At 73.0% G+C, this 56,774-nt stretch carries 46 protein-coding genes and 1 tRNA gene (2 of these 47 only partly in view); 17 read left to right on the top strand and 30 right to left on the bottom strand.

Annotated elements, in window-relative coordinates; all coding sequences use genetic code 11:
* Nucleotides 1-1,314, top strand: the 3' portion of a protein-coding gene (locus QSJ97_RS10085) for a TIGR02302 family protein (RefSeq protein ID WP_285671623.1). It extends 1,311 nt beyond the left edge of the window; the window shows 1,314 of its 2,625 coding nt (coding positions 1,312-2,625); its start codon lies beyond the left edge, outside the window; its stop codon occupies nt 1,312-1,314.
* 2,790 nt (nt 1,315-4,104) lie between these two features.
* Entirely contained in the window at nt 4,105-4,986 is an 882-nt protein-coding gene (locus QSJ97_RS24990; protein ID WP_352231069.1) for a transposase, read from the top strand.
* On the opposite strand, the gene QSJ97_RS10080 is transcribed toward QSJ97_RS24990, so the two are convergent.
* Nucleotides 4,887-5,675, bottom strand: a complete 789-nt coding sequence (locus QSJ97_RS10080; protein ID WP_285671622.1) for a zinc-ribbon domain-containing protein — start codon at nt 5,673-5,675, stop codon at nt 4,887-4,889. The genes QSJ97_RS24990 and QSJ97_RS10080 overlap by 100 nt on opposite strands.
* Before the next feature lie 139 nt (nt 5,676-5,814).
* Here QSJ97_RS10080 and QSJ97_RS10075 point away from each other — a divergent pair, with 139 nt between their 5' ends.
* The gene (locus QSJ97_RS10075) at nt 5,815-6,492 is read left to right on the top strand and encodes a cell division ATP-binding protein FtsE (protein WP_285671621.1); all 678 of its coding nucleotides are present in this window, start codon (nt 5,815-5,817) and stop codon (nt 6,490-6,492) included.
* Nucleotides 6,492-7,382 (top strand): cell division protein FtsX, encoded by an 891-nt coding sequence (locus QSJ97_RS10070; RefSeq protein ID WP_285671620.1) that lies wholly within the window; start codon nt 6,492-6,494, stop codon nt 7,380-7,382. Before QSJ97_RS10075 ends, QSJ97_RS10070 begins: the two co-directional genes overlap by 1 nt.
* Nucleotides 7,383-7,420: 38 nt before the next feature.
* Here QSJ97_RS10070 and QSJ97_RS10065 read toward each other — a convergent pair whose 3' ends face one another.
* Complete coding sequence (locus QSJ97_RS10065; RefSeq protein WP_285671619.1) at nt 7,421-8,185, bottom strand: hypothetical protein; 765 nt, start codon at nt 8,183-8,185, stop codon at nt 7,421-7,423.
* A 162-nt stretch (nt 8,186-8,347) separates the two neighbouring features.
* The gene (locus tag QSJ97_RS10060; RefSeq protein WP_285671618.1) at nt 8,348-9,094 is read right to left on the bottom strand and encodes a competence/damage-inducible protein A; all 747 of its coding nucleotides are present in this window, start codon (nt 9,092-9,094) and stop codon (nt 8,348-8,350) included.
* A gap of 259 nt (nt 9,095-9,353) precedes the next feature.
* On the opposite strand from QSJ97_RS10060, the gene sfsA reads away from it, so the two are divergent.
* Together sfsA and map are read left to right on the top strand one after the other, a co-directional pair.
* On the top strand, nt 9,354-10,058 hold the full coding sequence (gene sfsA, locus QSJ97_RS10055) for a DNA/RNA nuclease SfsA (RefSeq protein ID WP_285671617.1): 705 nt from the start codon (nt 9,354-9,356) through the stop codon (nt 10,056-10,058).
* A gap of 14 nt (nt 10,059-10,072) precedes the next feature.
* Complete coding sequence (map, locus tag QSJ97_RS10050; RefSeq protein WP_285671616.1) at nt 10,073-10,900, top strand: type I methionyl aminopeptidase; 828 nt, start codon at nt 10,073-10,075, stop codon at nt 10,898-10,900.
* 625 nt (nt 10,901-11,525) lie between these two features.
* On the opposite strand, the gene QSJ97_RS10045 is transcribed toward map, so the two are convergent.
* From QSJ97_RS10045 to QSJ97_RS10030, 4 genes are all read right to left on the bottom strand, one after another.
* Nucleotides 11,526-12,362 carry a phosphoadenylyl-sulfate reductase gene (locus QSJ97_RS10045; protein WP_285671615.1) on the bottom strand — a complete coding sequence of 279 codons (837 nt, stop codon included), beginning with the start codon at nt 12,360-12,362 and terminating at the stop codon, nt 11,526-11,528.
* Nucleotides 12,355-12,849 carry a DUF934 domain-containing protein gene (locus QSJ97_RS10040; RefSeq protein WP_285671614.1) on the bottom strand — a complete coding sequence of 165 codons (495 nt, stop codon included), beginning with the start codon at nt 12,847-12,849 and terminating at the stop codon, nt 12,355-12,357. Before QSJ97_RS10040 ends, QSJ97_RS10045 begins: the two co-directional genes overlap by 8 nt.
* Nucleotides 12,836-14,497 carry a nitrite/sulfite reductase gene (locus QSJ97_RS10035; protein WP_285671613.1) on the bottom strand — a complete coding sequence of 554 codons (1,662 nt, stop codon included), beginning with the start codon at nt 14,495-14,497 and terminating at the stop codon, nt 12,836-12,838. The genes QSJ97_RS10040 and QSJ97_RS10035 overlap by 14 nt, the downstream gene beginning before the upstream one ends.
* Before the next feature lie 101 nt (nt 14,498-14,598).
* Nucleotides 14,599-14,910, bottom strand: coding sequence for a DUF2849 domain-containing protein (locus QSJ97_RS10030; RefSeq protein WP_285671612.1), 312 nt, complete (start codon nt 14,908-14,910; stop codon nt 14,599-14,601).
* 257 nt (nt 14,911-15,167) lie between these two features.
* Between QSJ97_RS10030 and folP the strand changes: the two genes are divergently transcribed.
* Both folP and glmM read left to right on the top strand, forming a co-directional pair.
* Entirely contained in the window at nt 15,168-16,241 is a 1,074-nt protein-coding gene (gene folP, locus QSJ97_RS10025) for a dihydropteroate synthase (protein ID WP_285671611.1), read from the top strand.
* 8 nt (nt 16,242-16,249) lie between these two features.
* On the top strand, nt 16,250-17,593 hold the full coding sequence (glmM, locus tag QSJ97_RS10020; RefSeq protein ID WP_285671610.1) for a phosphoglucosamine mutase: 1,344 nt from the start codon (nt 16,250-16,252) through the stop codon (nt 17,591-17,593).
* Nucleotides 17,594-18,411: 818 nt separating this feature from the next.
* Here the strand turns inward: glmM and QSJ97_RS10015 are convergent.
* The gene (locus tag QSJ97_RS10015; protein ID WP_285671609.1) at nt 18,412-19,674 is read right to left on the bottom strand and encodes a SulP family inorganic anion transporter; all 1,263 of its coding nucleotides are present in this window, start codon (nt 19,672-19,674) and stop codon (nt 18,412-18,414) included.
* 188 nt (nt 19,675-19,862) lie between these two features.
* On the opposite strand from QSJ97_RS10015, the gene QSJ97_RS10010 reads away from it, so the two are divergent.
* Together QSJ97_RS10010 and dgcA are read left to right on the top strand one after the other, a co-directional pair.
* Nucleotides 19,863-20,909 (top strand): N-acetyltransferase DgcN family protein, encoded by a 1,047-nt coding sequence (locus QSJ97_RS10010; RefSeq protein WP_285671608.1) that lies wholly within the window; start codon nt 19,863-19,865, stop codon nt 20,907-20,909.
* Nucleotides 20,906-21,889 (top strand): N-acetyl-D-Glu racemase DgcA, encoded by a 984-nt coding sequence (gene dgcA / locus QSJ97_RS10005; RefSeq protein ID WP_285671607.1) that lies wholly within the window; start codon nt 20,906-20,908, stop codon nt 21,887-21,889. The genes QSJ97_RS10010 and dgcA overlap by 4 nt, the downstream gene beginning before the upstream one ends.
* 1,762 nt (nt 21,890-23,651) lie before the next feature.
* On the opposite strand, the gene QSJ97_RS10000 is transcribed toward dgcA, so the two are convergent.
* From QSJ97_RS10000 to QSJ97_RS09990, 3 genes are all read right to left on the bottom strand, one after another.
* Complete coding sequence (locus QSJ97_RS10000; protein WP_285671606.1) at nt 23,652-24,281, bottom strand: CoA transferase subunit B; 630 nt, start codon at nt 24,279-24,281, stop codon at nt 23,652-23,654.
* A gap of 25 nt (nt 24,282-24,306) precedes the next feature.
* Nucleotides 24,307-25,002, bottom strand: coding sequence for a CoA transferase subunit A (locus QSJ97_RS09995; RefSeq protein WP_285671605.1), 696 nt, complete (start codon nt 25,000-25,002; stop codon nt 24,307-24,309).
* A gap of 144 nt (nt 25,003-25,146) precedes the next feature.
* On the bottom strand, nt 25,147-26,895 hold the full coding sequence (locus QSJ97_RS09990) for an esterase/lipase family protein (RefSeq protein WP_285671604.1): 1,749 nt from the start codon (nt 26,893-26,895) through the stop codon (nt 25,147-25,149).
* 112 nt (nt 26,896-27,007) lie between these two features.
* Here QSJ97_RS09990 and QSJ97_RS09985 point away from each other — a divergent pair, with 112 nt between their 5' ends.
* Entirely contained in the window at nt 27,008-27,562 is a 555-nt protein-coding gene (locus tag QSJ97_RS09985) for a DUF3833 domain-containing protein (protein ID WP_285671603.1), read from the top strand.
* 9 nt (nt 27,563-27,571) lie between these two features.
* On the opposite strand, the gene QSJ97_RS09980 is transcribed toward QSJ97_RS09985, so the two are convergent.
* The 6 genes from QSJ97_RS09980 to carA all read right to left on the bottom strand — a co-directional run bounded on the left by QSJ97_RS09980 (nt 27,572) and on the right by carA (nt 35,076).
* The gene (locus tag QSJ97_RS09980; RefSeq protein ID WP_285671602.1) at nt 27,572-28,357 is read right to left on the bottom strand and encodes an SDR family NAD(P)-dependent oxidoreductase; all 786 of its coding nucleotides are present in this window, start codon (nt 28,355-28,357) and stop codon (nt 27,572-27,574) included.
* A complete protein-coding gene (locus tag QSJ97_RS09975; protein WP_285671601.1) occupies nt 28,350-28,919 on the bottom strand; it encodes a GNAT family N-acetyltransferase in 570 nt (189 codons plus the stop codon). The genes QSJ97_RS09980 and QSJ97_RS09975 overlap by 8 nt, the downstream gene beginning before the upstream one ends.
* A 48-nt stretch (nt 28,920-28,967) precedes the next feature.
* Nucleotides 28,968-30,350 carry a 30S ribosomal protein S12 methylthiotransferase RimO gene (gene rimO, locus QSJ97_RS09970; protein ID WP_285671646.1) on the bottom strand — a complete coding sequence of 461 codons (1,383 nt, stop codon included), beginning with the start codon at nt 30,348-30,350 and terminating at the stop codon, nt 28,968-28,970.
* A gap of 288 nt (nt 30,351-30,638) precedes the next feature.
* A complete protein-coding gene (locus QSJ97_RS09965) occupies nt 30,639-31,625 on the bottom strand; it encodes an MBL fold metallo-hydrolase (RefSeq protein WP_285671600.1) in 987 nt (328 codons plus the stop codon).
* A 49-nt stretch (nt 31,626-31,674) separates the two neighbouring features.
* A complete protein-coding gene (locus tag QSJ97_RS09960) occupies nt 31,675-33,696 on the bottom strand; it encodes a glycosyltransferase family 2 protein (protein WP_285671599.1) in 2,022 nt (673 codons plus the stop codon).
* Nucleotides 33,697-33,882: 186 nt separating this feature from the next.
* Nucleotides 33,883-35,076 (bottom strand): glutamine-hydrolyzing carbamoyl-phosphate synthase small subunit, encoded by a 1,194-nt coding sequence (carA, locus tag QSJ97_RS09955; RefSeq protein ID WP_285671598.1) that lies wholly within the window; start codon nt 35,074-35,076, stop codon nt 33,883-33,885.
* Nucleotides 35,077-35,331: 255 nt separating this feature from the next.
* Between carA and QSJ97_RS09950 the strand changes: the two genes are divergently transcribed.
* Together QSJ97_RS09950 and QSJ97_RS09945 are read left to right on the top strand one after the other, a co-directional pair.
* Nucleotides 35,332-35,784: a GatB/YqeY domain-containing protein gene (locus QSJ97_RS09950; RefSeq protein ID WP_285671597.1), complete on the top strand. Its 453-nt coding sequence runs from the start codon at nt 35,332-35,334 to the stop codon at nt 35,782-35,784.
* A 43-nt stretch (nt 35,785-35,827) separates the two neighbouring features.
* Nucleotides 35,828-36,634: an FkbM family methyltransferase gene (locus tag QSJ97_RS09945; protein ID WP_285671596.1), complete on the top strand. Its 807-nt coding sequence runs from the start codon at nt 35,828-35,830 to the stop codon at nt 36,632-36,634.
* Nucleotides 36,635-36,687: 53 nt separating this feature from the next.
* Here QSJ97_RS09945 and QSJ97_RS09940 read toward each other — a convergent pair whose 3' ends face one another.
* Entirely contained in the window at nt 36,688-37,866 is a 1,179-nt protein-coding gene (locus QSJ97_RS09940; RefSeq protein ID WP_285671595.1) for a hypothetical protein, read from the bottom strand.
* A 134-nt stretch (nt 37,867-38,000) separates the two neighbouring features.
* On the opposite strand from QSJ97_RS09940, the gene hisS reads away from it, so the two are divergent.
* Genes hisS through hisG form a run of 3 tightly spaced genes read left to right on the top strand, consistent with a single transcriptional unit; the run spans nt 38,001 to nt 41,449 of the window.
* Complete coding sequence (gene hisS / locus QSJ97_RS09935; protein WP_285671594.1) at nt 38,001-39,521, top strand: histidine--tRNA ligase; 1,521 nt, start codon at nt 38,001-38,003, stop codon at nt 39,519-39,521.
* 4 nt (nt 39,522-39,525) lie between these two features.
* Nucleotides 39,526-40,665, top strand: coding sequence for an ATP phosphoribosyltransferase regulatory subunit (locus QSJ97_RS09930; RefSeq protein WP_285671593.1), 1,140 nt, complete (start codon nt 39,526-39,528; stop codon nt 40,663-40,665).
* A gap of 1 nt (nt 40,666) precedes the next feature.
* Nucleotides 40,667-41,449 (top strand): ATP phosphoribosyltransferase, encoded by a 783-nt coding sequence (gene hisG, locus QSJ97_RS09925; protein WP_285671592.1) that lies wholly within the window; start codon nt 40,667-40,669, stop codon nt 41,447-41,449.
* Nucleotides 41,450-41,455: 6 nt separating this feature from the next.
* Here hisG and QSJ97_RS09920 read toward each other — a convergent pair whose 3' ends face one another.
* Nucleotides 41,456-42,133 carry a hypothetical protein gene (locus QSJ97_RS09920; RefSeq protein WP_285671591.1) on the bottom strand — a complete coding sequence of 226 codons (678 nt, stop codon included), beginning with the start codon at nt 42,131-42,133 and terminating at the stop codon, nt 41,456-41,458.
* A gap of 182 nt (nt 42,134-42,315) precedes the next feature.
* On the opposite strand from QSJ97_RS09920, the gene QSJ97_RS09915 reads away from it, so the two are divergent.
* Nucleotides 42,316-42,391, top strand: a tRNA-Thr gene (locus QSJ97_RS09915).
* Between the two features lie 2,668 nt (nt 42,392-45,059).
* Here QSJ97_RS09915 and QSJ97_RS09910 read toward each other — a convergent pair.
* From QSJ97_RS09910 to QSJ97_RS09860, 11 genes are all read right to left on the bottom strand, one after another.
* On the bottom strand, nt 45,060-45,305 hold the full coding sequence (locus QSJ97_RS09910; protein ID WP_285671590.1) for a MoaD/ThiS family protein: 246 nt from the start codon (nt 45,303-45,305) through the stop codon (nt 45,060-45,062).
* 4 nt (nt 45,306-45,309) lie between these two features.
* Nucleotides 45,310-47,562 (bottom strand): xanthine dehydrogenase family protein molybdopterin-binding subunit, encoded by a 2,253-nt coding sequence (locus QSJ97_RS09905; protein ID WP_285671589.1) that lies wholly within the window; start codon nt 47,560-47,562, stop codon nt 45,310-45,312.
* Nucleotides 47,562-48,077: a (2Fe-2S)-binding protein gene (locus tag QSJ97_RS09900; protein ID WP_285671588.1), complete on the bottom strand. Its 516-nt coding sequence runs from the start codon at nt 48,075-48,077 to the stop codon at nt 47,562-47,564. The genes QSJ97_RS09905 and QSJ97_RS09900 overlap by 1 nt, the downstream gene beginning before the upstream one ends.
* A gap of 6 nt (nt 48,078-48,083) precedes the next feature.
* Nucleotides 48,084-48,941 (bottom strand): FAD binding domain-containing protein, encoded by an 858-nt coding sequence (locus QSJ97_RS09895; protein ID WP_285671587.1) that lies wholly within the window; start codon nt 48,939-48,941, stop codon nt 48,084-48,086.
* A gap of 163 nt (nt 48,942-49,104) precedes the next feature.
* Complete coding sequence (locus QSJ97_RS09890; protein WP_285671586.1) at nt 49,105-50,097, bottom strand: hypothetical protein; 993 nt, start codon at nt 50,095-50,097, stop codon at nt 49,105-49,107.
* Between the two features lie 495 nt (nt 50,098-50,592).
* Nucleotides 50,593-52,179, bottom strand: a complete 1,587-nt coding sequence (locus tag QSJ97_RS09885; RefSeq protein WP_285671585.1) for an isochorismatase family protein — start codon at nt 52,177-52,179, stop codon at nt 50,593-50,595.
* Nucleotides 52,180-52,273: 94 nt separating this feature from the next.
* Nucleotides 52,274-53,122, bottom strand: coding sequence for an N-acyl homoserine lactonase family protein (locus QSJ97_RS09880; protein ID WP_285671584.1), 849 nt, complete (start codon nt 53,120-53,122; stop codon nt 52,274-52,276).
* A gap of 24 nt (nt 53,123-53,146) precedes the next feature.
* Nucleotides 53,147-54,028 (bottom strand): amidohydrolase family protein, encoded by an 882-nt coding sequence (locus tag QSJ97_RS09875; RefSeq protein ID WP_285671583.1) that lies wholly within the window; start codon nt 54,026-54,028, stop codon nt 53,147-53,149.
* On the bottom strand, nt 54,028-55,140 hold the full coding sequence (locus tag QSJ97_RS09870; protein ID WP_285671582.1) for a vWA domain-containing protein: 1,113 nt from the start codon (nt 55,138-55,140) through the stop codon (nt 54,028-54,030). Before QSJ97_RS09870 ends, QSJ97_RS09875 begins: the two co-directional genes overlap by 1 nt.
* Nucleotides 55,137-56,018, bottom strand: a complete 882-nt coding sequence (locus QSJ97_RS09865; RefSeq protein ID WP_285671581.1) for an AAA family ATPase — start codon at nt 56,016-56,018, stop codon at nt 55,137-55,139. Before QSJ97_RS09865 ends, QSJ97_RS09870 begins: the two co-directional genes overlap by 4 nt.
* Nucleotides 56,018-56,774, bottom strand: the 3' portion of a protein-coding gene (locus QSJ97_RS09860; protein WP_285671580.1) for a xanthine dehydrogenase family protein molybdopterin-binding subunit. The gene runs 266 nt beyond the window's last position; only the last 757 of its 1,023 coding nucleotides appear in the window; its start codon lies beyond the right edge, outside the window; it ends in the stop codon at nt 56,018-56,020. Before QSJ97_RS09860 ends, QSJ97_RS09865 begins: the two co-directional genes overlap by 1 nt.

Raw genomic sequence — 56,774 nt, 5'->3', positions numbered from 1 at the left:
GCGCTGGCCGAGCAGCGCCGCGAGCTGCTGCTCGACTATGGCGCGGCCGAGCGGGTGCTCGACACGGTGCAGGCGGTGACCCGCTTCCCCGGCGAGGTGTTCAAGACCCATACCGGCGCCTATCTCGGCGTCCGCCTGGCGCTGCGCCGCCTCGCCCCGACGATCCCCGAGGACCGCGTCGCCAGCGTCGCCGGCGATGTCGCGGAGTTCCTCTGGCGCGCCGCGCTCTCGCTCGAGGCCGGCGATCTCGCCTCGGCGCTGGAGCGCCTGCGCGAGGCCGAGGAGCGCCTGCGCAGCGCCCTCGAGAGCGGCACCGACGAGGAGATCCGCGAGGCCATGGAGGAGCTGCGCCAGGCGATCAACGACTATCTCGAGGAGATGATCCGCCAGGCGCTGCAGAACCCCGAATCGCTGCAGCAGATGCCCCAGGGCAACCAGCAGCTCTCGCGGCAGGATCTCGACGAGCTGCTCGACCAGCTCCAGCGCCAGGCCGAATCGGGCCTGCGCGACCAGGCCCGCGACATGCTCTCGCAGCTCTCGCAGATGCTGCAGAACCTGCAGATGGGCCAAGGCCAGGGGCAGAGCCCCGGCCAGCAGGCGCTCGAGCAGCTGCAGGACCTGATCCGGCGCCAGCAGCAGCTCTCCGACGAGACCTTCGACGCGCTCCGCCAGCAGCGCCGCGAGAGCCAGCAGGGCCAGCGCGGGCAGCGCGGCCAGCAGGGCCAGTCCGGCCAGCAGGGCCAGGGCCGCCAGCCCGGCCAGCAGGGCCGCCCCGGCGGCGAGGGCGGCGAGGGCATGCGCGCCGGCCGCCACGGCGAGAACGGCCGCCTCGCGGCCGAGCAGGAGGCGCTGCGCCGGGCGCTCGAGGAGCTCGCCGGCCAGCTCGGCGGCGGCGAGGGCATGGACGGCGCCTCGCGCTCGCTCGGCCAGGCCGGCGATGCCATGGGCCGCGCCCGCGACGATCTCGACCAGGGCGCCACCGGCCCCGCGGTGGAGGACCAGATGGAGGCGCTCGACAGCCTCAACGGCGCCGCCGAGGCGCTCGCCGAGAGCATCGAGCAGGGCCAGGGCCAGGCCGCCGCCAGCGGCTTCGGCGAGGCCGACGGGCCCGAGCGCGACGCGATGGACCCGTTCGACCGGCCGGCCGGCAACAACAGCGGCAACATGAACGGGCGGCTGCGCGGCGGCGTGCCCGACCAGGCGCTGATCGACCGCGCCCGCGAGCTGCTGCAGGAGCTGCGCCGCCGCGCCGGCGAACGCGACCGCCCGGATATCGAGCTGCGCTATTTCGAGCGGCTGCTGGAACAGTTCTGACGCCGCCCCCGGCCCGCCGGCCGCCCCGCGGCACGGCACCGCCCGGAGCCCGGAACCGCCCGAAACAGCCCGCAGCCCGGAACAGCCCGGAGCCAGGAGCCAGAAGCCCGCCCCCCGCCGCCACCAGCGGCCGCCGCCGCAGCCTCCCCGCCCGGCCCCGCCCGGACGGCCCCCTTCCGCCGCGCCCGCCCGAGCCCCAGACGCCCCCGCTCCGAGCCCCCGCCAAAACAGCCCGGAAGCTGCCCCCCGGCACCACCGAAGCACCCGACCAAGCCTCCCCCCACGCCGCTTCGACCGGCCATCGTACCAGCTCAGACGCCGCCCTGCCCGGCCCGACGGGCGCACCCGATCAAGCCAAACTCCACACCGCTTCGCGCAGCTGCCGGAACAGCCCAGACGCGGGCCAGCGGCGCGACCGGCGCACCCGACCAAGCCTCGCCCCATACCGCTACGAGCAACGGCCGGAGCTGTTCAGACGCGGGCCCCGGCGCGACCGGCGCACCCGACCATGCCTCGCCCCACGCCGCTTCGCGCAGCTATCGGAGCAGCTCAAACGCGGGCCAGCGGTGCAACCGGCGCACCCGACCAAGGCCCCCCACGCCGCTTCGCGCAGCTGCCGGAACAGCCCCGACGCGGACCAGCAGCGCAACCGGCGCACCCGACCAAGCCTCGCCCCACGCCGCTTCGCGCAGCTACCGGAGCAGCCCAGACGCGGGCCCCCGGCGCGACCGGCGCACCCGACCAAGGCCCCCCACGCCGCTTCGCGCAGCTGCCGGAACAGCCCCGACGCGGACCAGCAGCGCAACCGGCGCACCCGACCAAGCCTCGCCCCACGCCGCTTCGCGCAGCTACCGGAGCAGCCCAGACGCGGGCCCCCGGCGCGACCGGCGCACCCGACCAAGCCTCCCCCACGCCGCGTCCAGCAACCGGCGGAGCAACTCCAGCGCCCACCCCTGCCGGACGGACACCGTCAGGTGCGCCCGCCCCGACCGTCTCGAGCGGCTGTCCAAGCCGTTCCAGCACCGCCGCCCGGCCTGGCCGGCGTCGGCGAGCACACCCGCCCGAACCACGCCCCAAGCCAATCCGAGCAGCGACCGGAGCATCCCCAATCCCGACCGGCCAGGGCACCCGGCAGAGGCCCGGGCCGGCCGTCTCGAGAGATTGCCGGGGCGGTTCTGGGTTGATCCGGGGGCGGCCCGCGCCGGCGCGTCCCGCGGCGAAGGGGCGCGCGACGGCGGATCCGGGCGCTCCGGGTGCCGGGTGGGTGGGGCCGCGGGACGCGCCGGCGCGGGCCGCTCGCAGTCCGGGGCGGGGGGCGCAGCCCGGGATGGAGCTTGTCCGGGGCCGGACCAGCCCGGGGCGGGGCCAGTCCGGGACGGAGCCAGCCCCGGGCGGAGTCTGTCCGGGGCCGGGCCAGTCCGGAGTGGAACCTGTCCGGGGTGGGGCCTGTCCGGGGTGGAGCCTGTTCGGGGTGGGGCCAGTCCGGGGCGGGGGTCAGCACGGGGTGGGGGCAGTCCGGGGTGGGGCCGGTGCGGGGGCCGCGGGGGCGCCCGTGCTCCTGACTGCGCGCTCGGCCGGCCAGGGGGCGCCGGTTCGCGGGCGGGCGGTCAGGGTCGCCGGCCGGGGCGGGATCATTCCCCGCCGCTGCCGATGCGCTCCCCGATGGTGCCGCGCGGGCGGGTGCGCGGTCGACAGGCCGGGGGGCGCCGGGTGGGGCCGCGGGACGCGCCGGCGCGGGGCGCTCGCAGTCCGGGGCGGGCGTCCGCAGCCCGGGGTGGAGGCAGCCCCGGGCGGAGCCTGTCCGGGGCCGGGCCAGTCCGGGGTGGGGCCTGTCCGGGGTGGAGCCTGTCCGGATTGGAGTCGGTCCGGGGTGGGGGCAGTCCGATGCGGGGCCGGTGCGGGGGCCGCGGGGGCGCCCGTGCTCCGGACTGCGCGCTCGGCCGGCCAGGGGGCACCGGTTCGCGGGCGGGCGGTCAGGGGAGGGCCGGTGCGCGGACGGTTGGCCGGGGGCGCTGGCCGGGGCGGGATCATTCCCCGCCGCTGCCGATGCGCTCCCCGATGGCGCCGCGCGGGCCGGTGCGCGGTCAGCAGGCCGGGGGGCGCCGGCGGGGGCCGCGGGGGCGCCCGTGCTCCGGACTGCGCGCTCGGCCGGCCAGGGGGCGCCGGTTCGCGGGCGGGCGGTCAGGGGAAGGGCGGCGCGCGGACGGTTGGCCGGAGGCGGCGGCCGGGGCCGGATCATTCCCCGCCGCTGCCGATGCGCGCCCCGATGGTGCCGCGCGGGCCGGTGCGCGGTCGACAGGCCGGGGGGCGCCGGCTGGGGCCGCGGGACGCGCCGGCGCGGGGCGCTCGCAGTCCGGGGCGGGCGTCCGCAGCCCGGGGTGGAGCCAGCCCCGGGCGGAGCCTGTTCGGGGCGGGGCCAGTCCGGGGTGGGGCCAGTCCGGGGTGGAGCCTGTCCGGATTGGAGTCGGTCCGGGGTGGGGGCAGCCCGGTGCGGGGCCGGGGCGGGGGCCGCGGGGGCGCCCGTGCTCCGGACTGTGCGCTCGGCCCCGGTCTAGGGGCGCCGGTCGCGGGCGGGCGGTCAAGGGAGGGCCGGCGCGCGGCCGGTTGGCCGGGAGCGCCAGCTGGGGGGCCGGCCGGGGCGGGATCATTCCCTCCGCTGCCGATGCGCTCCCCGGTGGTGCCGCGCGGGCCGGTGCGCGGTCAGCAGGCCGGGGGGCGCCGGGTTCTGCAGTCATGGGACCGGTTCCCAAGCCCCGGCGTTCTGATTCGCGTCCGGCAAGGAGGTGATCCGTGGCGCGTTTCGATCTGGCGGATCCCGGATGGCGCCTGGTCCGGCCGCGGCTTCCGGACAGGCCGGGCGGCGTGCCCCGGATGGGCGGTCGGCGGGCCCCCGGCGGGGTCTTCCGGGTGCTGCGGACCGGCTCTCCCCGGCGCGGCCTGCCCGGGAGATGCGGCCCGCATGGCACCGTCGGCAACCGGTTCAGCCGCCGGGCCGGGGCCGGCGTCCGGCTGCGGGTGTTCGAGGAACCGGCCGGAAAACCCACCGGTTCCTTGCAGTTCGTCGACCGCTCGGGCATCCGCGCTCGCCCGCACGCGGCGCGCGGAAGGAGGGGGCGAGAATCACGCCGCCGGTCGCTCCCGCGGAGGACTGCGCACCAGGATCAGCGCGATGGTCGATCAGCGCGATGGTCGATCGGCGCGGCCTGCCGGCGGCGATCGTGCCTTTGCCGGGGCAGGCCCCGGGCACGGCGGCGGCGGGCGCGCTGCCGGCGGCCGATGCCGCGCCCGGGGGCGCGGTCGCCGGCCGTGGCCACGACGCGCATGCGGCCTCGACCCGATCGCGGGGCATGGCGGGCGCGGTCACGTCCCGAGGCAACGGGGCCGGACGGTGCAACGCCCGGCAGAGCCTCCGCCCCAGCGGATGCGGACCCCGGCGCAGCGGTTCCTCGACACGCTCGAGCGGCTCCGGAAGATCGCGGCCAGATACGGAAAGACGGCGGGACACCACCGCGCCGCCGTCCTCGCCGCGTCTCCAGGGCTATGCGCCGGGTTTCACCAACCCGCTGCCCGGGTCATTCCTCGCCGCTGCCGATGCGCTCCTCGATGGCGCCGCGCAGGCCGGCGAGCGTCTCGTTGAGCCCGGCCCGCATGCCGTCGACCACCGTGACATAGTTGCGCAGCACCGGCGCGGTCTCGGGATGCGCCGCGGCGATCGGCCCGGCCAGCGCGTAGAGCCCGGTCAGCGTGCCGGCCACCAGCACCACCAGCATGAAGCCGGTGAGCCCGGCGCCGGTGCCGCGGCGCTTCTCCGCCTCGAACTTGCGGTTGCGCCGGCGGTGCTTGTTCATCAGCCGCTTGCGGGCGCCGCGGGTCTCGCCCTGGGTCTCCTTGGCGCGCACCGAGCGCAGCCGGCTCGACTGGCCGCCGACGCCGAGGCGCGAGCGCAGCATCTCCTCGTCCTCGTCGGCGCCGTCCTCGCGCCGGGCATGGCCGAACACCGCCTCGCGCACATCCTCGCGCACCGGCTGGCCGCCGCCGATCGGATCGGCGGTGACGCCCCAGCCCGAGGTGTCCTGGCGCGCGCCCTCCTCCGGTGCCTGCGGCACGCCGCGCCGGGTCTCGTTGCCCTGCACCTCGTTCAGCATCTGGCGGATCTCGCTCATCTGCTGGGTGCGCTGCTGCGGCGGCCGCGTCTGGGTGCCGAGCGCGCTGGCCTCGATCGGCGGCGGCGCCTCGGATACCGGCACGGCGTGCCAGATATTGCCGCATGAGGAGCAGGTGACATCCCGCCCATTCGGCCCGAGCGCCTGCGCCGGCACCTGATACCGCGCATTGCAGTTGGGACATTCGATCTCGACCATTGCCGTTCTCCGCCATGCAGTGCCTTGCTTCCTGTATAGACGCGAAGCGCAGGCCCGCCAAGCACCACTCCGGGGAGGTGTTGTCAAAGCCCGGAAAAGGCGTCAGTTTCGAGCCTCGGCGCGAGGGATGGGGCGGCCAATGATATCGCTCGACCGGGTGAGCTTCGGTTATGACGAACGCGACACGCTGAGCGAGGTGAGCATCGATGTGCCGCCGGGCTCGTTTCACTTCCTCACCGGGCCCTCGGGCGCCGGCAAGACGACCCTGCTCAAGCTGCTCTATCTCGACCACCTGCCCCGGCGCGGCCGGCTCAAGCTGTTCGGCGAGGACCCGGCAACGCTAGAGCGCCGGCGCATCCCGCAGCTGCGGCGGCGTATCGGCGTGGTGTTCCAGGAGTTCCGCCTGCTCGAGCACATGACCGTGGTGCAGAACATCGCGCTGCCGCTGCGCGTCGCCGGCCACCGGCTCGACGACTACCAGGCCGATGTCATGGAGCTGGTGAAATGGGTCGGCCTCAACGCCCGCATCGACGCCTATCCGCGCGAGCTCTCGGCCGGCGAGAAGCAGCGCGCGGCGATCGCGCGGGCGGTGATCAACTCGCCCGACCTGATCCTCTGCGACGAGCCCACCGGCAATGTCGACCCGGAGATGGGCGCGCGCATCCTGCGGCTGCTGATCGAGCTCAACCGGCTCGGCAAGACGGTGCTGATCGCGACCCATGACCTCGGGCTGATCCGCTCGGCCCGCGGCGGCGTCGGCGCGCGCATCCTGCGGCTGGCGGACGGCCGGCTCACCCTCGGCGCGGCGGAGCTGTGATGGCCCGCTGGTTCCGCTTCGCCCGCGCCGCCGAGGCGCCGCCGATCGTGCCGATGAGCGGCTGGTCGGCGCCGCTGACCACGCTGGCCTCGGCCGCGATGAGCTTCCTCGCGGTGCTCACCCTGATCGCCGGCCTCGCCGCCGACCGGCTGGCCGAGGACTGGCGGCAGGATCTCGCCGGGCTCGCCACGGTGCGGGTCAGCGCCGAGCCGGAGGTGCTGGAGACCCGGGTGATGCGGGCGCTCGAGGTGGTGCGCACCGCCCCCGGCATCGCCGCGGCGCGGGTGCTGAGCGAGGCCGAGCACCTGGCGCTGATCGCGCCCTGGATCGGCGGCGTCGAGGCGCTGGAGGCGCTGCCGGCGCCGCGGCTGATCGATCTCACGCTGGAGGGCGACGGCCCGGATGCGGCGCGGCTGCAGAGCCGGCTCGACCGCGACGCCCCCGGCGCCGTCTACGACGACCACGCCGCCTGGCGCGGGCCGCTGGCGCGGGCTGCCGCCGCCGTCGGCCGGCTGGCCTGGGCGGCGACGGTGCTGGTGATGCTGGCGGCCTGCGCGATGGTGGCGCTGGCGGCGCAGGCGACGCTCACGGCGCATCTCGACATCGTGCGGGTGATCCGGCTGATCGGCGGCGAGGACCGCTACATCGCCGGCGCCTTCGTGCGGCGGCTGGCGCTGCGCGGGCTGGCCGGCGGCATGGCCGGGGCCGGCCTCGCGCTGCTGGCGCTGGCGGCGCTGCCCGGCAGCGGCGCCGGCGGGGTGCTGGGCGGCTTGCTGCCCGGCACCTTCGGCTGGATCGCGATCCCGATCGCGGTGCCGCTGCTGACCGCGGCGATCGCCTGGGCGACCGCGCGCGCCTCGGTGCGCATCGCCCTCGGCCGGATGCTCTGAGCCGCGGCCGGCGCGGCCCGCCCCGGCTCAGCCCCGGCTCAGCCGAGCGCCTTCAGGTCCTTCATCGCCTTGGCGAAATGCTTGCCCACCTCGGCGAGGTTCCGGTTGATGTTCTCCGGCTCTTTGAGCACGCCGAGGAGATAGCCCTCGAGGTTCTGGAAATAGAGCTGATTCGGCGCCGAGCTCGGATACACTCCCCACTCCCTCATGTAGGTGATGGCGCCGCTCAGCTCGTCGGCGCGCTTGCCGAACTCCCTGACCAGCGGCTTGTACCGCGACGGCTTCAGCGCCTTGTCGACGGCATCCGAGACCTGGTCGCGCTTGGCCTTGAGCGCGGCATGCTGCGGCGAGGCCGGGTCGAGGCCGGCGAGCTGCCTGTCGATGGTCTTGAGCGCGTCCCGGGCGGCCTGGATCTTGGTGCCGAGCCTGTTCATCTCGGCGAAGTATTTCCTGAACGCGCTCTCCAGCACGATCGGCGCGCTGCTGAGAAAGCTGATCCGGTCCTGCAGCGTGTTCAGACCGTTCACCTCCGTGGCGACCATGCCGTCGAACTTGGTCTTGCACTTGGCGCCGAAGGCCTTGGCCTTGGCGTCCTTGTTCGCCCGGCAGCCCCTGACATACCGGTCGAGCGTGGCCTCCAGCTTCTTCAGCGCGTCGAGCCGGTCCTTCGCGGTCTTCTTGGTCTTGTGGTACTTGTCCAGCGCATCGCCGAGCGCAACCCCCTTCACCAGGCCCGACTTGCCGCCATCGGTCTTGTTGCGCCAGGTCTTCCATTCCTTGTGCGTCAGTATAAAGCTCTCCATAATCCCCTCGCCACTTGCCCACTCCGACAAACAACGGTCGTTCGACCATGGACGATTTGGCAGGGAATCACTCTTGCTTCACAACCACGCGATATGGCGCATTGACGCTGGATCAGTTCTTGAGTACTATCAAACTTCACGCTTCGCCGCGCGCGGGCCGACTCACCCCGGCGGGGTCTCGGCGATCTCGGCGTCCAGGTCCGCCAGCCGCGCGCGCAGCGCATCCGCCGCCGCCGCCAGCGCCGCCGGGTCGGTGCTGCGCAGCACCAGGGTCGAGCCGAGCCCGCCGAGATAGAACGGGTAGCTGCCCATCGAGACCGCGGGATGCGCCTCGGCCACCGCGCGCAGCGGCCCGGCGAGATCGCCCTCCGGCAGGCCGACGCGGAACGAATGGGCCAGCATCCTCGGCCCGCCCTCGAGCCCGGCGATCACGTTGGCCAGCATCTCGCGGAAGATCGCCGGCACCCCGGCCATCACGTGCACGTTCTCCAGCCGGAAGCCCGGCGCCTGGCTCACCGGGTTGAGGATCAGCGCCGCGCCCTCGGGGATCCGCGCCATGCGCAGCCGCGATTCGTTGATCTCGTCGGTGCCGTAATGCGCCGCGAGGATCGCCCGGGCATCCTCGCGCACCCCGATCGGCACGCCGAAGGCCTCGGCCACGCAATCGGCGGTGATGTCGTCATGGGTCGGGCCGATCCCGCCCGAGGTGAAGAGATGATCGACCTGCGCCGAGAGCGCCCGCACCGCATCGACGATGGCGGCGCGCCGGTCCTCCACCACGCGGATCTCGACCAGCCGGATGCCGGCCTCGGCCAGCACCCCGGCGAGATGATGCGCATTGGCATCGCGCGTGCGCCCGGAGAGGATCTCGTCGCCGATCACCAGCATCGCCGCCGTCGGATTGCTCATCGTGGTCTCCCAGTTCGAGGGCGCCCGGCGGTCCCCGCGGTCAGGCGCCGCGGAGCGCCGGGACGGGTCCGGTCCGGGGCGCGTCCGGCCGCGCATCGGCGGGCCGGCCGCGTGGGACCGGATGCCGCACGGCGCGGGAAGATCCGTTTCCCGGCCCCGGCGGCATCAGGGGCCGCGGATGCGCCGCCGGATCTCGCCATTCAGCCAAACTTGCTTTCGAAACATGTACCTTCTTCGGGAAGTCGACTAAGCACCGGCCATGCAGTTCGCGCAAGACCTGATCCCGGGGCGGCTGGTCCGCCGCTACAAGCGCTTCCTCGCCGATGCGGTGCTGGAGGACGGCACCGAGGTGACCGCGCATTGCGCCAATCCCGGCGCGATGACCGGCCTCGCCGAGCCCGGCATGCGGATCTGGCTGGAGCCGACGCGCGACCCCAAGCGCAAGCTGCGCTTCTCCTGGCGGCTGGTCGAGCTCGCTGGCGGGCACTGGGCCGGGATCGACACCGCCGTGCCCAACCGCGTGGTCGGCGAGGCGCTGCGGGCCGGGCGCATCCCGGCGCTGGCGGCCTATCCGGAGATCCGCCCCGAGGTGGCCTATGGCAGCCGCAGCCGGGTCGATTTCCTCGCCCGTGGCGCCGGCTTGCCGGATGCCTATATCGAGGTCAAGAACGTGCATCTGCGGCGCGCGGAGGACTGGGCGGAGTTCCCCGATTCGGTCACCGCCCGCGGCGCGAAGCATCTGGGCGAGCTGGCGCGGGTGGCCGGCGAGGGGCACCGCGCGGTGATGCTCTACTGCGTGCAGCGCGACGACTGCGCGCGCCTGCGTCTGGCCGGCGACATCGACCCGGGCTATGCCCGGGCGGCGGAGGCGGCCGCGGCCGCCGGTGTGGAGATGATGGCCTGGGCCTGCCGGCTCGGCCCGCGAGAAATCCTGCTTGATCGGCCCCTGCCGATCGCGATCTAATTCCGGGAGCAGTCATGATGGACGGTAGATTGGAGAACGCGCCGGCAGAGGTCCGCACGCCAGAGGGCATCCGGCTGTATCCGCCGGAGGCGCTTGCCGGCATGCACCGGGCGGGCCGGCTGGCCGCCGAATGCCTCGACATGATCGGGCCCTTCGTGGTGCCCGGCACCACCACCGGCGAGATCGACGCGCGGATCGAGCGGTTCGTGAAGGACAGCGGCGCGACCTCCGCCACCATCGGCTACCGCGGCTACCAGCATGCCAGCTGCATCTCGGTCAACCACGTGGTCTGCCACGGGATTCCCGGGCCCAAGGTGCTCAAGGACGGCGACATCCTCAACATCGACGTCACGGTGATCGTCGATGGCTGGTATGGCGATACCAGCCGCATGTATGTCGCCGGGCGGGCCAGCCGGAAGGCGGCGCGGCTGATCGAGGTGACGCATGAATGCCTGATGCGCGGCATCGCCGAGGTGAAGCCCGGCAACACCTTCGGCGACATCGGCGCGGCGATCCAGGAATTCGCCGAATCGGAGCGCATGTCGGTGGTGCGCAACTTCTGCGGCCACGGGCTCGGGCGGGTGTTCCACGACGCCCCCAACGTGCTGCATTACGGCCGCCGCGGCGACGGCGCCGAGCTGCGCCCCGGCATGATCTTCACCATCGAGCCAATGATCAATCTCGGCGGCCCGCACACCAAGACCCTGGCCGACAACTGGACCGCGGTGACCCGCGACAAGTCGCTCTCGGCACAGTTCGAGCACTCGGTGGCGGTGACCGAGGACGGCGTCGAGATCTTCACCCTCTCCCCCGCCGGCAGGTTCTTCCCCGACCTCGGCTGAGCCCGGCGGTTTTCCGCTCCCGGCAGGGCACGGAAAAGGGGGCCGCGCGGCCCCCTTCGTCGTTCGGGCGGAAAAATGTTCTCCAACACTACATCTTGCGGTCTTGCACTTGCAGGGCACGAAGCCTACCTCTTACGTCAAGGTCATCGAAGGGCTGCCGCCTACGAGATGTAGTACGCTTCCCCGACATGGCCCTAGGGCTTCGCAGCCCTGTGTCAGGCGGTAGCTCCGTTTGGCTAAGGCCCCGCAGTTTGATCGGTGATCAAATTTGGGTCGAACGGGCGCCCGATTGCGCATAGGGTCGCCCAAACCGCCGACTAAGGGGCGGGATACAAGTACTGAGCAATGTTTGATTGCTCGACCGGTCGAGCCGCATTCAGGGGATTCCCGTGATGCGTATCGACGTCAAAGTGACGGTGGACCTGTTCAGTCTGATCAGGCTCATCGTCGTGCTGGCGACGGTCCTTTGAGGCCAAGTCGGCACAGGGGGCGGGCATGACCCGCCCCTTTCTCGTTCCCGGGATCTCGGAAGCCCTCATCGCCCCTGCTCATGGCAGGAACGAAAAAAGGGGAGCCTGGCGGCTCCCCAGCTCTCAGGGAAAGCTCGTGCGGCGGCGCGGCGCGGTCAGGGAAAGCTCGAGACGACGCCGCTGGCGCCGGGGCTGCGGACCCAGCGGGTGCCGTCGAAATGGATGCCGCATTCGGTCTTGCCGCGGCCGCGCCAGCGCCCGGCGCGGGGGTCCTCGCCCTCGGCCACCGGGGTGGTGCAGGGGGCGCAGCCGATCGAGGGATAGCCGCGCGCCACCAGCGGATGCGCCGGCAGCGCGTGTTGGCCCATATAGGCGCGGATGCGCGCGGCGGTCCAGTCGGCCAGCGGGTTGATCTTGAGCCGGCGGGTGTCGTCCTCGGCCTCGAACACCGGCATCGCCGCCCGGGTCGTGGCCTGCGCCCGCTTGCGCCCGGTGATCCAGGCGTCATAGGGCTCGAGCGCCCGGCGCAGCGGCAGCGTCTTGCGCAGGAAGCAGCAGGCATCCGGGTTCTCGGCATGCAGCTCGCCCGACGGGTCGTCGTTGTCGATGTCCTCCGGATCCGGGCGCACCAGCCTGACGCTGGCCAGCCCGAGCGCGGAGGCGAGGCGGTACTGGTAGCTCAGCGTCTCGCGGAACAGCATCCCGGTCTCGAGGAAGATCACCGGGGTGCGGCGGTCGATCCGGCTGACCATGTGCAGCAGCACCGCCGCATCGGCGCCGAACGAGGAGACCAGCGCGATGCCGCCGGGATACTGGTCGCGGATCGCATCGGCGAGGATCTCCTCGGCGGTCGCGTCGTGGTGCTGGCGGTTGAGCACCTCCGCCGCGGACCGCGCCGAGAGCCGGCGCGAGGGGGTCGGCACCGCGCGGCCGACCTCGTCGCGATCCGGGTCGCGCCCCGGATCGCGCCGCTGGTCGCGCCGCTCAGTCATGGCGCGCCCGCCGCTGGTCGAGGATCGAGCCGCGCCCGGCGATGCCGCGCTGGTAGCCGAAGGTGATCGCGGCGGACTGGCTGAGCCAGCTCTCGGGGGGCTGGCGGCGGGCGACCTCCTCGGGGATCGCGACCTCGTCGAAGCCGCATTCCAGGAGATAGGCGAACTGGTCGGCGATCACCGGGCCCGAGGCGCGCAGCCGGCCGAGGAAGCCGCGCTGGCGCAGGCTGCGCCCGATCGAGAAGCCGCGCCCGTCGGCAAAGCTCGGGAAGCCCACCGAGATCATCGCGAGGCGGCCGAAATGCGGCTCGATATCGGCCGGCTCGGTGTCCGGCGGCAGGTGCAGGCCGAGCTCGAGCCCGGAGGCCAGCGCCTCGCCGAGCCGGTCGCGCTCGACCAGCGCCCGGCCGGCCTCCGGCAGCGGCTCGCCGGCGCCGATGCGCGGCCAGAGATCGTCGATCGGCCCGGTGGCATCAATGATCCGCATAGAGGGCCTCCTTGAACGGCGCCATGCCGAGCCGGCGATAGGCGGCGAGGAAGGTCTCGCCGGGCTCGCGCAGCGCGATATAGGTGTCGACGACCCGCTCGATGACGCCGGGCACCTCGTCATAGCCGAAGCCGGGGCCGGTGCGATCGCCGAGCGAGGCGGTCTCGGTGGCATCGCCGCCGAGGGTGATCTGGTAGGATTCGACCCCCGCCTTGTCGATGCCGAGAATGCCGATATGGCCGACATGGTGGTGGCCGCAGGCATTGATGCAGCCCGAGATCTTGATCGAGAGCGGGCCGATCTCGCGCTGCCGCCGCGGCTCGGCGAAGCGGTTGGCGATGTCCTGCGCCACCGGAATCGAGCGGGCGGTGGCCAGCGCGCAGTAGTCGAGCCCCGGGCAGGCGATGATGTCGGTCACCAGCCCCTTGTTGGCGGTGTCGAGCCCCTCGGCCCGCAGCGCCCGCCAGACCTTGAAGAGCGCGCCCTCGGCGACATGCGGCAGCACCACGTTCTGCTCGTGGGTGATGCGCAGCTCGCCGGCCGAATGGTGCTCGGCGACATCGGCCATCACCCGCATCTGCTCGGCGGTGGCATCGCCCGGCGCGCCGCCGATCGGCTTCAGCGAGACCGTCACGGCGCGGTAGCCCGGCACCCGGTGCGGCGCGGTGTTCTGCTCCAGCCAGGCGGCGAACTCGGGCTCCATGGCGGCCATGCGGCGGGTCTCGGCGGCATCGGCCTCGGTGTCGCGCGCCGGCAGCTCCGGCAGCGCGAAATAGGCGGCGATGCGGGCGACCTCCTCGGCGGGTGCGGCCACCGCGGCGCGGTCCATGCGGGCGAATTCCGCCTCGACCTGCCGGGCATATTCCTCGATGCCGAGCTCGTGGACGAGGATCTTGATGCGGGCCTTGTACTTGTTGTCCCGCCGTCCGTGCAGGTTGTAGACCCGGAGCGCCGCCTCGAGATAGGGCAGCAGGTCCGCCTTCGGCAGGAAGCCGCGCAGCTCCTTGGCGATGAACGGCGAGCGCCCGAGCCCGCCGCCGACCAGCACCCGGTAGCCCGGCGCACCGTCCGGCCCGCGCACGATCTGGATGCCGATATCGTGGATCTTGATCGCCGCGCGGTCGTGCTCGGAGCCGGTCACCGCGATCTTGAACTTGCGCCCGAGGAAGGTGAACTCGGGGTGCAGGCTCGACCACTGGCGGATCAGCTCGGCGGTGATGCGCGGGTCCTCGATCTCCTCCGGCGCGACGCCGGCATAGGGGTCCGAGGTGGTGTTGCGGATGCAGTTGCCCGAGGTCTGGATCGCGTGCATCTCGACGCTGGCCAGCGCGTCGAGGATATCCGGCACGTCCTTCAGCTTCGGCCAGTTGAACTGGATGTTCTGGCGCGTGGTGAAATGGCCGTAGCCGCGGTCCCAGCGCTCGGCGATATGGGCCAGCATGCGCATCTGGTCGGGGCGCAGCGTGCCATAGGGGATGGCGATCCGCAGCATGTAGGCGTGGAGCTGCAGATAGACGCCGTTCATCAGGCGCAGCGGCTTGAACTCCGCCTCGGTCAGCTCGCCGGCGAGGCGGCGCTTGACCTGGGTGCGGAACTGCTGCGTGCGCTCGGCCACGAAGGCCGCGTCGAACTCGTCATAACGGTACATGGCCTGCCCTCTCTGGCGTGGCGCGGGGCCGCGTCGGCGGCGCGGCGCGGGGCCGGCCGCCGGCAGCGGGTCTCACGGTCTGGCTGCGGCGCGCGCCGGCCTCAGGCGGCGCGGGCGATGCCCTCGGGGGCATAGGCGAAGGTCGGCCCGCCCTCGGCGCGGATGCGCTCGCGGCGCAGCAGCGGCACCGGCGCGCCGGTCTCCAGCCCGACCTCGACGAGATAGGGGCCGACCACGGTGTTCTCGGCCTCGGCGACGACGCCGGCCTCGAGCAGCAGGTCGGCCTCCTCGGCGGTGCGGGCGACGCGCGCCTCGGCGATGTCGCGCACCCAGCCCGAGCGGGCGAGGAACACGCTGTCGCCCTCGATCAGGTCGTTGGCGGTGACCACCTGGGGTTTGAAAGCCTTGGCCATGGTGTCGTCTCCTGATCCGTTCCTGCGGGGCCGGCAGCGCCGCCCCGTGTCACTCCCGCCCGGCGCTCCTGCCGGCCGGCGGCGGGGGATCCCGCCCCTGCCTCTCACCATGGGAAGCTAAGGGGGCTTTCTGTGATTTGCAAGATATTACACATCCGGCTCGCATCAATAATATATTGCACCATTTCAAAGTGTATTTATTGCCGGTTGCCGCGCCCGGCGCCCCGCGCTATCACCCGGCCGTGACACCCGAGCCCGTGACATCCGATGCCGTCTATCTCCGGCCGCTGCCCTGCGCCGGCGACCATCCGCGGGCGCTGCCGCTGGCCGGCGGCCCGATGGGCTTTGCCGAGGTCGAGCTTTCGCGCCGCGGCCGGCCGCCGGAGCTGCTGCCCGCCGCCGCGATCCCGGCCCTGCTGCCCGACGGCGCCGACCGGCTCGCCCGGCTGAGCGGGGCGCGGCTGCCGGTGGCCGGCCTCGCGCTGACCCGGCCGCGGGTGATGGGGGTGGTCAACGTCACCCCCGACAGCTTCTCCGACGGCGGGCGCCACGGCACCGCGCTGGCCGCCATCGGCCATGCCCTGCGGCTCGCCGCCGAGGGCGCCGACATCCTCGACATCGGCGGCGAATCGACCCGCCCCGGCGCCGATCCGGTCTCCGAGCAGGAGGAGCTCGACCGGGTGATGCCGGTGCTCGAGGGGCTGGCCGCGGCGGGCTGCACCACCCCGGTCTCGATCGACACGCGCAAGGCCGCGGTGGCGCGCGCCGCGATCGCCGCCGGGGCGCAGATCTTCAACGACGTCTCGGCGCTGACCCATGACCCGGAGAGCCTGGCGGCGGCGCCGCTGGCCCCGGCGGTCTGCCTGATGCATGCCCAGGGCGATCCGCGCACCATGCAGGCCGATCCGCGCTATGACGACGTGCTGCGCGACGTGCACGACTATCTCGCCGGGCGGGTGCGCGCGGCGGTGGCGGCCGGGGTGCCGCGGGCGCGGCTGATCGTCGATCCCGGCATCGGCTTCGGCAAGCGGCTCGAACACAACGTCGCGCTGATGCAGGGGCTCTCGATGCTGCACGGGCTCGGCTGCCCGCTGCTGCTCGGGGTCTCGCGCAAGCGCTTCCTCGGCACGCTCTCCGGCGTCGCGGTGGCGGCCGAGCGGGTCAGCGCCTCGGTGGCCGGCGCGCTGCACGGCGCGGCGCAGGGGGCGCAGATCCTGCGGGTCCACGACGTCGCGGCCACGGTGCAGGCGCTGCGGGTCTGGGAAGCCCTGAACCCGCCGGTGGCAGACCGGCAGACGGCAGGCGAGACAGCCTCGGAAGAACGGGCATGAGGACGGGCATGAGCAGGAAGTATTTCGGCACCGACGGCATCCGCGGCCGCGCCAACACCCATCCGATGACCGCCGAGGTGGCGATGCGGCTCGGCCAGGCGGCGGGGCGCTATTTCACCCAGGGGCTGCGGCGCCACTCGGTGGTGATCGGCAAGGACACCCGGCGCTCGGGCTACATGCTCGAGACCGCGCTGACCGCCGGCTTCACCTCGGTCGGCATGGACGTGCTGCAGACCGGCCCGATCCCGACCCCGGCGGTGGGCATGCTGACGCGCAGCCTGCGCGCCGATGCCGGGGTGATGATCTCGGCCAGCCACAACCCCTTCGAGGACAACGGCATCAAGCTGTTCGGGCCGGACGGCTACAAGCTCTCCGACGCGGTGGAGGCCGAGATCGAGGCGCTGATGGAGAACGGCACGCATCTCGTCGCGCCGGGCGAGATCGGCCGCGCCACCCGCATCGACGACGGCCGCGGGCGCTATATCGAGGTCTGCAAGGCGAGCTTCCCGCGCGGGCGTACGCTGTCGGGGCTGAAGATCGTGGTGGACTGCGCCAACGGCGCCGCCTATCGCACCGCGCCGGAGGTGATCTGGGAGCTCGGCGCCGAGGTGATCCGGCTCGGCAACGCCCCCAACGGCGAGAACATCAACCTCAACTGCGGCTCCACCGATCCGGCGGCGGCGCAGGCCGCGGTGGTGGAGAGCGGCGCCGATCTCGGCATCGCGCTCGACGGCGATGCCGACCGGGTGCACCTGATCGACGAGAAGGGCCGGGTGATCGACGGCGACCAGGTGATGGCGCTGATCGCCAGCCGGATGGCCGAGGCCGGCACGCTGGCGCATGGCACGCTGGTGGCCACGGTGATGTCGAATCTCGGGCTCGAGCGGCTGCTGGCGGAGCGCGGCATCATGCTGCTGCGCACCAGGGTGGGCGACCGCTACGTGGTGGAGAAGATGCGCGCCGGCGGCTTCAATCTCGGCGGCGAGCAGTCCGGCCACATCATCCTCGGCGACCATGTGACCACCGGCGACGGGCTGCTGGCGGCGCTGCAGGTGCTGGCCGCGCTGACCGAGGCGGAGCGGCCGGCCTCGGAGACCTGCCGGCTCTTCGAGCCCTGCCCGCAGCTGCTGAAGAACGTGCGCTTCGACCCGGTGACCCGGCCGCTCGAGGACCCCGGCGTGACACAGGCGATCGCCGCCGCGGAGGACGCGCTCGGCGCCACCGGGCGACTGGTGATCCGCAAGAGCGGCACCGAGCCGGTGATCCGGGTGATGGGCGAGAGCGAGGACGCGGCGCTGCTCGAGCGGGTGATCGACGACATCTGCACCCGCGTCGCCTCGGTGGCCGGCTGAGCCGCCCCGCGCGCCGCGCCCGGCGATCCGCCCCCTCGGCGCCGCGCCACCCGCCCGGGCCCGGCGCAAGGCAGACCCGCCCCCCGGCGGCATGGCCCTTCGGCAACTTGGCCACGCAGTGATCTGACCCCCGGCGATCCGCCCCCTCGGCGGTCCGACCGCTCGGCGCCGCGCCGCCCGCCCGGGCCCGGCGCACGCCAGACTCGCCCCCTCGGCGGCATGGCCCTTCGGTGATCCGACCACTCAGCGACCCGGCCCCCCGGCGATCCGCCCCCTTGGCGACCTGCCCCTTGGCAGTCCAGCCCCTCGGCAGCCCGGCCCCTCGGCGGTCCGGTCCCCCGGCGGCCTGACCCCTCGGTGACCTGCCCCCTCGGCGATCCGCCCTCTCGGCAGTCCGGCCCCTAAGCGGCCTGATTCCTCGGCGGTCTGACCTCTCGGCAGTCCGGCCCCCTCAGCGATCTGGCCTCTTGGCGGTCCGGCCCCTTGGCGGTCCAGCCCTTTGGCAGTCTGGCCCCTCGGCGATCTGGCCTCTCGGCGGTCCGGCCCCTTGGCGGTCCAGCCCCTCGGTGGTCCGGTCCCTAATCGGTCTGGCCCCTCCGCGGTCCGGCCCCCCGGTGGTCCGGTCCCTCAGCGGTCTGGCCCTCGGCGGTCCGACCCTTCGGCGGCCTGCCCCCTCGGCGGTCCGGCCCTTAGGCGATACGGCCCCTCCGCGGTCCGGCCCCTCAGTGGTCCGGCCCCTCAGTGGTCTGGCCCCTCAGTGGTCCGGCCCCTTGGCGATCCGGCCTCTCCGCGGTCCGGCCCCTCCGCGGGCCGGGCCCTCAGCGGTCTGGCGGCGTCCAGTCGGCCGGCGGCACCTCGCGGCGGCGCAGGCGGATCGCCAGGCCGACCGCCACGCCGACGCCGATCGCCACCGTCAGGTCGGTCAGCACCGTCAGCGCCAGGGTCAGGATCAGCAGCAGCCGGTCCGAGGGCCGGGCGGAGAGATAGCTGCGCCACTTGTGCGGCTCGCTCATGTTCCAGGCGGTGAGGATCAGCAGCGCGGCCAGCGCCGGCATCGCCATCTGCCCGATCAGCGGCGCCGCGAACATCATCATCACCAGCACCGCCAGCGCATGCACCAGCCCGGCCACTGGGGTGCGCCCGCCGGCGCGGATGTTGGTGGCGGTGCGCGCGATCGCGCCGGTGGCCGGCAGCCCGCCGAAGAGCGCGGCGCCGAGATTGGCGCTGCCCTGGGCCAGCAGCTCGGCATTGGGCCGGTGCCGGCCCTCGATCATCCGGTCGGCCACCATCGCCGAGAGCAGCGATTCGATCCCGGCCAGGAAGGCGATCACGAAGGCCGAGGGCATCAGCGCCTCGACCCGGGCCAGCGTGATCTCCGGCAGCGCCGGCATCGGCAGCTGGTCGGGCAGCGCGCCGAAGCGGGCCTCCACGGTCTCCACCTCGAGGCCGAACGCCGCCACCAGCACCGAGCCCAGCGCCACGCCGACGATCAGCCCCGGCAGCTTCGGCGCCAGCCGGCGCAGCACCACGATCGCCACCCCGGTGACCAGCCCGATGCCGAGCGCCTCGACCGAGAGCGTGTCGCGCGCCGCCCAGAGCACCGGCAGCTTCTCGAGGAAATCCGCCGGCACGCCATCGGCCTGCAGGCCGAGCAGGTCCTTCACCTGGCTGGTCGCGATGATCGCCGCGATGCCGATGGTGAAGCCGTTGACCACCGCCTCCGGCACATGCGCGATCAGGTTGCCGAGGCGCAGCGCCCCGGCGCCGAGCAGGATGATCCCGGCCATCAGGGTGGCGAGCAGCAGCCCGTCATGCCCGTGCTCGGCGATCACCCCGTAGACCACCACGATGAAGGCGCCGGTGGGGCCGCCGATCTGCACCCGGCTGCCGCCGAGCGCCGAGATGATGAACCCCGCCACCACCGCGGTGACCAGCCCGGTGGCCGGCGGCGCGCCGGAGGCGATGGCGATGGCGAGGCTGAGCGGCAGCGCCACCATGGCGACGGTGATGCCGGCGAGCAGGTCGGCACCGAACAGGGCGCGGGTATAGTCGGGCAGCGTGGTCAGGATCTTCGGCTTCACGGGCGGATACCGGTCTGGGATTGGATGAAATGGCGCCCGGGGGCGTCTCGGAATGCGTTTCCGGCATAGACCCGCGGCGGGGCGCTCCGCCAGTGCATCGCTGCCGCGCGCCCTCTTGCCGCAGGGGGGCCGGGCAGCGCAGTATCGGCGCTCCGAAGCCGAGCCGCCCCGCGCCGAAAGGAGCCGCGATGACCGTCCAGCCCGTCTCGATCCGCCCGCCCTACCTGCTGTTCCTCGGCGCGGCCGAGACCAATCTCGGCGCCAAGACCGCCACCGGCGTCGCCGCCTGGCGGCCGGAGATCTGCGCCGGGCAATACCGCCTGCCGGGCTGCGGCGCCGATCTCGGCCTGCCGGATCTCACCTTCGAGGAAGCGGCGGCGCAGGGCGTCGGCAGCCTCGTGATCGGCACCGCCTCGGTCGGCGGCGGGCTGCCGGACGACTGGGTCGCCACCTTCGTCGCGGCGCTCGAGGCCGGGCTCGACATCGCATCGGGCCTGCATGCCCGGCTCGCCGCGGTGCCGGCGATCGCCGAGGCGGCGGCGCGCAACGGCCGCGCGCTCCACGACGTGCGGGTGCCGCCGGCGGGGCTGCCCTGCGGCACCGGGGCGCCGCGCTCCGGCCACCGGCTGCTGACCGTGGGCACCGACTGCGCCGTCGGCAAGATGTTCACCGCGCTGGCGCTCGGCCGCGACATGGCGGCGCGGGGCGTGGCGGCGGATTTCCGCGCCACCGGGCAGACCGGGATCTTCATCGCCGGCTCCGGCATGCCGGTGGACGCCGTGGTGTCGGACTTCCTCTCGGGTTCCGTCGAGGTGCTCTGCCCGGCCGCCGACCCGGATCACTGGGACCTGATCGAGGGCCAGGGCTCGCTGTTCCACCCGGCCTATGCGGCGGTCTCGCTCGGGCTGCTGCACGGCGCCCAGGCCGAGGCGCTGGTGCTCTGCCACGAGGCCGGCCGCACGCTGATCGACGACGGCGGCTATGACGGCTATGCCCTGCCCTCGCTCACCGAGGCGATCGCCGCCAACGAGGCCGCGGCGCGGATCACCTGCCCGGCGGCGCGGGTCGTCGGCATCGCGCTCAACACCCGCGCGCTCGGCGAGGCCGAGGCCCGCGCTGCGCTCGAGGCGGCCAGCGCCGAGACCGGCCTGCCCGCCATCGACCCGGTGCGCACCGGCACCGCGCCGATCCTCGACGCGCTGCTCGGCCCGGTGCCCGCCGGGGTCTCGGCATGAGCCGCCGCCTGACCGTCCGCGCCGAGGACTGGCCGCTGCGCGAGCCCTTCGTGATCAGCCGGATGCGCCAGGACGAGGCGGCGGTGCTCGCGGTGGAGATCGCCGAGGGCACGGCGCTGGGCCGCGGCGAGGCCGACCGCTCCGAGGAGGGCGGCGACCGGCCGCTGCTGGCGGCGGAGATCGAGCGGGTGCGCGGCGAAATCGAGGCCGGCGCCGGGCGCGCGCGGCTGGCCGAGCTGCTGCCCCCCGGCCCGGCCCGCTCGGCGCTCGACTGCGCGCTCTGGGATCTCGAGGCCAAGCTCTCCGGCCGCCCCGCCGCCGAGGCCGCCGGGGTGGCGCCGATGCAGCCGGTCACCACGGTGTTCACCATCGGGCTCGGCACGCCGGAGGCGATGGGCGCGGCGGCGCGGGCCAATGCCGCGCGGCCGGTGCTCAAGCTCAAGCTCGGCCGGCCCGAGGGCGATCTCGAGCGCGTGCGCGCGGTGCGCGAGGGCGCCCCGGCGGCGCGGATCTCGGTGGATGCCAACACCGGCTGGACGCGGGAGCAGCTGGTCGCGCTGCTCGGCCCGCTCCGCGAGCTCGGCGTCGAGCTGGTCGAGCAGCCCTTCCCGGTCGGCCGCGAGGCGGCGATGGAGGGGATCGAGCGGCTGATCCCGGTGGCGGCGGACGAGAGCTGCACCGACCGCGCCTCGATGGCGCGCCTCGCCGGCCGCTTCGACTATGTCAACATCAAGCTCGACAAGGCCGGCGGGCTGACCGAGGCGCTGGCGCTGGCCGATGCCGCCGAGGCGGCGGGCATGGGCATCATGGTCGGCTGCAATCTCGGCACCTCGCTGGCGATGGCGCCGGGGATGCTGCTGGCGCAGCGCGCCGCCTTCGTCGATCTCGACGGGCCGCTGCTGCTGGCGCGGGACCGGGAACCGGGGCTCGGCTACGAGGGCTCGGTGATCCGGCCGCCCGAGCCCGCGCTCTGGGGCTGAGGCACGCCGCCCCGCCGCGCGCCCGCGCCCGCACCCGGCACGGGCAGGCCGCCCCGGCCGGCCCACGCCGGAACGGCCAGTGCCCCGACCCGCCGGGCCACCCCTCGCCCCGACCTCCCGGACGGGCGTTCCGCACGCCCCCCGCGCCCGGCCCGCCCGGCCCGCCCGGGCAAACCCGCCGCCCGCATCCGCCGGCCGGACCTTCCACGCGCACCCCCCGGGCGAACTTCCGCCCGGACCGACCGGGCAAACCGCCCGCGCGCCCCCTTCAGGCGAACGGCCCAACCGAACCTTCCGCCCGCACCTCCCAAAGAGACCTTCCGCTAGAACATGCCGGGCGAACCGCCCTCACGAGCCATTCGGGCGAACCTCCCAGGGGAACCTTCCGGGCGTCCCTTCCGCCCGCACCTCCCGAGGGACCCTTCCGCCAGAACATGCCGGGCGCGCCCCCCGCGCGACCCTTTCGGGCGAACAGCATAGCCGAACCTTCCGCCCGCACCTCCCCAGGGGAACCTGCCACGCAGACCTTCCGCCTGTACCTTCCGAGGGAACCTTTCACCGGGACATGCCGGGCGGCCCGCCGCGCGAACCTTTCGGGCGAACAGCCTAGCCGAACCGTCCGTCCATACCTCCCGGGGGAACCTTCCGCCCGGACATGCCGGGCGAACCACCCTCACGAACCTTTCGGGCGAACAGCCTAGCCGAACCTGCCGGGTAGACCGTCGGGGCGAACCAGTTCTCCGACCCTGCCGGGCGACCCTGGCGGTGGAACTGTCCGCCCGCACCTTCCGGGGGGGACCTTCGGCCCGGCCCATCCGGGGGAACGTTTCGTCCGCACCTTCCGGAGGAACCTTCCGTCTGGGCCTTCCGCGGGAACCTGCCGGGCGAACCGTTCGCCCTAACCTGCCCGGTGGGCTGTCGGGGCGAACCGGTTCTTCGAACCTGCCGGGGGAACCTTTCGCTTGGGCCTTCCGGAGGAACCTCCTGCTTGGACCTTCCGGGGGAACCTGTCGGGTGAACCGCTCGCCCGGACCTGCCGGGTGGGCTGTCTGGGCGAACCGGTTTTCCGACCCTGCCGGGCGGCCCTGCCGGTAGAATTGTCCGCTCGGACTTGCCGGGGGGAAACCTTCCGCCTGGGCCTTCCGGGGGGAACTGCCGGGCGAACCGCTGGCCCTCGCCTGCCGGGTGGGTTGTCGGGGCGAACCGGTTCTCCGAACCTGCCGGGTCGTCCTGGCGGCGGAACTGTCTGCCCGGGCCTGCCGGGGGAACTTTCCGCGCGGGTCTTCCTGTGGAACCGTCCGCGGGGGGCTTCCGGGGGAACCGTCCGCACGGGTCTTTCGGGGGAACCGTCCGCGGGGGGCTTTTGGCCCGGATTGGCGGGCGTGCCGTCCTGCCGGGCCTGCCGGGCCTGCCGGGCGGAGGTGGTGCGGGAGGGGGCCGGCGGGGCCTCGGCCGGGCCGGGGCCCTGCGGCAGGCGAAAGGGGCGGGCCGGAGCCCGCCCTGTCGAAACCGCTGCCCTGCGGCAGACGAAAGGGGCGGGCCGGAGCCCGCCCCCTGTCGAAACCGCTGCCCTGCGGCAGGCGAAAGGGGCGGGCCGGAGCCCGCCCTGTCGAAACCGGGGCCCTGCGGCAGGCGAAGGGGGCGGGCCGGAGCTCGCCCCCTGCCGAAAGCGCTGCCGGGCGCGTGGCCGGCGCGGGGCCCTTGGCCGGACCCTGCCGAAGCCAGGTCCCCCGATCCGGGCCGGAGCCGAGGGCCGGCCGGGTCAGGCGACCAGCGTCGCCTCGGTCTTGGCGCGGACCTCGTCCTCGGTGACCCCGGGGGCCAGCTCGACGATCTTCAGCCCGCCCTCGGCGACGTCGAATACGCCGAGATTGGTGATGATCCGGTCGACCACCCCGGTGCCGGTCAGCGGCAGGGTGCAGGCCTTCAGCAGCTTGGTCTCGCCGGCCTTGTTGGTGTGGTCCATGATCACGATCACGCGCTCGACGCCGGCCACCAGGTCCATCGCCCCGCCCATGCCCTTGACGAGCTTGCCGGGGATCATCCAGTTGGCCAGGTCGCCGTTCTCCGCGACCTCCATGGCGCCGAGGATGGCGAGGTTGATATGGCCGCCGCGGATCATCGAGAACGAGCTCGCGCTGTCGAAATAGGAGGTGCGGTCGAGCTCGGTGATGGTCTGCTTGCCGGCGTTGATGAGGTCCGGATCGACCTCGTTCTCGGTCGGGAACGGGCCCATGCCGAGCATGCCGTTCTCCGACTGCAGCGTCACGTCGACGCCCTCGGGGATGTAGTTGGCGACGAGCGTCGGAATGCCGATCCCGAGATTGACGTAGAAGCCGTCCTCGAGCTCCTTCGCGGCGCGGGCGGCCATCTGATTGCGATCCCAAGGCATGGCGATCTCCTTTCCGATGAGCGACTTACGCCGCGCGGGTGGTGACTTTCTCGATGCGCTTCTCGTGCGGGCCCTGGATGATGCGCTGCACGAAGATGCCCGGCGTGTGGATGTGCTCCGGGTCGAGCTGGCCGGGCTCCACGAGCTCCTCGACCTCGGCGATGGTGACCTTGCCGGCCATCGCGCAGGGATGGTTGAAGTTGTTCGCGGTCTTCCGGTAGACGAGGTTGCCCTGGGTGTCGCCCTTCCAGGCCTTGACGATGGCAAGATCGGCGCGGATGCCGCGCTCGAGGATGTAGGTCTTGCCGTCGAACTCCTTGTGCTCCTTGCCCTCGGCCACCACGGTGCCGACCCCGGTCGCGGTGTAGAAGCCCGGGATGCCGGCGCCGCCGGCGCGCAGCCGCTCGGCCAGCGTGCCCTGCGGGTTGAACTCGAGCTCGAGCTCGCCGGAGAGATACTGGCGCATGAACTCGTCGTTCTCGCCCACATAGGAGCTGATCATCTTGCTGATCTGGCGCGTCTTCAGCAGGATGCCGAGGCCGAAATCGTCGACCCCGCAATTGTTCGAGGCGACGGTCAGATCCTTCGCGCCGCTCTCGCGGATCGCCGCGATCAGGAGCTCGGGGATGCCGCAGAGGCCGAAGCCTCCGGCCGCGATCAACATGCCGTCGGTCAGGACGCCGTCCAGTGCCTCGGCGGCGGTGCCGTATACCTTGCCCATCTGCTCCTCCTGGCCTGTCGCGCCGAAGCTGCCCGGCGCGGCGCCGACCCTATCGCAGCGCGGCACGGCTCGCCAAGCGCGTTCTGGCGCCGCAGCCGCCGGCGCCCGGCACGCGGCCGCGGCGCCGGCCGCCGGCGCCCGGGCTCAGCGCTCGGCGCCGGCACCGCTGGCGAGGGCGGCAGCGGCCGGCACCGGCTGCGGCCGGCCGCCGCCGCCACCGAACACGCCGGGTTTCGGCTCGGCCAGCCCCTCCGCCTCGCGCGGCTGCTCGAGCAGCCAGAACAGCAGGTTGTCGCCGAACACCGGGTTCTTGGTCAGCTCGACATGCTCGTCCGGCAGGAACAGGATCGAATCGAACCGCAGCGGCGTGACCAGCCCGCCGGCCTCGGCCAGCCCCTGGCGCTCGTCGAGCAGCACCGAGGCGCGCAGCACCACCCCGTCGCCCTCCTCGCGCCCGGTGATCGCCAGCGCGCCGGTGACCGGATCGACCTCCGCCGAGGCCGGCGTGGCGAAGCCGCCGCCGACCACCAGGAACACCTCGAGCCGCTCCGGCTTGGGGCCCCAGCGGTCCATCGCCTTCTGGAACTGCACGGCGCGCCGCATCAGCCGCGCCTGGTGCGCCGCGGCGCGTTCGAGCCGCTCCGCCGGGTCGGCGATCTCCGGCATCAGCCAGGCGCGCAGCTCCTCGCCGGCCGGGTCGAGCAGCCCCCAGCGATGGCGCTCCCAGAGCGACGGATCGAGCGGGTCGAGCACGCGCCCGCCGGGCCCGGCCTCGCGCAGCCGCCGGTGCCGCGCCCGCGGGAAGAGCTGCCAGACCGAGGCATGCGTCGCCAGCAGCACCGGCGGGTAGAACGGCTGCAGCGGCCCCAGCGACTTGCCGTTGACGAGGTTGTCCACCGCCAGGATCGAGCCGGCATGGGGCGTCGCGACGATGATCGCCCGGTTGAAATGCCGCGCCCCCTCCCAGGTGATCGGCGGCAGCGAGCCGTCCTCGGGCAGCGGCGCCGGCCCGTGCATCAGGTAGTAGCGCGCCACCAGCCCGCCCATGCTGTGCGCCAGCAGATCGAAGGTCACCTCGTCCGGGCCGACCTGCCGGCCCTCGAGCCGCGAGCGCGCCTCGGCCACCTGGCGCCGGCGCAGCATCACGAAATCGTGGAACTCGGCGGCCAGCGTGGGCAGGTCGCGCCGCCAGTCATAGTCGAAGCGGAAGGCGTTGACCTGCGCCTCGGCCTGGGCGGCGAGCGCGGCATCGCCCAGCGCCTCGGCGCGGCCCGGGGCAACGGCGGCGAGCGGCACCGCGCCCGCTCCGGCATCGCCGGAGGCGTCGTCGGCGGCGGCATCGCCGGCGGCGGCGGCGGCGGCGGGCGGGCGGGGCGGCTCGGGCGGCACCTGCTCGGCGCCGGAGCCGCCGTGGCGCAGATTGGCCAGCAGCCGCGAGCGCCGCGCCGGCCCGGTGCGGAAGCCGCCCGCCGTCAGCGTGCGCGTGACCCCGCCATAGACCTCGATGTCGAGCGGGATGCCGAGCACCTCCGGCGTCGCCCGGTCGAGCACGCCATCCGCCTCGACCCCGTCGCGCAGCGCCGCGAAGGGCGCCCCCGGGGCGAGCACCGGCAGCGCGATCAGCCGCGCCTCCGCCGGGTCCTCGGGATCGGCCGAGAGCCCGCGGCTGCCGCCGCCCCAGACCACGGTGCCGGTGGCGCTGTCGCGCAGCCGCGAGCCGAGGGTGCCGGGAATGGTGATCAGCGGGCGCCGCGCGGCGTCGCCGCCGGCCTCTGCCACCTTGGCATAGATCGCGGTGAGATCCGGCAGCCGCGGCTCGGCGGCGCAGCCCACCAGCCCGAGGGCCAGGACATGCGCCGCGATACCCCGGCCGACGACGCGCCCCCAGCCCATGCGGTTCTCCTCGTGCTCCGGCCTGCCCCAGGGGCGGCGCCCACCCGTCTGTGCTGAGTCATGGCGCTTGACCTGCCGGGCGCAAGCCTATTTCCCGCCTATGTGGCAGAAAGTGAAATCGCGTGCGGCGGCCACGCTGGCCGGAGCCGGGCTGGGTTTGCTGGCCGGCTGCGGCGGGCCGGACCTCGCCGACCATGCCGGCCAGGGCCCCGAGCTCGAGCTCGAGCGCTTCCTCGAGGGCCGGCTCACCGCGCATGGCGTGTTCCAGGACCGGTTCGGCACCCTGCGCCGGAGCTTCGTGGTGGATGTGCTCGGCGTCTGGGACGGCGAGACGCTGACCCTCACCGAGGATTTCCTCTATGAGGACGGCAGCACCGAGCGGCGCGTCTGGCGGCTCGTCCAGACCTCGGCCGAGAGCTGGGCCGGCACCGCGGCCGGGGTGGTCGGCGAGGCCACCGGCGAGGAGGCCGGCAACGCCTTCAACTGGCGCTACACCATCGATCTCGAGACCCCGGACGGCACGCTGCGCGCGCATTTCGACGACTGGCTCTGGCAGCTCGACGACCGGGTGATGGTGAACCGCGCCTATGTCACGAAATACGGCATCGAGATCGGCCAGCTCTCGATCTATTTCCGCCGCGAGACGCCGCTGGCGCCGGCCGGCTGAGCCCGGCGGCTACTGCGCGGTGAAGCCGCCATCCACCGCCAGCGCGGTGCCGGTGACCATGGCGCTCATCTCCGAGGCCAGGAACAGGATCGCGCCGGCCACGTCGGCCGGCTCGGCGAAGCGCCCGAGCGGGATGCCGGCGAGCGCCGGGCCGGCGAAGGCGGGGTCCGCCAGCGCCGCCGCGTTCATCGCGGTGCGGGTGAAGGTGGGGCAGACGGTGTTGGCGCGGATGCCGTGCCGCGCGAGGTCGAGCGCCATCTCCCGCGTCGCCCCCTCGAGCCCCCATTTCGAGGCCGCATAGCCGCCCCGCCGGGTGCCGCCGACCAGCCCCATCTGGCTCGAGACATTGACGATGCTGCCGCGGATCCCGGCCGCGACCATGCCCGCCGCCACCGCCTGCGAGACATCCCAGGCGCCGCGCAGGTTGACCGCGAGCGTGCGGTCGAGATCCTCCGGCCGGGTCTCGAGAAAGCCGGCGCGGCGCAGGAACCCGGCGGCGTTGACCAGGATGTGGAACGGCCCCTCGGCGCCCGTCACGCGGGCGATCGCCGCCCGGTCGGTCACGTCGAGCACCGCCGCGCGCGCGCCGTGCCCGGCCGCGCGCAGCGCCCCGGCGGCGGCCTCCAGCTCCTGCCGCCCGCGCGCCGCCAGCACCACCTCGGCGCCCGCACCGGCCAGCGCCGCGGCGGCGGCGAAGCCGATGCCGCGCCCGCCCCCGGTGACCAGCGCCCGCCGCCCGGCGAGCCCGAGGCCCGGCAGCGCCGGCAGCGCCGGCAGTTCCGGCGGCTCAGCCATCCGCGCCCTGCCAGTCGTCGCGGCGGATGCGGTAGAGCAGATGCCGGCGCAACGGGTTCTCCTTCTTGACCAGCGGATGGTCGAAATCGCCGGCCGCGTCGCGCTGCATGCCGATCCGCTCCATCACCGCGCGCGAGCGCGTGTTGGACGGCACCGTGAAGGACAGGATCTCGTCCAGCCCCACCGTCCCGAAACCGTGGTCGAGGCAGGCCCGCGCCGCCTCGGTGGCATAGCCCTGCCCCCAGGCGTCGCGCGCCAGCCGCCAGCCGATCTCGACGCAGGGCGCCGGCGGCGCCGTGAAATCCGGCCGGTTGAGCCCGACGAAGCCGATGAAGCCGCCATCGCCGCGGACCTCCAGCGCCCACCAGCCGAAGGCCGGCTCCTCGAGCCATTTCTCCAGGAAGCGGCCGATGATCATGTCGCTCTCCTGGCGCGCCAGCGGGCCGCCGAGATGCGCCATCACCTCCGGATCGGCATTCAGCCGGGCAAAGGGGACGAGATCCTCCTCGCGCCAGCCGCGGAGGCGCAGGCGCGGGGTCAGAAGCTCGGTGCGGCGGAACATCTCGGCCTCGCTAGCAGGTGCCCCGGGGCGGCGCGGCGGACGGGCGGATCAAATGCGGCGGCCCCAGAGATCATACTCCGATGCGTCGACGATCTCGACCTCCGCGATGTCGCCGGCGGCGAGATCGCCCGGTGCCTCGACGAAGACCGCGCCGTCGATCTCCGGCGCATCGCCCGGGCCGCGGCAGAGCGCGGTGCCCTCCTCGTCGATGCCGTCGACGATCACCGGCATCCGCCGCCCGATCCTGGCCTCGAGCCGCCGGGCCGAGATCGCCTGCGCGCGCTCCATGAAGCGGGCCCAGCGCTCGGCCTTCACCTCCGCCGGCACATGGCCCGGCAGGTCGTTGGCGGCGGCGCCCGCCACGTCCTCGTACTGGAAGCAGCCGACCCGGTCGAGCTGCGCCTCGTCGAGCCAGTCGAGCAGGTACTGGAAATCCGCCTCGGTCTCGCCGGGGAAGCCGACGATGAAGGTCGAGCGGATGGTCAGCTCCGGGCAGGTCTCGCGCCAGCCGCGGATGCGCTCCAGCGTCTTCGCCTCGTTGGCCGGGCGGCGCATCGCGCGCAGCACCGAAGGCGCGGCATGCTGGAACGGGATGTCGAGATAGGGCAGCACCAGCCCCTCCGCCATCAGCGGGATCAGCCGGTCGACATGCGGATAGGGATAGACGTAGTGCAGCCGCACCCAGGCGCCGAGCCGGCCCATCTCGCGCGCGAGGTCGGTGATGTGCGCCGCCACCTCGGTGTCGCGCCAGCGGCTGGCGGCATGGCGGATATCGGTGCCATAGGCCGAGGTGTCCTGGCTGATCACCAGGATCTCGCGCACCCCCGCCGCCACCAGCCGCTCGGCCTCGCGCAGCACCGCGCCGGCGGGCCGCGAGACCAGCTTGCCGCGCATCGAGGGGATGATGCAGAAGCGGCAGGAATGGTTGCAGCCCTCGGAGATCTTCAGATAGGCATAGTGCCGCGGCGTCAGCTTGACCCCGGCCGCCGGGATCAGGTCGATCTTCGGGTCCGGCGCCGGCGGCACCGCGGCATGCACCGCCTCCAGCACCGCCTCGTATTGCTGCGGCCCGGTGACCGCGAGCACCGAAGGATGCACCGCGCGGATCGCCTCGGCATCGGCACCCATGCAGCCGGTGACGATGACCCGCCCGTTCTCCGCCAGCGCCTCGCCGATCGCCTCGAGGCTCTCCGCCTTGGCGCTGTCGAGGAAGCCGCAGGTATTCACGATCACCGCGCCGGCGCCGGCATAGTCCGGCGCGATGGCATAGCCCTCGGCGCGCAGGCGGGTGAGGATGCGCTCGCTGTCCACCAGCGCCTTGGGGCAGCCGAGCGAGACCATGCCGAGCCGCGGCTGGCCGGCGCGCGGGGCGGGCCCGGCCGGCGCGGCCGGGGCGATGTCGGGGCGGAGTTCGGGCGGATTTGCGCTCATGGCGGCGATGTAGCGCATTCGCGCCGCCGGCGCCATCCACCCCGGCATGCATTCCGCCCCGCCTTCCGCCATGCATCCCGGCGCGGTGCGGCCTCGGCGCACCCTCCGCCGCCGGGCACAGCCCCGGCACGACCTCCGCCGCCGGGCGCAGCCCCGGCACGACCTCCGCCGCCGGGCGCCCCGAGGCGGCACCGCCGCCGAGCGGGGCGGCGGGGGCTCGATGCCCCCGGCGCCCCGCCCCCGTCATAGGGCACCACGCGGCGTCATGCGGCCGGGCCGGGCCTGCGCTCAGACGCGCAGCTGGTAGCTCGCCGGCACGTAGTGGAAACCGCCGTCCCGGGCCTCGAGATAGCCCACCGCCGGCGCCGGCATGTGATAGCCGACGAAGGGGATCCGGTCGGCCGCGATCTGCCCGAGCACCGCCTTGCGCGCCGCCACCGCCATCTCCTTGTCCATGTCGAAGCGGACATGCCAGTCCGGCCGCTGCATCGAGGCGACATAGTGGTTCGCGGTGTCGGCGATCAGCATCAGCCGCGCGCCCTCGCTCTCGAGATGGAAGGCGAGGTGGCCCGGCGTGTGGCCGAAGGCCTGCACCGCCTCGATGCCCGGCACCACCGCCTCGCCCGGCGCGATCATCCGCGCCTTCTCGGCAAACCGCACCACCTTGTCCTGCACCAGCTGCGCGCGCGTCGACATCGCGTCGTCGAACAGCAGGTCCTCGTCGCTCCACCAGTCGAACTCGCGCGCGCCGAACACGTAGCCGGCATTCGGGAAGGCCGGCGCGCCGGCCTCGGTGAGCCCGCCGATATGGTCGCCGTGGAAATGCGTGATCACCACCGTGTCGATCTGTTCGGCGGCGATGCCGAGCCCGGCGAGCCGCTCGAGCAGCAGCCCGGCCTTCGGCCGCCGGCCGGTGTCGCCGCCATTGCCGGTGTCGAACAGGATCAGCGATTCGCCGGTGTTGACCAGCGTCACCGAGAACGGGATCTCCATCCTGTCGGCCGGGAGGAAATTCTCCCCGGCCAGCGCGGCGACCGCCTCGGCCGAGACGTTCTCGCCGAAGATCGGATGCGGGCCCGGCACCGGAACGGCGCCGTCGAGGATCGTCGTGACCTCGAACCGGCCGATCGAGAAGCGGGTATGCGTCGGCTGCGTCGCTCCCTGCATCGGGGCGGCGGCGCCGGCTGCGCCCGGCAGGCCGGCGGTTGCGGCGGCGGCGCCGAGGGCCGCGCCCGCGCCGAGCATGGCACGTCGGGTGAGGGGCAGGCTGTCCATGGTGGTCTCCCTGTCTGCAATCGGGGCCTCCCGGCCCGCGGCGGCAGCATTATTGCGCGATGCGGCGCGGTTTCCAGCCTGTCGCGCTGACATTTTCTCGATGGCCCCCGCCCCCCGCACCTGCCGCGCCCGCCGCGCCGGCCGCGGGAGCCGCGGCGGAGGCGGGCGGGGCGGCGCCGAGGGCGCGGCTCGTCCCATGCCTGGTCTTGTCCCACCAGAACGGCGCGACGATCAGCTCCGCCACCGCCTTCCAGGCCGCCACCGCGCCGAGCGTCCAGTAGACCGGCAGCGTCGGCACCACCCAGAGCAGGCCGAGCTGCCCGCGCCGGCGCAGCGCCAGCCCGGCGCAGCCCAGCATCACCGCCTGCCCGATCGCCAGCGACACCATGACCGGCCAGAGCGCCCAGCCCGGCAGCGCCGACTGCCAGAGCCCCTGCCCGGTCAGCGCCCAGCCGGCCATCGCCGCCCAGAACAGCGGGATCGCCAGATAGGCCGTCGCCGCGCCGAGGAACAGCAGGTTGAGCCCGGCGAAGCCGAGCGGGCCGAGCTCGCGCCAGAGCCGCCCCGGCGCGCGCATGTGGCTCAGCCAGGTCAGCAGATAGCCCTTCAGCCAGCGCGAGCGCTGCCGCACCCAGCGCCAGGCGACGCAGTTGGCCTCCTCCTCGGTCACCGAGCCGAGCACCGCCACCTTCAGCCCCCGCCGCGCCAGCCGCATGCCGAGATCGGCATCCTCGGTGACGTTGTGCGCATCCCAGCCGCCCACCGCCTGCAGCACCGAGCGGCGGAAATACACCGAGGTGCCGCCGAGCGGGATCGGCAGCCCGAGCGCCTGGAAGCCGCGCAGCAGCACGTCGAACCAGATCGAGTATTCGATCTGGAAGCAGCGCGAGAGCCAGTTCTCGCGCGCGTTGTGATAGGAGAGCTGGCACTGCACGCAGCCGATCTCGGGCGCCGCCGCCGCCAGCGTCGCCGCGACATCGCGGAGCTGGCCGGGCTCGGGCCGGTCCTCGGCGTCGAGGATGCCGACGATCTCGCCGGTGCAGAAGTCGAGCGCGTAGTTGAGCGCCCGCGGCTTGGTGCGCGGCCGCCCCGCCGGCACCACCAGCGGCCGGATCCAGGCCGGCAGGCGGTGCGCCGCGACGGCGGCGATGGTCTCGGCATCGTCGGCCTCGAGCAGCAGCCGCACCTCGAGCGCCGCGCGCGGATAGTCGAGCCGCGACAGCGCGGCGACGATCTCGCCGACCATCCCGGCCTCGCGGTAGAGCGGCACCAGCAGGCTCACCCTCGGCAGCGGCCGGCGCGCGCTGAGGGCGACGGTGCCCTCCGGCAGGTCCCGCGCCGGCGGCGGCTGGCAGCGCCCGGCCAGCATCGCGCCGATCCGCAGCGCCCCGGTGGCGGCATTCAGCAGGAAGAGCAGCAGCAGGCCGAGCATCGCGCCGACCTCGCCGCCGAGCCAGACCAGCGCCGCGACCCCGAGCACCGCGGCGGCGACGCGCCGGCGCAGGCCGCGGATGCCGCGCAGGCTGGCCGCCTCCGGGCAGCGGGCGGCGGCGCGCGCCGCGAGCTCCGGCGCCAGCGCCGCCGCCACCGCCCGCTCGAGCGCGCTGCGCGTGCAGACCGCGATGCAGACCAGCCCGCGCCGCGGCCCGATACGGGCGAGCGCCGGGCCGAGCGCATCCGGGTCGACCGCGGCATAGGTCGTCACCCGCCCCTTGCGGCGCCAGGGAATCACCCCCCGCTGGAGATAGTCGGCGGCGGCTTCGGGATCGAGCAGCGCCCGGTCCGGCGGCGCGGCATCCAGATCGACGAGCCCGAGGCCGCGCTGTGTCGCCAGCGCCGCCGCGACATCCGCCTCCGCCGCCCAGCCATTGGCCACCAGCGTGGCGCCGAGCCGGTCGGGCCGCAGCCGCTGCAGCGCCAGCGCGCTGGCGAGATCGGCCGGCCGCAGCCGGTGCTGCGCCGCGAGGATCGCGCCGAGCCGCGGCCGCGACGGCTCCCGCTCGCGCAGCCTGTGCCGCGCCGGCGCGGCGCCGAGAAGCCGCCAGCCGCCGGGCGGCGCCTGCAGGTTCAACGCCCCGGCCTCCGGCGAACGGGCCGCGCCGCGCCCGCCTCCGCTCTCCCGAACCGCCGAACCGCAACCGGCACCGCACCCTCCCGCAAAAACCTGCGGGATTAACCTAAAATTTGACCGTTAACGGGGGGTTAATGCGCGCGTGGCGTTCCGCCACCCCGCCGCCGGGGTGGCGAGGGCCGCGGCTCAGCGCCGGGCCGCCATCGCCTCGGCGAAGCGGCCGAAGAGGTAGTGGCTGTCCTGCGGCCCGGGGCTCGCCTCCGGGTGATACTGCACCGAGAAGACCGGGCGCCCGTCGAGCCGGAGCCCGCAGTTCGAGCCGTCGAACAGCGAGCGATGGGTCTCGATCACCCCGGCCGGCAGGGTCGTGCCATCCACCGCGAAGCCGTGGTTCATCGAGGTGATCTCGACCTTGCCGGTCTCGAGATCCTTCACCGGGTGGTTGGCGCCGTGATGGCCGTGCGTCATCTTCATCGTGCGCGCGCCGAGCGCGAGGCCGAGCATCTGGTGGCCGAGGCAGATCCCGAAGACCGGCTTCTCCGCCGCCATCACGCCCTGGATCATCGGCACCGCATAGGCCCCGGTGGCTGCCGGATCGCCGGGGCCGTTGGAGAGGAACACGCCGTCCGGCCGATGCGCCAGCACCTCCTCGGCGGTGCTGGTGGCGGGCATCACCAGAACCTCCGCCCCGGCCTCGGCGAGGCGCCGGAAGATCGTGCGCTTGGCGCCGTAGTCGATCGCCACCACGCGGGCCTTCGGCGCCGACTGCCGGCCGAAGCCGCTGCCCCAGCTCCAGCCCGTCTCGGTCCAGACATGGCTCTGCGCCGTGCTCACGCCGCGCGCCAGATCGGCCCCTTCGAGCCCGTCGAAGCCCCTCGCCGCCGCGACCAGCGCCGCCGCATCGAGCCGGCCCTCCGGATCATGCGCGAGGGCGGCATGGGGCATGCCCTGGATGCGGATGTGCCGGGTCAGCCGCCGGGTATCGACGCCGGAGATGCCGATCCGGCCGCGGCTGGCCAGCCAGTCCGAGAGATGCGCCGCGGCGCGCCAGTTCGACGGCTCGGTCACCGGCCAGCGCACCACCATGCCGCGGGCCACCGGATCGGCCGCCTCGTCGTCCTCCGGCGTGGTGCCGGTGTTGCCGATATGCGGGAAGGTGAAGGTCACGATCTGGTGGGCATAGGAGGGATCGGTCATGATCTCCTGATAGCCGGTCATCGCGGTGTTGAAGCAGAGCTCGCCCACGGTCTGCCCCGCAGCGCCGAAGCCGTGGCCCCAGAACAGCGTGCCGTCGGCCAGCGCCAGGCAGGCGGTGGGGCGCGCGCCCGCGCTCACGGCAGGCGGCTGCGAACCGGGCACGACGTGCGATCCGGATGGCATGGGCGGGTCTCCTTGTTCGAATGCGCGCGGACGCTAGTGGATCGTGTCGGGGGGGTCAAGCGACCAGCCGGGCCGCGCCTGCCCGCCCCGCCCCGCCCGGCAGGATCGGGCGCAGGGGCGGGGGAGCACGGGCCGGCGCGGGGCGGGCATCGGGCCTGCGTTGCCGCGGCCGGCTGGCTGGGCTAGGTTCGGCGGGCGGGCAGGCCGGCCCGCCAGAGATCAGACGGCTGCCAGGAGACCGAACGCCAGGTGTTGATGTCCCGGATCAGCGATGCGCTGAAGGAGGCGCTGCGCGACAAGAACCAGGTCCGCGTGAGCACGCTCCGCCTGATGCTCGCCTGCCTGAAGGACCGCGAGATCGCGCTCCGCGCCAATGACGGCGGCGACGACGGCATGCCCGATTCCGAGGTTGCCGCGATCCTCTCGCGCATGGTCAAGCAGCGCGGCGAATCCGCCGCCGCCTACGAGGAGGCCGCCCGCATGGAGCTTGCCGAGCGCGAGCGCCAGGAGGCCCGGATCATCTCGGAATTCCTGCCCAAGAAGCTCACCGACAAGGAGATCGACGCCGCGGTCCGCGCGGCGATCGCCGAGACCTCGGCCAGCTCGATCCGCGACATGGGCAAGGTGATGGCGGCGCTGAAGGCCCGCTATACCGGCCGGATGGATTTCGCCGATGCCAGTGCCCGCGTGAAGGCCGCCCTCGCATGAGACCCGCACGGCCCGCCGCCCTGCCCCACCCGGAGACCCCAGCATGAGCCAGAGCGACGATGCCGAGCGCCGATTCGTCCGCGGCCGCGAGATGATCGAGCGCGGCCGCCAGGCGCTCGCTGAGGGCCACCGCCTGATGCGCCAGCTCTCGGGCGAGGTGCGCGCCGCGCGCGCCCGCGGCAGCATCCACCAGATGATCTGGGACTGCGAGCGCGCCTCCAACCGCCGCGGCCAGTTCTTCAGCCATTCCGGCCAGGACGCCTTCCTCGACGAGCGCGTCTTCGAGGGCAAGCGCGGCGGCGTCTTCGTGGAGATCGGCGGCTTCGACGGCATCACCGGCTCCAACTGCCTGTTCTTCGAGCTGATGCGCGGCTGGTCCGGGCTGCTGGTGGAACCGGCCGGCAAGGCGCGCGCGCAGGCCTCCGAGTTCCGCCGCTGCCCCTGCCTGCCGATGGCCGTGGCCGGCGCCACCGGCGAGGCCGAGTTCATGGAGATCGACGCCGGGCTCACCCAGATGAGCGGACTGATCGAGTCCTACGACCCGAAGATCCTCGCGCGCGTCGAGGGCGATCCGCGGCACCGGGCGCGGCGCCGGCCGGTGCGCACCCGCAGCCTCGCGCAGATCCTCGACAGCCAGTATCTCCGCGAGATCGACCTGGTCTCGCTCGACGTGATGGGGGCGGAGCTCGCGGTGCTGAGCGCGTTCCCCTTCGCCGACTACACCGTCCATGCCTGGGCGATCGACGGCGCGCTGCACGGCACCGCGATCCACGAGCTTATGACCGCGAAGGGCTATCGCCGCATCGAGGCGCTCGGCGCCGACGACATCTATGTCCGCGGCGAGGGCTGAGGCGGGGGCTGAACCGGCAGGATCGGCGTGAAAATCCGGCCGGTTTTTTCAGGTCATTTCAGGCTCGCGCCGGCGATGGTGAAGCTGACCTTGCCGGTCTGCTCGTTGATCGGCGATTTCACGCTGTAGTCGAACACCACCGACCCGGCCGGCGCCTTGGCGGACTGCTTGAGCGCCACGCTGGCGATGAATTTCGTCGTCACCTTCATCGCCGAGGCGGCCGGCGTGTTGAACATCACCGTGCTGCTCACCGAGAGGTTCTTCAGGAAGCCCTGGGTGAGATGGTCGTAGACCACCGCGTCGTAGCTCACCGTGAACAGCAGCTTGATGTCGTAGCCCGAGGTCTCGGCGACGCCGAGGAACTCGAAGATGTCGCGCGCCAGCGAATCGAACTGCACCTCCTTGCGCAGCGTGACCGGCTTCGCCTTCATGCCCCCCGAATCGATCGGCGAGGGCACCAGGATCTCGCCGAGACCGGTGGCCGCCTTGGTCGTGTCCTTGCTGACCCCGCCCAGCAGCGAGCCCTTGCCGGTGATCTTGCCGTCGAAGCGCAGCGCCTTCAGCTCCTCCTTGCGCTTCTTGGCCTCCTCCTCCTCCTTCTGCTTCTCGTACTTCTTCACATGGGGCGCGAGGTCCGACTTCCAGCTCTTCTCGAACTTGTCGTTCTTCGGCTTGCCGTCGATGCGGGTGATCTTGGCATAGTGCAGGAGGCAGGCCTGCACCCGCTTGTCGCTGCGCGGCACCTTCGAATCGGGCAGCTCGAGATGGAAGCCGTCGCCGTCGCCATAGCCGTCGCCGCCCTTGTAGTTCTTCAGGCCCTGCGACGACATCTGCGACTTCCACTCCCCCTTGAACTCGGAGACGGTCATGAAATGCTCGTCCTTGCCGCCGAAGGCATCGGTCAGCTTCCACGACACCTTCTTCGACTTGCCGGGCGGGGTGACAGACATCAGCACGTGGCGCGCCTTGTCGACGACATGGGCGCCGGCGCAGGTCCAGCTGGTGCCGCCGGAGACATACTCCGCCTGCTGCTGCGGCGTGCGGCTCACGCTGCCCTTGCCCTTGGAGAGCTTGAAGGAGACCTTGACCACCGCCTTCTCGGCATCGGCGGCGGATTTGCCCTTCTTCTTCAACTCGGCGATCTTCGCGTTGCGCTTGGTCTCGAGCTTGGCGTTCAGCGCCTTCGCAAAGGCCGCGACCTTGGTTTCGATCACGCTTCCGGTGTCAGGCATGGGTCTCGTTTCCTCGGCTCGGTCTGGTCCTGGAGTTCGTCCTCACAACGCAACCGCCGCCGGGCGTCACTTGCCCGGGGGTCCCCGATCCGCTAGTCAGCCACCGCGCGCAGCTTAGCAGGTCCCCGGAAAACATGGCGAAAGAAAAGAAGAAGAAGGCGCCCCGGCCCAGGGCCGAGACCCCTCGCGGCTTCCGCGACTACATGGGCGCCGAGGTGACCCAGCGCCGGGCCATGCTCGAGCGGATCTGCGCGATCTACCACGCCTATGGCTTCGACCCGCTGGAGACCTCGGCGGTGGAGACCGTGGCGGCGCTCGGCTCCTTCCTGCCGGATGTCGACCGGCCGAATGCCGGGGTCTTCGCCTGGCCCGATGTCGAGGACCCCGCCGAGGCCCGCAAGGAGGACTGGGTGGCGCTGCGCTATGATCTCACCGCGCCGCTCGCGCGGGTGGTGGCGCAGCACCGCGAGAGCCTGCCCTCGCCCTATCGCCGCTATGCCGTCGGCCCGGTCTGGCGCAACGAGAAGCCGGGGCCCGGGCGCTATCGCCAGTTCTACCAGTGCGACGCCGACACCGTGGGCTCGGCCAATGTCGCCGCCGATGCCGAGATCTGCATGATGCTGGCCGATGCCTTCGAGGCGATCGGCATCGGGCGCGAGGATGTCGCGATCCGCATCAACAACCGCAAGGTGCTGAACGGCGTGATGGAGGCGGCCCGGCTGCTCGACCCGGCCGAGCCGGAGGCGCAGGCCGCCGCCCGCGGCGTCGCGCTGCGCGCCATAGACAAGCTCGACCGGCTCGGCGAGGACGGGGTCCGCGCGCTGATGGGGCCGGGGCGGCGCGACGAATCCGGCGCCTTCACCCCCGGCGCCGGGCTGGCGGAGGGGCAGATCGACCTGCTGATGGGCTTCGTCGCCGCCCGGCGCGAGACCGCGGCGGCCACCTGCGCGCGCCTTGCCGAGCTGGTCGGCAGCTCCGCCACCGGCGCCGATGGCGTTGCCGAGCTCGAGACAATGGCCGAGCTGATGGCCGCCCAGGGCTATGGCACGCGGGCGGTGATCGACCCCTCGGTGGTGCGCGGGCTCGGCTACTATACCGGCCCGGTCTTCGAGGCCGAGCTGACCTTCGAGATCACCGACGAGGAGGGCAACCGGCGCCAGTTCGGCTCGGTCGCCGGCGGCGGGCGCTATGACGATCTGGTCAAGCGCTTCACCGGCCAGGCGGTGCCCGCCACCGGCATCTCGGTGGGCGTCGACCGGCTGCTCGCCGCGCTGGCCGCCATCGGCCGCGGCGAGGCCGAGGCCGCCGGCCCGGTGGTGATCCTCGCGATGGACCGCGAGCGCATGGCCGACTACCAGACCATGTGCGCCGAGCTGCGCAGTGCCGGCATCCGCGCCGAGGTCTTCCTCGGCGGCGGCAACATGGCCAAGCAGCTGAAATATGCCGACAGGCGCGCCGCCCCGATCGCGGTGATCGAGGGCGGCGACGAGAAGGCCGCCGGCCAGGTGCAGCTCAAGGACCTCGCCCTCGGCGCCCGCCTCGCCGCCGAGATCGAGACCCGCGCGGAATGGGTCTCGCAGCCGGCGCAGATCACCGTGGCGCGCGCCGATCTGGTGGCCGAGATCCGCAAGATGCTGGCCCGCGGGAAGGACTGAGCCGATGGTCGACTGCCTCACCGGCGCTGCCCTCGCCGCCCGCGACGACGCGGTGGCCCGGCTGCGCGCCCTGTTCGCCGAGGAGGGCTATGTCGCGCTCGAGCCGCGCCACCTGCTCGACGCCGACGTGCTGCTCGACCTCTATGGCGAGGATATCCGCACCCGCGCCTTCATCTTCCCCGAGCCGGTGACCGCCGGCGAGCTCTGCCTGCGCCCCGACTTCACCGTGCCGGTGGCGATGGCGCACGGGGATGGCGGCTGGAACCGCCGCGCCGCCTATGCCTATGCCGGGCCGGTGTTCCGCCTGCAGGACCGCTCCGGCCGGCCGATCGAGTATCTCCAGGCCGGGATCGAGCGCTATGGCGACGCCGACCGCGGCGCCGCCGATGCCGCGGTGCTGGCGCTGACGCTGCGCGGGCTCGAGGCGCTCGGCTGCGGCGCGCACAAGGTCAGCACCGGCGACACCGGCATCTTCCTCGCGCTGATCGACGCGCTGGAGATGCCCGCGCGGCGCAAGGCGGCGCTGCGCCGGCATTTCTGGCGCCCGGCCCGGTTCAAGGCGTTGATCGAGGGCTTCACCGCCGCCGCGCCCGAGCCGGGGGCACAGCGCCGGGCGCTGCTGGCCGCCGCCGCCGAGGGGCCCGAGGCGCTGGATGCGCTGGCCGCCGACGGCCGCGAGGTGCTCGGCGCGCGCGGGCTCGAGGAGGTCGCCGCGCGGGCCGAGGCGCTCGCCGCCGCCGCGGACGAGCCGCGGATGCCGGCGGAACAGGCGGCGTTGATCGAGGCGGTGCTCTCGGTGCACGGCCCCTCCGGCGAGGCGCTGGCGCGGCTGCGCGAGCTGACCGCCGCGGCCGGGCTCGACCTGCTGCCGGCGCTCGAGCGCTTCGAGGTCCGGCTGGATGCGCTCAACCGCATCGGGATCGACGCCGAGGAACTGCCCTTCGACGCCCGCTTCGGCCGCATGCTGGAATATTACGACGGTTTCGTCTTCGAGATCGAGGCGCTGCGCCCCGGGCTGCCGCCGCTGGCCGGCGGCGGGCGCTACGACCGGATGACCCGGCGCCTCGGCGCCGCCGAGCCGGTGCCGGCGATCGGTGCGATGATCCGTCCGGAGGTGGCGCTGGCCGCCGCAGGGGAGGGCTGAGATGTCCGCGCTGGTTCTCGGATTGCCCTCGAAGGGCCGCCTGCAGGCCGACACCATCGCCTGGTTCGCCGCGCGCGGGATCGAGATCGCGCCCTCGGCGCGCTCGCGGGAATACCGCGCCGAGGCCCGGGGCGCCGAGGGGCTCGCGGTGGTGATGCTCTCGGCCGGCGAGATTCCGGGCGAGCTGGCCGCCGGGCGCATCCATCTCGGCGTCACCGGCGAGGACCTGATCCGCGAGCGCGTCGCCTTCCGCGGCCGCGACGTCCGCCTCGCCGCACCGATGGGCTTCGGCCATGCCGACCTGGTGGTGGCGGTGCCGGATTTCTGGGTCGATGTGGAGACCATGGCGGATCTCGACGAGGTTTGCGCCGCGTTCCGCGCACGGCACGGCCGCTCGTTGCGCATCGCCACGAAATACCACAACCTGACCCGCAGCTTCTTCCGCGCCCGCGGCGTGGCGGATTACCGCATCGTCGACAGCCAGGGCGCGACCGAGGCGGCACCGAAGAACCGCATGGCCGAGGCGATCGTCGACATCACCTCGAGCGGCGCGACGCTGCGGGCGAACCATCTCCGCGTGCTCGAGGACGGGCTGATCCTGCGCTCGGAGGCAACGCTCTGCGTCTCCGGCGAGGCGGTCTGGACCGATGCGCTGCGCCGGAGCTACGCCGCGCTGGCCGCGCAGCTCGGGCTCGATGCCGATCCGCCCGAGGAGCCCGGCATCCGGCCCCCCCGCGCGCCCGCCACGCCGCCGGCGCTGCCGGCCGAGGGCCCGCAGGCCTGAGCCGGCCTAGAAGCGCAGCGCCGCCGCCTCGGTCAGCATGTCCTCGGCGCCGGGGATCAGCGCGTGCAGCATGGCATATTCCGCCATCGGCTGGAGGTTCGCCCCCTCGCCGCCGCTCGCCTTCAGCGTGCCGACCGCGGCGGCCTGGAGCCGCGCCTCGGTGAAGCCGATCGGCCCGCGGCTCTGGGTGTCGACGAGGATGGCGAGGCCGCGGCCCTGCGCCTCGGTCATCACGGTGCCCGGCACGATGCCGCCGAAGAGCGGGATCCCGGCGATGCCGGCGGCGACCGGATCGTCCTCGGCCCGTACCGTGAGCTCGTAGATCAGCACGGCGTCGAGCCCCTGCAGCCGGGCGATCTCGATCAGCCCGGCGATCATCGCCTGCAGCCCCGCCCCCTCCACCGGCAGCGGCAATGGCAGCAGCCTGATCCGCGCCGGCAGCCGGTGATTGACCTCGTGCAGCGCGCCGCGCCAGCGCACCTGCTCGCTGGCCGGCACCGGGGTCACCCGCCCGGCCGAGACGCGGATCAGCCCGACCCGCGCCGGCAGCGCCAGGCCCGCGATCACCCCTGCCGAAACCGGCGGCGGCAGTGCCATCGGCAGCGCAGGGGGCGGCGGCTCCGGCGCGCAGCCGAGGCAGAGGGCGGGAAGGGCGGCGAGGGCAAGGCGCGGCGGCAGCAACATCGGAACTCGCGGGCAACTGGGGCCGGCGGCTGGGCCCATCCCGAGCCTAGCGCCGACATGGTTAACACAGCCTTGCCGGCCAGCCTCCCGGAGAGCAGGCTTGAGCCAGGGGGGGCCTTGCGCCTATAGGAGAGGCGTCGTCCGCGCCCGCCGGGGGCGACGGCGCCCCTGTACGGCCCGGCGCCGCGTTAGCTCAGCTGGTAGAGCAACCGCCTTGTAAGCGGTAGGTCGTCCGTTCGATCCGGACACGCGGCACCAAAAAGACCAGCGGGCCGGACGGCGCTGGCGGCGCTGGAACGGCCGCCTGTCACCGCCCCGAGCCGTAGTCAGCCAGCCTGCATCCCATCGCCGGGCGGCAACGCCTTCGGCGCATTGGCCCGCGGCCATCGGATCGGCGATGCAGACACCGCCGGCGATGCACGCGGCGGCCTGCCGGAGCAAGGCCCTCGGCCTCGCGGATGCGCTCCCGATCGGCTCGGCTTCCGGCGGGCGGTCGGGAGGACCGGACGGCCTGCGCTTGCGACCTCGACCACCGCGCACGACCCCTCGTGGCCCGGGACGTTCTCTCTGACCACACCGTCGCAGGGGCTCGCTTTGGGACGCGCCCCGTTGCACACGGGCCTCGAAGGCGGCGCGGATGACCGGCCCGCCGAGAGCGAAGGGCGCCCCCATCCCGCACATGGAAGGCCCGGCGACGATGGTTGTTGCTCTCGAATGGCCATGCAGCTTCCCCTCCGGAGGCGCTCGCCAGGGCGACGCCAGCCGTGAGGGCCCGCCAGGCCGGTCTTGCCCGGGTCCCACCGACGTCGCAGCGCAGCGGCGGGCGCGGAGCGTCGCTCTCGCCGGATCGAGGTCGGGCTGCCCCTCGGACCGGTCCCGCCGCCTCCGCGGCACCCCCGGGCGGCTCGGTTCGCCGGTCTACGCGCCTTCCCTTCCGCGCGATCCCGCAAGGGCGAAAGACGCCCTTCGGCAGGCCGTCGCCGATTGCGTGGCCCGGCTCGGCGAGTCCCGCGCGCCATTCCTTGGCCGCGGTGACGGGCGCTTCCTCGAGGCGCGCACGCATCGGGTCCGCCAGCGCCCCGGTCCGCCCGGCGCGCCTGCCAACGCGGAGCGGGCCGGGGCGGGGATCGCCCGTCTCGAGCGCCAACGCCTGCCCCCCGTGCCGGCCGCACCCATGCCGAACCGCGCCACCGCCGGGCAATGACAGGCGCCGCCCTCTGCCTGACGCGGCCATGGCAGGAGATGTCGCCATGCTCGCAGGGCCATTGGCTATGGATGGCCGGCAAGCGCCGTGCAGACGCGCATTGCATCGTAACCTGCAACCGATCATCGAAGGCGCCCGCCGGAACGTTTCCGCGATCGCCCGAAGGCTCGGGCCCGTAGCCTGCAGGGCGGCGATCCGCGCCCCTTCGGCCGGCGAGAGGTGAACGTATCCTGGGATCGTCACTCCGCCTGCCTGTCTGGCGACAGCCGGGCACCGCATCCGTCAGCGGCGGCGTCCCTCGCTCCCGAACTCGCCCCTGGGGCAGAAAGTGTCCGACAGATGGGAGGGACGACACAGACGCAACCCCGAACCGCGCAACGCCGATCACCTCGACCTGCCTGTGGCATTTCAGATTTATGGCCACAATTCACCAAACCCGGGCAGCAATGAGGCGCACAGAATTCCTTCGGTCGCCTGTGGCGAGTGCTGAGTTGATCGGCGGCGCGGAGTCTGCGGTTCGGGCTCGCTGGCTTGGGTGACGCATCTGGCCGATCGGTTTGCCGGGCCATGCGGCGGCCGCTGCGGTCTCGGGTAGGCGATGCCCGATGGAGATTGCCGGCCGGGCTGGCGGGGCCGGCCGCGGCGCGGACCCGCACGAGGCTAAGGGCACGCACGAGAGGGCCGGGCCTGTCCCTGCGCTCGCCAGAGCCCCGCCCGGTGGCAACGCGCCCCTTTGGGCGGATGGTGTCGGCCTGCTTGCGCGGGGCCGGGCGCACCCCTCTGCGTGCCCGTGTGAACGGCGCCGTGGAAACCGGGGCTGCCGCGATGATCGGCGCGGCGTTTCTCCGTGGGCGCTGCGCAGTCCCGACCCGGACCGGCGGGGCGGTTGGCGCGCGGTCGGGCGGTGCCGGCGGTTCCCTGGCATCGTGGCGGGCGGCATCCATCGCCGAGCGACGGCGGCGGGAACCGTGGCGGCGGTCTGTCGGGATCAGGTTCCGGCACCTGCTGACCAGCGCCATCGGCGCCCCGTGTGCCCCCCGCTGGCGGCGGCTGCGCCGCGGGCCGCCGGGCATCGCGGTTGGTCTGGTGGGGCAATGCCGGCGTGGCGTCCGGCCGCCGGGAATGCCTTCACGCTTTGCCGATGCGCGTCCGATGCCGGTTAGGCCCTGTCGGGATGTCGCGACGATGCTGGCATCCTCAATCTGACCGCCCGCGGAGACGTAGTCCTGATCGCGCCAATGCGCGCCTAGCCGGGCGTGGGGCCGGTACGCGGCGCCGGTCGCCGTCAGGGTTTCGCGTGGCCGCCGGGTCATCGTCTCGCCCGGCGCCCGGTTGCTGCAAGGAAACTGCGCGACGCTCCGCCAGTCGCGGAACCGCACCTTCGTCTGGCCTCGGGGTGGCCGCAGTGCGCCTCTAGCACGGACACCGCGAACAATTGAGACGCACCGATTAGCCGTTGCCTCTCGCCCGGTCCGGCCGATTCGGGGTAGCGGCGGGGCCGGCTCGATGAGGTTCCAGAACCGCCAGCGGAGAGGGCAACCGGGCGGATCGCCCGGCTTCGGGAGCGCCGGATGCCGCGCCCCGGGTCGCGGCGACCGGGCCGATCAGCCTTGCCGCCCTGCCGCGCCGACCCGGGCGCAATCACGCCGGGCGGCTCGAAGCGGGGGAGCGGGGCGTCCGGGCGGCACCATGCCAGCCCGCCGCCGGGATGGCCGGCGCGGCTCAGCCGCCGACGATGCGCGGCAGCAGCACCACCTCGCTGTCCGGCCGGATCGGCTCGAACCAGTGATCGTTGAAGTTGCGCCCGTCGATCGCCACGGTCACGCCGCGGCGCAGCTGCGGGCGCAGGTCGGGATAGGCCTCCGCGAGCCCGTCGAGCAGCTCGCGGAGATTGCCGGCCTCGATCTCGACGGTCGCCCGCCCCTCGGTCGCGACCCGCAGCGAGCCCCAGATCGCGACCTCGACCATGGCCTCAGCCCCGCGCCGCCTGGATCGCCGCCTGCACCTTGGGCGGCGACATCGGCAGATCGGTGAGCCGCACCCCGGCCGCCGCGGAGACCGCATTGGCCACCGCCGCCAGCGGCGGCACGATCGAGGTCTCGCCGACGCCGCGCACGCCATAGGGATGCCCGGGGTTGGGGATCTCGAGGATCACCGTGTCGATCATCGGCAGGTCGGAGGCCACGGGCACGCGATAGTCGAGGAAGCCCGGGTTCTGCAGCCGGCCGTCCTCGCCATAGATGTATTCCTCGTTGAGCGCCCAGCCGATGCCCTGCACCGCGCCGCCCTGGAACTGGCCCTCGACATAGTCGGGATGCACCGCCTTGCCGGCATCCTGGATCACCGTGTAGCGCAGGATCTTCACCGCGCCGGTCTCCGGATCGACCTCGGTGTCGACGATATGGGTGGCGAAGCTGACGCCGGCGCCCTCCGCGTTCACCTCGCAATGCCCGGCGATCGGCCCGCCGGTGTTGGAGGCCACCGCGGCGATCTCGGCCAGCGACATCGGCGGGAACTGCCCGGCATTGGGCCCGGCCGGCTTGGCCGCGCCGTCCTCCCAGACCACCGCATCCTCGTCGATGCCCCAGATCTTCGCGGCGCGGGCGCACATCACCCTGATCGCCTGGCGCGCGGCCTCGATGGTGGCGAGCCCCACCGCGAAGGTCACGCGCGAGCCGTCGGTCACCTCGTTCTGCCCCAGCGAGCCGGTGTCGGCGATGATCGTGCGCACCTGCTCGTAGGGGATGCCGAGTTCCTCCGCCGCCATCATGCTCATCGAGGCGCGGCTGCCGCCGATATCCGGGTTGCCCTCGGAGACGCTGACCGTGCCGTCGAGATTGACGTTGAGGGTGACGCAGGTATCGCCGCCGAAGTTGAACCAGAAGCCGCAGGCGACGCCGCGCCCCTGGTTCTCGCCGAGCGGCGCGCTCCAGTGCGGATGCGCCTTGGCGGCCTCGAAGGTCGCCTTGGCACCGATCGCCGGATAGGTCGGGCCGTAGGAGGACTTCGTCCCCTCCACCGCGGCGTTCCGGATGCGCACGTCGAGCGGGTCGAGCCCGAGGCTCTTGGCCAGCTCGTCGATCACGCTCTCCACCGCGAAGGCCGCCATCGGTGCCCCCGGGGCGCGATAGGCCGCCTGCTTGGGCCGGTTGCTGACCACGTCGAAGCCCACCGTGCGGACATTCTCGAGGTCATAGGGCGCGAAGGCCGACATCGAGCCCATGCCCACCGGCGAGCCCGGATAGGCGCCCCCCTGATAGCGCAGCACGGCATCGCCCGCGGTGATCCGGCCGTCCTTCGTCATGCCGATGCGGACATCGATCGAGGTCGAGGCGGTCGGCCCGGAGGCGCGCAGCACCTCCTCGCGGCTCATCACCATCTTCACCGGCCGGCCGGCCTTCTTCGAGAGCATCAGCGCAACCGGCTCGAGGAACACCGTGGTCTTGCCGCCGAAACCGCCGCCGATCTCCGAGGCGGTGACCCGCAGCTGGCCGACCTCCATGCCGAGGATCGCGGCGCAGGTGTTGCGCACCATGTAATGGCCCTGCGTGCAGCACCAGAGATCGGCCTGCCCGTCCGGCCCCATCTGCGCGAGGCAGGCATGCGGCTCGATATAGCCCTGATGGGTCGCCGCGGTGCGGAAGCTGCGCTCGACCACCCGGTCGGCCTTCGCGAGCCCGGCCTCGATGTCGCCATGACCGAACTCGCAGCGGCTGATCACGTTGCCCGAGAAGCCCTCCGGCACGGTCTCGTCGGTGCGCCCCTCGTGCAGCACCGGCGCGCCGGGCTGCATCGCCTCGTCGACATCGGTGACATGCGCCAGCACCTCGTATTCGACCTCGATCAGCTTGAGCGCGCGGCGCGCCACCGCCGGGCTGACCGCCGCCACCGCCGCCACCGCATGCCCGTCATAGAGCGCCTTCGCCCCGGCCATGCAGTTGTCGAGCACATCCGCCACATGCGCCGGCGGCTCGGGGAAATCGGCCCGCGTCACCACCGCCTTGACGCCGGACAGCGCCGCCGCCCTGCTGGCATCGATCTTGACGATGCGGGCATGGGCATGGGGGCTGCGCAGCACGCGGCCGGTGAGCATGCCCGGCGCCACCGCATCGGCGCCGAAGCGCGCGCGGCCGGTGACCTTGTCGATCCCGTCGGGCCGGTTCGGCCGGGTGCCGACGACCTTGAACTGCCGCTTCGCGGTCTCCGCCTGTTTGTCGAGCGCCATCAGGAAGCCCTCCTCAAGCTGTCATCGGGGTCGTTGGCGATCTCGCCGCGCATCTCGGCGGCGGCATCCATCACCGCGCGAATGATCTTGTCATAGCCGGTGCAGCGGCAGAGATTGCCGGCCAGCCAGTAGCGCGCCTCCTCCTCGGAGGGATCGGGATTGTTCTCCAGCAGCGACTTCGCGGCCACCAGGATGCCCGGCGTGCAGATGCCGCATTGCAGGGCGGCATGCTCGATGAACTTGCGCTGCAGCGGGTGCAGCACCTCGCCATCGGCCATGCCCTCGATGGTGGCGATCTCGCGGCCCTCGGCCTCGGCGCCGAGCATCAGGCAGGAGCAGACCAGCCGGTCGTCGACGGTGACCGAGCAGGCCCCGCAATCGCCGGTGCCGCAGCCCTCCTTGGCGCCGGTCAGGCCGAGCCGGTCGCGCAGCACGTCGAGCAGCGTGTCCTCCGGCTCGCAGAGGAACTCCGTCTCGTCGCCGTTGATCTTGGTGGTGACGTGGATCTGGCTCATGGATCTTCAGCCTTTCGCACGGGAGAGCGCAATGCGGGCGGCGCGCTCGGCGAGCACCCCGGCCACATGGGTTCGGAACGCGACGGTGCCGCGCTTGTCGTCGATCGGGCTGCAGGCCTCCGAGCAGGCCGCCGAGAGCGCGGCGAGCGCGGTATCGTCCACCGCCGTGCCGACCAGCGCCGCGGCGGCCTTCCCGACCAGCAGCACCTTGGCGGCGACGGCGCCGAGCGAGACCCGGGCGGCGATGCAGGTGCCGCCTTCGTCGAGCGTCAGCGCGACACCGCAGCCGACCACCGCGATGTCCATCTCGGTACGCGGGATGAAACGGAGATAGGCATCGCCCGAGCGGGGCGCCGGCGCCGGCAGGTAGATCGAGGCGACGAATTCGCCCGGCCGCAGGCTGGTCCTGCCCGGGCCGGTCGGGATGTCCTCCACCGCGACGTCGCGGGTGCCGCCGGGCCCGGCGATGCGCGCGGTCGCGCCCGCCGCCACCATGGCCGGCACGCTGTCCGCCGCCGGAGAGGCGTTGCAGAGATTGCCGGCCAGCGTCGCGCGGCCCTGGATCTGGGTCGAGCCGATCAGCCCGGCCGCCTCCACCACGCCCGGCCAGGCGCCGCGGACGCCGGCATGCTCGCCGAGCTCCGCCGAGGGCACGCCGGCGCCGATTCGCCAGCCGCCGTCCTCCTCGACGATCGCCCGCATCCCCTCGATCCGCTTGATGTCGACCACCAGCTCGGGCTCGATATGGCCCGAGCGCAGGCGCACCAGGAGGTCGGTTCCTCCGGCCAGGACATGCGCGGAGCCGGCCGCCTCCGCCAGCAGGGCGACGGCCGTATCCACGGATTGCGGCGCTTCGTATCTCATGGGCATTGCACCAGATTTCACGGTTGTGGGTCTGGAGGGCGAAGCGACGGCAAGGCGGCCCGCCCACCACTGTCCGGGAGACCTTAGAGGAGCCCTTTCGCCCGCGCCAGAGGCGCCCCAGGATTTTTCCACAACGCCCGCGCGAGGGCTGGCGCCGGAGCGATCAGCTCGCCTGCGCCACCCGCTCGACCAGCCGGAACTCGAGCCCCACGCAGGGCGCATAGGCGGCGGTCACGGCGCGGGCATCCGCCTCGATCTCCGGGCCGGACAGCGCGCCGAGCGCGCGGGCCAGCGCGCCATCCGGATGCGCGAGCCATTCGGTCGGCCCGACCACCCGGAAATCGACGATGCGGCCCTTGTCGAGCCTGAGCCGGCAGGCGAGCGGCCCCCGCGCCGTGCGCGCGATGCCGCAACCGGCGAAATGGCTGCGATGGCCAAGCTCGGCCAGATCCTCCACCGGGACGGCATCCTCCTCCAGCCGCTGCAGGTCCTCGGCGGCCTGCACCAGCATGGCCCGGATGCGCAGCGCCGGATGGCCGGCACGGGAAAACTGCCCGCAGGGCTCGGCCGGGGCGCCGTCACGGTCCGGCGCGTCCGAGAACTGCGGCGCGGCCGCGAGGCGGCGGTCGAACCAGGCGGCATCGGCCCGTGCCAGCGGCGGATCGGACGGCAGCTCCGGCTGGATCCGCTCGAGCCGCGCGACCAGCCGGCCGGCGGTGCCGCCCCCGGCGGTGCAGCTCTCGAACTCCCTGCGCAGGATCGCGCCGAGACGGCGGCGCCCCTCGGCAGGATCGGCACCGGCCATCATCCCGGCCAGGATCCGGCGCCCCTCGGCGAGGCTCCCGGAGCGCCGCTCCGCGCCGATCGCCCGCGGCCAGACCACCGCGAGCCGCGCGATATGCGTGAGCGCCGCCTCGGCCAGCAGCAGGCGGTTCCGCGCCGCCTCGCGCGCGGCATCCTGGCCGCGGATCAGCGCCGCATCGAGCGCACGGCCGAACGCGACGCAGAGCGCCGCCGGACACACAGGGAAATGGGCTGGCAGCCGTGCCGAAACCTCGTCTGCATACTGCCCGATGAGCGCACGGCGGATCGGCGCGAGATTGCGCCTGGCAATTCGAAGATCGACGACCTTGGCATTCTGGGCCAGCAACAGCACCGACCATCTCGCTGAACTCGTGCCGGAGGCACCAATATCCCCCGCATCCGCGTTCGGCATCCGTCACCCCCCCACAATGAGACTCTCAGTAGCAATTCCGGACACGTCAATTCTTGTTTCCATTGGTTGGCCCAGATCCATGACAATGGTCAAGAAAATTTGTCGAAATTGCCAATATCCTTCTGCGACCTGCGAAGCGTTGGCACATTATATCCCACCGTATAAAGTTGCGGTGTCGGATCATTTTTAAGCGCTATTCACAAGCAGATATCGGATGAGTCCAGCCAGTTATGGCAGGCGCCATGTGCCGGCGGGCGGGCAGGCGGCCTGGCACCGCCCGGGGCCTGCCCACAGACCGCGAACCCGCGGCGCGCGGGAGCCTGCCGGCCCGGGGATGTCCTAAGCTGCCGGCCCCCCAACCCGATGCCCATGCCGCTGCCGGCCGAGAGCGCGGCGATGGCAGGCCGGTCGGTGGCAGGCCGGGCCCGGCCGCGCTCAGGCGAGCCGGGCGATCACCTCGTCGACCGTGGCGATCTCCGCCACATTGGCCATTGCGAAGTCGATCGAGGCGCGCTGCCAGTTGGCATTCATGGTCGAGCAGGCATCCTGCGGCACGATCATGCGATAGCCCTTGTCGGCACCGGTGCGGGCGGTGTGCTCGACCGACATGTTGGTCCAGGCGCCGCAGTTGAGGATGGTGTCGCGCCCGGCGCCGCGCAGATAGGTCTCGAGCCGGCCGCTCTCCCAGGCGCTCATGGTCATCTTCTCGACCACCAGGTCCCCCGGCTGCGGCTCGAGCCCTGCGACCGGCGCCGCGCCCCAGCTGCCGCGCACCAGCGCATTGGCCCCGACCAGCCCCTCGAAGAGCGGCGCATTGGCCAGCATCGCCGGATGCCCCGGCTCGCAGACGAACCAGACATGGATCACCAGCCCGCCGCGGCTGCGGCAGGCCTCGGCGAGACGGCGGGCATTCTCCACCACGTTCTGCGCCCGGGCATGCAGCGGCGAGCCCGAATCGGCGAAGGCCCCGCCGGCGGAGATCACGTCGTTCTGCAGGTCCTGCAGGATCAGCGCGCTGCGCCCGGCCTCGATGCGCCCGCCCGCCGCCGGCGCCGCGGCGGCCGCCGTGCGCGCCCGGGCCGGGGCCGGCGCGGCGGTGGCGGCGGGGGCGCCGCTGCGCATGAAGGGTTCGGTGCGCGGGCCGACCAGGGTCTGCACCGCATAGACCGAATGGGTGGCGCAGACGAAGAGCGTCCGCCAGTCCTTGCCGCCCCAGTGCAGGTTCGCCGCCTTCTCCGGGATCGAGACCTTGCCGATCAGCCGGCCGGACGGCGCATAGACCCAGAGCCCGCCCGGCGCGGTCAGCCAGACATTGCCCCGCGCGTCGCATTTCATCCCGTCCGGCACGCCCTCGCGCAGCGGATCGACGATGCCGCTGGCGAAGACCCGGCCCCCGGCGAGCCGCCCGTCGGCGCGGATCTCGAAGACGCGGATATTGGTCTGCACGGTGTCGTTGACATAGAGCAGCCGCTCGTCCGGCGAGAAGCAGAGCCCGTTCGGCTGGGTGAAGAGATAGCGGTCGACCACCAGCTCCGGCGCGCCGCCGCGGGCGGGGATGCGATAGACCCCCTGGAAGCCGAGCTCGGTCGGCCGCTCGACGCCGAAGCCCGGCATCCGGCCATAGGTCGGGTCGGTGAACCAGATCGAGCCGTCGGACTTCACGCAGATGTCGTTGGGCGAATTCAGCTCGCGTCCGCCGTAATGGCTGGCCAGCACCTCGCGCCGCCCGTCCGGGCCGAAGCGCGCCACCGAGGAGGTACTGTGCTCGCAGACGAGGAGGTTGAGCTCCGCGTCATAGGTCATGCCGTTGCCCTTGTTCGAGGGCCGCATCACCTCGCGCACGCCGCCCGCGGGGTCCCAGCGCCGGCGCACATCCGCCGGCATGTCTGAGAACAGCAGATGCCCCTCGCGCGGGTGCCAGATCGGGCCCTCGGTGAAGGTGAAGCCGGTGCCGATCTGGCGCACCGGCGCATGCTCGGCGATCAGCTCGCGGAAGGACGGGTCCATTGCGTCATGGGCCATCTCGGCGCTCCCCTCTGAGGCGGGTCCGTGCCCGCCGGCGTCCGGGTGGGTGGGTGGGGGACGGCGGCGGGCACGGGCCCGCGCCGCCCCGCGATCACATCGGGAACCAGTTGCGCTGCGGCACCGAGGAGACCACCGGCCCCGGCACCTGCATCTGCAGCCGCCCGGTGACCTGCTGGTTCTCGATCTTCGCCGGCGCGTCATGCACGGGCAGCAGATAGCGGAAATTGTTGAGCAGCTTCTTGATCGCCCCCTTCTCCGCGCGCTTCGAGCCGGCATGGTTGCCGGTCACCTGCGGCTCCATGAACTGGGTCTGGCGCACCTGGTTCACGATCTGGTCGTTGAAGTTGTAGATCACGTCGCCGCAGATGCAGGCGAGCCCGTCCGCGGTCTCGACGATCACGTTGGCCGAGCCCTCGGTATGGGCATTGGCCGGCTCGCACCAGACGCCGGGGATGATCTCCTCCGCGCCGGTGATCTCGAGGTCGAGGAAGCGCAGCGCGTCCTGGGTGTGCAGCCGCTCGATCAGGTGCTGGATGTCGGGCTTGGGATACTGCGGATGCATCAGCCCGGAGACCGAGCATTCGAGCTCGCGCCGGTTCAGCACCACGGTGGTGTTCATCGGGAAGACGTCGTCCTTGCCGGCATGGTCGATATGCAGATGCGTGTGCACGACATAGCGCACATCGCCCGGCTTCACGCCGTGCCTGGCGAGCTGGTTCTCGATCATGTTCTCGTGGAACTGGAGCCCGCGCATGCCGAGGCTCTCCATGATCGCGTTGTCGCGGTAGCCGGTATCGACGACCACCGGATAGGTGCCGCCGAGGATCAGGAACCCGTAGACCGGCACCCGCCGGACCCGCCCGCATTCGTGGCCGAGCACCAGGAAGCTCGTCTCGAGCTCGATATCGCCATAGTCGAGGACGTGGATTTCGAGGGCCATGGATCGCTCACTCCCTGTCTTTTGTCACAGCCGGTAGACCCGGGCTGCGGTGTCGTGGAAAAGCGCCGCCTGCTCGGTCTCGGAGAGGGTCTCCGCCGCCTGCCGGTGCGCGGCCAGAAGATCGCCGAAGCCCGTCCAGAGCTTCTCGATCGGGAAATTGGAACCCCAGAGGCAGCGCTCGGCGCCGAAGAGCTCCACGGTCTCCGCGAGGATGCGGGCGATCTGCGCCGCGTCGACACGGTGGATGAAGGTGCCGAGACCCGAGGTCTTGGTCACCACGTTCGGGCAGCCGGCGAGCCGCGCCATGCCGGCGCGCCAGATGTCCCGGCCGGCATCCGAGAGGTCCTCGAGCATGCCGGCATGCTGCAGGATGAAGGTCACGTCCGGACAGGCCTCGGCGAGGCGCGCGGCGCCCTCCATCTGGCCCGGGAAGACCTGCAGGTCGAAGCTCCAGCCATAATCGGCCAGATGCGCGATGTTGGCCTGCACGGCGGCGTCCTCGCAGAGATCGGGGCGCGCCGCGAAGCGGTAGAGCTTGTTGCGATGCCAGTGCAGCTGCTGGCGGATGCCGCGCACCAGCGGATACTGCGCCAGCCGGTCGAGCGCCGGGCGGACATCGCCGCGGGTCATCTCGGCATGAGCGACGATGGCATGGGGCCAGCCGGTGCGCGCGGCCTCGCCGCTGACCCAGACGGCCTCGTCGGCGGCCCAGTTCGGCGCCCAGTTGGCCTGCACATAGACCGACTTCACGACCCCGGTGCCGCCGGTATCGGCGAGATATTCCTCGATGCCGTAGTCGCGCCGGATCGGCTCGTAGGGACCGAAGATCCGCGGCTGCATCGGGCCGAGCAGCCAGGGCAGATCCGCCTGGCGCCAGATATGGTGATGGGAGTCGACGATCTGCATCAGTCAGTCCTGCCGAGTGAGAGGAGCCGCGCGGCGATGGCGCCGATGGAGCTGCCGTCGCCGAGGCGGTCGATATGCGGGAGCGCACCGGAAAGCGCCGCGGTGCGCGGGACGAAGTTCGGGTCGGCGGCCAGCGGGGTCAGCCAGTCGAGCCGCCAGGCCAGCCGCGACAGCCGCGCGACGGCGGCGATCATCGCCTCCGGCCCGCCCCGCTCCAGCCCGTCCGACAGCACCACCACCGCCGCGCCCCGGGCGAAGCTGGCGAAGCGCGGCACCGCGAGGAAGGCGCCGAGCGCGTCGCCGAGCCGGGTGCCGCCGTCCCAGTCCGCCGCCAGCGTGCCGGCCCGGGCCAGCGCCGCCTCGCGGTTCTTCAGCCGCAGCGCCCGGGTCAGCCGCGTCAGCCGGGTGCCGAGGGTGAAGACCTCGACCCGGTCGCCCGCCTGCACCAGCGCATGGGCGAGGCGCAGCGCGCTCTCGGTGCCGGCCTTCATCGAGCCGGAGATGTCGATCAGCAGGCAGACCCGCCGCTGCACCGGGCGCCGGGCACGGCGCGGCAGCGCCACCACCTCGCCGTCATGGCGCACCGCCTGGCGCAGCGCCCGCCGCATGTCGAGCAGCCGCCCGCGCCGCACCGGCCGCCGCCGGCGCCCGATCCGCTGCGGCAGGCGGGTCCGCGCCTCGCGCGCGAAGCGGCGCAGCAGCGCATCCTCGCCGAGCGGCGCGAAGCTCCGGGCCGAGAGGGTCTCCGCCGTGGTCGCCTCGGCGCCGGTCTCGCGCAGCTCGTCGGGCTCCGGCAGGTCGACCGTGCCCGGCTGGTCCTCGCGCAGTTCCATCGCCTCGTCATCCTCCTCGGCCGTGGCCTGCGCGGCGACGATGCGGCCAAGGAAATGCGTGTCGAAGAGGGCGTCGAACTCGGCATGGCGCTCCGGCGGCGGTGCCAGCAGCGCATGGCCGGCGCGGCGCAGATCCTCGACATGGGTCGGCCCGAGCAGCCCGACCGCGGCGACGAAGCCCTCGGTCTGCTCCGGCGCCACGGCAAAGCCATGGGCGCGCAGCACCGCGGCGAAGCCGGTCAGCGGGCGCAGCGCCCGGGGCAGAGGCGCGACGCTCATGCCGCCTCCCCGCCGATCAGCGCGTCGAGCCGGGGCGCGACGAAGGCCATGTCGTCATGGTCCTTCAGCGCCACCCCGATGGCGCGGCGGAAGGCCTCCGGCCAGGGTGCGCCCTGGCGCTGCAGCAGCGTCGCCGCCTCGGCCCATTCCACCGTCTCGGCGACACCCGGCGGCTTGGCCAGCGGCTCGGCACGCAGCCGCCCGACCGCGGCGACGATAGCATCGGCGGTCGACCGCGCCACGGCGCTCGCGCGCATCATCACGATCCGCGCCTCGCGCTCGGGGTCGGGATAGTCGATCCAGTGATAGACGCAGCGCCGGCGCAGCGCCTCGTGCAGGTCGCGCGTGCGGTTCGAGGTCAGCACCACCACCGGTGCCACCGGCGCGCGCACCGTGCCGGTCTCCGGGATCGAGATCTGGAAGTCCGAGAGGAACTCCAGCAGGAAGGCCTCGAACTCGTGATCGGCCCGGTCGACCTCGTCGATCAGCAGCATCGCCGCCTCGGGCGCGCGCAGCGCCTCGAGCATCGGCCGCGCGATCAGGAACTCGTCGGCATAGATGTTGAGATAGTCCTCGCCGGCCTGGCGGATCGCCAGCATCTGCCGGGGATAGTTCCACTCGTAGAGCGCCGCCGCCGCGTCGATCCCCTCGAAGCATTGCAGCCGGATCACCCGCCGCGCCAGCACCGAGCCGATCGCCTTGGCCGCCTCGGTCTTGCCGACGCCGGGCGAGCCCTCGAGCAGCAGCGGCTTGCCGAGCGCCAGCGCCAGATAGGCCGCCGTGGCGAGCTCCGGGTCCGCGTCATACTGCGCGGCGGCCAGCGCCTCCGAGAGCGCCCCGGGGCTGCCGATGCCGCCGATGACGGGCCTAACCGGCATCAGCGCCGCCCCTTCGGCCGGGCGCCGCCATTGGCCTGGATGCCGCGCAGGATCTTCTCCGGCGTCACCGGCAGCTCGTCGATCCTGACGCCAACCGCGTCGTAGACCGCGTTGGCCAGCGCCGGCAGCACCGGGTTGGCGCACATCTCGCCCGGCCCCTTGCCGCCATACGGCCCGTCCGGCGCCGGGCGCTCGAGGATCGCGATGTCATGCGGCGCGATGTCCCCCGGGCCGGGCATCAGATACTGGTTGAAGTCCTCCGGCCCGTGGCCGCGGTCCGGGTAGTAGGGCTCGGTGGTCTCCCAGGCGGCATGGCTCATGCCCATCCAGGCGCCGCCGACGAGCTGCTGCTCGACGAGCTTCGGATTGAGCGCGCGGCCCACCTCGTAGGCCGAGCTGAGCTTGGCGACCTCGATCTCGCCGGTCTCGTCATCGACCTCGATATCCACCACCAGCGCGGCATGGGCGAAGCAGGAGACCGGGGTCATCTCGCCGGTCTCGGGGTCGACGCCGGCAAAGGGGATCAGGAAGATCCCGCGCCCCGAGACCGTGCGCCCCTGCTTGAACTGCGCCGCCAGCGAGGCCGCCGCGGTGGTGATCGAGCGCCCCGGCGCGCCCTTCACGTGGATGTTTCCCCTGCCGTCGGTCTCGAGATCGGCGGCGCTGACCTCGAGTTCCTCCGCCGCCGCCTCGAGCAGCACCGCGCGCGCCTCCTGCGCCGCGGCGATCACCGCATTGCCGACCCGGTGGGTGCCG

This window comes from Paralimibaculum aggregatum (assembly GCF_030270585.1).
GTDB lineage: Bacteria > Pseudomonadota > Alphaproteobacteria > Rhodobacterales > Rhodobacteraceae > Thermohalobaculum > Thermohalobaculum aggregatum.
The sequence above is the reverse complement of the archived record's forward strand: the minus strand, read 5'-3'. Positions and strand labels throughout refer to the sequence as shown.

Excerpts from the sequence above, each read along its gene's own strand:
- QSJ97_RS10080 (WP_285671622.1), bottom strand. The coding sequence starts at position 5,675 with ATGGTCGAGATCGAATGTCCCAACTGCAATGCGCGGTATCAGGTGCCG.
- QSJ97_RS10075 (WP_285671621.1), top strand. The coding sequence starts at position 5,815 with ATGATATCGCTCGACCGGGTGAGCTTCGGTTATGACGAACGCGACACG.
- QSJ97_RS10070 (WP_285671620.1), top strand. The coding sequence starts at position 6,492 with ATGGCCCGCTGGTTCCGCTTCGCCCGCGCCGCCGAGGCGCCGCCGATC.
- QSJ97_RS10065 (WP_285671619.1), bottom strand. The coding sequence starts at position 8,185 with ATGGAGAGCTTTATACTGACGCACAAGGAATGGAAGACCTGGCGCAAC.
- QSJ97_RS10060 (WP_285671618.1), bottom strand. The coding sequence starts at position 9,094 with ATGAGCAATCCGACGGCGGCGATGCTGGTGATCGGCGACGAGATCCTC.
- sfsA (WP_285671617.1), top strand. The coding sequence starts at position 9,354 with ATGCAGTTCGCGCAAGACCTGATCCCGGGGCGGCTGGTCCGCCGCTAC.
- map (WP_285671616.1), top strand. The coding sequence starts at position 10,073 with ATGATGGACGGTAGATTGGAGAACGCGCCGGCAGAGGTCCGCACGCCA.
- QSJ97_RS10045 (WP_285671615.1), bottom strand. The coding sequence starts at position 12,362 with ATGACTGAGCGGCGCGACCAGCGGCGCGATCCGGGGCGCGACCCGGAT.
- QSJ97_RS10040 (WP_285671614.1), bottom strand. The coding sequence starts at position 12,849 with ATGCGGATCATTGATGCCACCGGGCCGATCGACGATCTCTGGCCGCGC.
- QSJ97_RS10035 (WP_285671613.1), bottom strand. The coding sequence starts at position 14,497 with ATGTACCGTTATGACGAGTTCGACGCGGCCTTCGTGGCCGAGCGCACG.
- QSJ97_RS10030 (WP_285671612.1), bottom strand. The coding sequence starts at position 14,910 with ATGGCCAAGGCTTTCAAACCCCAGGTGGTCACCGCCAACGACCTGATC.
- glmM (WP_285671610.1), top strand. The coding sequence starts at position 16,250 with ATGAGCAGGAAGTATTTCGGCACCGACGGCATCCGCGGCCGCGCCAAC.
- QSJ97_RS10010 (WP_285671608.1), top strand. The coding sequence starts at position 19,863 with ATGACCGTCCAGCCCGTCTCGATCCGCCCGCCCTACCTGCTGTTCCTC.
- dgcA (WP_285671607.1), top strand. The coding sequence starts at position 20,906 with ATGAGCCGCCGCCTGACCGTCCGCGCCGAGGACTGGCCGCTGCGCGAG.
- QSJ97_RS10000 (WP_285671606.1), bottom strand. The coding sequence starts at position 24,281 with ATGCCTTGGGATCGCAATCAGATGGCCGCCCGCGCCGCGAAGGAGCTC.
- QSJ97_RS09995 (WP_285671605.1), bottom strand. The coding sequence starts at position 25,002 with ATGGGCAAGGTATACGGCACCGCCGCCGAGGCACTGGACGGCGTCCTG.
- QSJ97_RS09990 (WP_285671604.1), bottom strand. The coding sequence starts at position 26,895 with ATGGGCTGGGGGCGCGTCGTCGGCCGGGGTATCGCGGCGCATGTCCTG.
- QSJ97_RS09980 (WP_285671602.1), bottom strand. The coding sequence starts at position 28,357 with ATGGCTGAGCCGCCGGAACTGCCGGCGCTGCCGGCGCTGCCGGGCCTC.
- QSJ97_RS09975 (WP_285671601.1), bottom strand. The coding sequence starts at position 28,919 with ATGTTCCGCCGCACCGAGCTTCTGACCCCGCGCCTGCGCCTCCGCGGC.
- rimO (WP_285671646.1), bottom strand. The coding sequence starts at position 30,350 with ATGAGCGCAAATCCGCCCGAACTCCGCCCCGACATCGCCCCGGCCGCG.
- QSJ97_RS09965 (WP_285671600.1), bottom strand. The coding sequence starts at position 31,625 with ATGGACAGCCTGCCCCTCACCCGACGTGCCATGCTCGGCGCGGGCGCG.
- carA (WP_285671598.1), bottom strand. The coding sequence starts at position 35,076 with ATGCCATCCGGATCGCACGTCGTGCCCGGTTCGCAGCCGCCTGCCGTG.
- QSJ97_RS09950 (WP_285671597.1), top strand. The coding sequence starts at position 35,332 with ATGTCCCGGATCAGCGATGCGCTGAAGGAGGCGCTGCGCGACAAGAAC.
- QSJ97_RS09945 (WP_285671596.1), top strand. The coding sequence starts at position 35,828 with ATGAGCCAGAGCGACGATGCCGAGCGCCGATTCGTCCGCGGCCGCGAG.
- QSJ97_RS09940 (WP_285671595.1), bottom strand. The coding sequence starts at position 37,866 with ATGCCTGACACCGGAAGCGTGATCGAAACCAAGGTCGCGGCCTTTGCG.
- hisS (WP_285671594.1), top strand. The coding sequence starts at position 38,001 with ATGGCGAAAGAAAAGAAGAAGAAGGCGCCCCGGCCCAGGGCCGAGACC.
- QSJ97_RS09930 (WP_285671593.1), top strand. The coding sequence starts at position 39,526 with ATGGTCGACTGCCTCACCGGCGCTGCCCTCGCCGCCCGCGACGACGCG.
- hisG (WP_285671592.1), top strand. The coding sequence starts at position 40,667 with ATGTCCGCGCTGGTTCTCGGATTGCCCTCGAAGGGCCGCCTGCAGGCC.
- QSJ97_RS09920 (WP_285671591.1), bottom strand. The coding sequence starts at position 42,133 with ATGTTGCTGCCGCCGCGCCTTGCCCTCGCCGCCCTTCCCGCCCTCTGC.
- QSJ97_RS09910 (WP_285671590.1), bottom strand. The coding sequence starts at position 45,305 with ATGGTCGAGGTCGCGATCTGGGGCTCGCTGCGGGTCGCGACCGAGGGG.
- QSJ97_RS09905 (WP_285671589.1), bottom strand. The coding sequence starts at position 47,562 with ATGGCGCTCGACAAACAGGCGGAGACCGCGAAGCGGCAGTTCAAGGTC.
- QSJ97_RS09900 (WP_285671588.1), bottom strand. The coding sequence starts at position 48,077 with ATGAGCCAGATCCACGTCACCACCAAGATCAACGGCGACGAGACGGAG.
- QSJ97_RS09895 (WP_285671587.1), bottom strand. The coding sequence starts at position 48,941 with ATGAGATACGAAGCGCCGCAATCCGTGGATACGGCCGTCGCCCTGCTG.
- QSJ97_RS09885 (WP_285671585.1), bottom strand. The coding sequence starts at position 52,179 with ATGGCCCATGACGCAATGGACCCGTCCTTCCGCGAGCTGATCGCCGAG.
- QSJ97_RS09880 (WP_285671584.1), bottom strand. The coding sequence starts at position 53,122 with ATGGCCCTCGAAATCCACGTCCTCGACTATGGCGATATCGAGCTCGAG.
- QSJ97_RS09875 (WP_285671583.1), bottom strand. The coding sequence starts at position 54,028 with ATGCAGATCGTCGACTCCCATCACCATATCTGGCGCCAGGCGGATCTG.
- QSJ97_RS09870 (WP_285671582.1), bottom strand. The coding sequence starts at position 55,140 with ATGAGCGTCGCGCCTCTGCCCCGGGCGCTGCGCCCGCTGACCGGCTTC.
- QSJ97_RS09865 (WP_285671581.1), bottom strand. The coding sequence starts at position 56,018 with ATGCCGGTTAGGCCCGTCATCGGCGGCATCGGCAGCCCCGGGGCGCTC.